Annotated in this window: 47 protein-coding genes and 7 tRNA genes (1 of these 54 cut by a window edge); 52 read left to right on the top strand and 2 right to left on the bottom strand. The window is 38.8% G+C overall.

The genetic code is table 11. The features are described from left to right. The first annotated feature begins 126 nt into the window (after positions 1-126). The 29 genes from C5L21_RS09020 (at position 127) to C5L21_RS08880 (ending at position 24,300) form a co-directional block, all read left to right on the top strand. Positions 127-215 (top strand) — tRNA-Ser (locus C5L21_RS09020). Positions 216-219: 4 nt separating this feature from the next. Next, a tRNA-Val gene (locus C5L21_RS09015) sits at positions 220-292 on the top strand. A 2-nt stretch (positions 293-294) separates the two neighbouring features. Next, positions 295-368: transfer RNA gene (locus C5L21_RS09010), tRNA-Asp, on the top strand. A 90-nt stretch (positions 369-458) separates the two neighbouring features. After that, positions 459-532 (top strand) — tRNA-Trp (locus C5L21_RS09005). A 2-nt stretch (positions 533-534) separates the two neighbouring features. Next, positions 535-607 (top strand) — tRNA-His (locus tag C5L21_RS09000). A 25-nt stretch (positions 608-632) separates the two neighbouring features. Continuing rightward, a tRNA-Leu gene (locus C5L21_RS08995) sits at positions 633-716 on the top strand. Positions 717-925: 209 nt separating this feature from the next. Beyond that, entirely contained in the window at positions 926-1,333 is a 408-nt protein-coding gene (gene acpS / locus C5L21_RS08990; RefSeq protein ID WP_004901356.1) for a holo-ACP synthase, read from the top strand. A 2-nt stretch (positions 1,334-1,335) separates the two neighbouring features. Further along, on the top strand, positions 1,336-2,466 hold the full coding sequence (gene alr, locus C5L21_RS08985) for an alanine racemase (RefSeq protein ID WP_040176552.1): 1,131 nt from the start codon (positions 1,336-1,338) through the stop codon (positions 2,464-2,466). Between the two features lie 41 nt (positions 2,467-2,507). Next, positions 2,508-2,873: a type II toxin-antitoxin system PemK/MazF family toxin gene (locus C5L21_RS08980; protein ID WP_004901352.1), complete on the top strand. Its 366-nt coding sequence runs from the start codon at positions 2,508-2,510 to the stop codon at positions 2,871-2,873. A 28-nt stretch (positions 2,874-2,901) separates the two neighbouring features. Continuing rightward, positions 2,902-3,912, top strand: a complete 1,011-nt coding sequence (locus C5L21_RS08975) for an acyltransferase family protein (RefSeq protein ID WP_085699770.1) — start codon at positions 2,902-2,904, stop codon at positions 3,910-3,912. A 299-nt stretch (positions 3,913-4,211) separates the two neighbouring features. Further along, positions 4,212-6,896 carry a valine--tRNA ligase gene (locus tag C5L21_RS08970; protein ID WP_133286270.1) on the top strand — a complete coding sequence of 895 codons (2,685 nt, stop codon included), beginning with the start codon at positions 4,212-4,214 and terminating at the stop codon, positions 6,894-6,896. 92 nt (positions 6,897-6,988) lie between these two features. Then, entirely contained in the window at positions 6,989-7,666 is a 678-nt protein-coding gene (locus C5L21_RS08965) for a hypothetical protein (RefSeq protein ID WP_085699774.1), read from the top strand. Between the two features lie 99 nt (positions 7,667-7,765). After that, a complete protein-coding gene (locus C5L21_RS08960; protein WP_085699776.1) occupies positions 7,766-8,740 on the top strand; it encodes a beta-ketoacyl-ACP synthase III in 975 nt (324 codons plus the stop codon). 306 nt (positions 8,741-9,046) lie between these two features. Then, positions 9,047-10,207 (top strand): LysM peptidoglycan-binding domain-containing protein, encoded by a 1,161-nt coding sequence (locus C5L21_RS08955; protein WP_004907537.1) that lies wholly within the window; start codon positions 9,047-9,049, stop codon positions 10,205-10,207. Between the two features lie 16 nt (positions 10,208-10,223). Beyond that, the gene (locus C5L21_RS08950; RefSeq protein ID WP_004901335.1) at positions 10,224-10,574 is read left to right on the top strand and encodes an NlpC/P60 family protein; all 351 of its coding nucleotides are present in this window, start codon (positions 10,224-10,226) and stop codon (positions 10,572-10,574) included. Positions 10,575-10,784: 210 nt separating this feature from the next. Continuing rightward, the gene (locus C5L21_RS08945; protein ID WP_085699778.1) at positions 10,785-11,828 is read left to right on the top strand and encodes a LysM peptidoglycan-binding domain-containing protein; all 1,044 of its coding nucleotides are present in this window, start codon (positions 10,785-10,787) and stop codon (positions 11,826-11,828) included. 73 nt (positions 11,829-11,901) lie between these two features. Beyond that, positions 11,902-13,155, top strand: a complete 1,254-nt coding sequence (locus tag C5L21_RS08940) for an aminoacyltransferase (RefSeq protein WP_040189820.1) — start codon at positions 11,902-11,904, stop codon at positions 13,153-13,155. An 85-nt stretch (positions 13,156-13,240) separates the two neighbouring features. Next, positions 13,241-14,422: an LCP family glycopolymer transferase gene (locus C5L21_RS08935; RefSeq protein ID WP_040189822.1), complete on the top strand. Its 1,182-nt coding sequence runs from the start codon at positions 13,241-13,243 to the stop codon at positions 14,420-14,422. 121 nt (positions 14,423-14,543) lie between these two features. Continuing rightward, complete coding sequence (locus tag C5L21_RS08930; protein ID WP_004901329.1) at positions 14,544-15,539, top strand: phosphatase PAP2 family protein; 996 nt, start codon at positions 14,544-14,546, stop codon at positions 15,537-15,539. A gap of 264 nt (positions 15,540-15,803) precedes the next feature. After that, positions 15,804-16,724, top strand: coding sequence for a Ppx/GppA phosphatase family protein (locus C5L21_RS08925; protein ID WP_004901326.1), 921 nt, complete (start codon positions 15,804-15,806; stop codon positions 16,722-16,724). Further along, positions 16,717-17,931 (top strand): hydroxymethylglutaryl-CoA reductase, degradative, encoded by a 1,215-nt coding sequence (locus tag C5L21_RS08920; RefSeq protein ID WP_133286269.1) that lies wholly within the window; start codon positions 16,717-16,719, stop codon positions 17,929-17,931. Before C5L21_RS08925 ends, C5L21_RS08920 begins: the two co-directional genes overlap by 8 nt. Then, entirely contained in the window at positions 17,928-18,872 is a 945-nt protein-coding gene (locus C5L21_RS08915) for a nitrate ABC transporter ATPase (protein WP_085699782.1), read from the top strand. Before C5L21_RS08920 ends, C5L21_RS08915 begins: the two co-directional genes overlap by 4 nt. Further along, positions 18,872-19,588 carry an NAD-dependent protein deacylase gene (locus C5L21_RS08910; RefSeq protein WP_004901318.1) on the top strand — a complete coding sequence of 239 codons (717 nt, stop codon included), beginning with the start codon at positions 18,872-18,874 and terminating at the stop codon, positions 19,586-19,588. The genes C5L21_RS08915 and C5L21_RS08910 overlap by 1 nt, the downstream gene beginning before the upstream one ends. Before the next feature lie 72 nt (positions 19,589-19,660). Beyond that, complete coding sequence (locus C5L21_RS08905; RefSeq protein WP_004904378.1) at positions 19,661-20,566, top strand: cation diffusion facilitator family transporter; 906 nt, start codon at positions 19,661-19,663, stop codon at positions 20,564-20,566. A gap of 365 nt (positions 20,567-20,931) precedes the next feature. After that, complete coding sequence (locus C5L21_RS08900; protein ID WP_085699784.1) at positions 20,932-22,329, top strand: Nramp family divalent metal transporter; 1,398 nt, start codon at positions 20,932-20,934, stop codon at positions 22,327-22,329. A gap of 28 nt (positions 22,330-22,357) precedes the next feature. Next, positions 22,358-22,819 carry a universal stress protein gene (locus C5L21_RS08895; RefSeq protein ID WP_085699786.1) on the top strand — a complete coding sequence of 154 codons (462 nt, stop codon included), beginning with the start codon at positions 22,358-22,360 and terminating at the stop codon, positions 22,817-22,819. Positions 22,820-23,209: 390 nt separating this feature from the next. Beyond that, positions 23,210-23,821 carry a cadmium resistance transporter gene (locus C5L21_RS08890; RefSeq protein WP_004901309.1) on the top strand — a complete coding sequence of 204 codons (612 nt, stop codon included), beginning with the start codon at positions 23,210-23,212 and terminating at the stop codon, positions 23,819-23,821. Positions 23,822-23,828: 7 nt separating this feature from the next. Next, positions 23,829-24,131, top strand: coding sequence for an ArsR/SmtB family transcription factor (locus C5L21_RS08885; RefSeq protein ID WP_004901305.1), 303 nt, complete (start codon positions 23,829-23,831; stop codon positions 24,129-24,131). An 85-nt stretch (positions 24,132-24,216) separates the two neighbouring features. Beyond that, a tRNA-Leu gene (locus C5L21_RS08880) sits at positions 24,217-24,300 on the top strand. Positions 24,301-24,395: 95 nt separating this feature from the next. Here the strand turns inward: C5L21_RS08880 and C5L21_RS08875 are convergent. Next, positions 24,396-25,556, bottom strand: coding sequence for a DUF2075 domain-containing protein (locus tag C5L21_RS08875; protein ID WP_085699787.1), 1,161 nt, complete (start codon positions 25,554-25,556; stop codon positions 24,396-24,398). A 101-nt stretch (positions 25,557-25,657) separates the two neighbouring features. On the opposite strand from C5L21_RS08875, the gene C5L21_RS08870 reads away from it, so the two are divergent. Next, complete coding sequence (locus tag C5L21_RS08870) at positions 25,658-26,509, top strand: glycosyltransferase family 8 protein (RefSeq protein WP_133286268.1); 852 nt, start codon at positions 25,658-25,660, stop codon at positions 26,507-26,509. A 48-nt stretch (positions 26,510-26,557) separates the two neighbouring features. Here the strand turns inward: C5L21_RS08870 and C5L21_RS08865 are convergent, their stop codons facing one another. Then, positions 26,558-26,767, bottom strand: a complete 210-nt coding sequence (locus C5L21_RS08865) for a hypothetical protein (RefSeq protein WP_004904375.1) — start codon at positions 26,765-26,767, stop codon at positions 26,558-26,560. 497 nt (positions 26,768-27,264) lie between these two features. Here C5L21_RS08865 and rihC point away from each other — a divergent pair, with 497 nt between their 5' ends. From rihC to C5L21_RS08755, 22 genes are all read left to right on the top strand, one after another. Further along, a complete protein-coding gene (rihC, locus tag C5L21_RS08860) occupies positions 27,265-28,218 on the top strand; it encodes a ribonucleoside hydrolase RihC (RefSeq protein WP_085699789.1) in 954 nt (317 codons plus the stop codon). A 75-nt stretch (positions 28,219-28,293) separates the two neighbouring features. Beyond that, complete coding sequence (gene rsmG, locus C5L21_RS08855; RefSeq protein WP_133286267.1) at positions 28,294-29,013, top strand: 16S rRNA (guanine(527)-N(7))-methyltransferase RsmG; 720 nt, start codon at positions 28,294-28,296, stop codon at positions 29,011-29,013. Between the two features lie 54 nt (positions 29,014-29,067). Then, positions 29,068-29,829, top strand: a complete 762-nt coding sequence (locus tag C5L21_RS08850) for a ParA family protein (protein WP_004901289.1) — start codon at positions 29,068-29,070, stop codon at positions 29,827-29,829. After that, positions 29,819-30,721, top strand: coding sequence for a ParB/RepB/Spo0J family partition protein (locus C5L21_RS08845; protein ID WP_133286266.1), 903 nt, complete (start codon positions 29,819-29,821; stop codon positions 30,719-30,721). The genes C5L21_RS08850 and C5L21_RS08845 overlap by 11 nt, the downstream gene beginning before the upstream one ends. Beyond that, a complete protein-coding gene (locus C5L21_RS08840; protein WP_004901284.1) occupies positions 30,722-30,925 on the top strand; it encodes a DUF951 domain-containing protein in 204 nt (67 codons plus the stop codon). A 75-nt stretch (positions 30,926-31,000) separates the two neighbouring features. After that, positions 31,001-32,101: a redox-regulated ATPase YchF gene (gene ychF / locus C5L21_RS08835; RefSeq protein WP_004901281.1), complete on the top strand. Its 1,101-nt coding sequence runs from the start codon at positions 31,001-31,003 to the stop codon at positions 32,099-32,101. 48 nt (positions 32,102-32,149) lie between these two features. Beyond that, positions 32,150-32,854 (top strand): DUF1129 domain-containing protein, encoded by a 705-nt coding sequence (locus C5L21_RS08830; RefSeq protein ID WP_004904370.1) that lies wholly within the window; start codon positions 32,150-32,152, stop codon positions 32,852-32,854. Between the two features lie 12 nt (positions 32,855-32,866). Then, complete coding sequence (locus tag C5L21_RS08825; RefSeq protein ID WP_004901276.1) at positions 32,867-33,556, top strand: response regulator transcription factor; 690 nt, start codon at positions 32,867-32,869, stop codon at positions 33,554-33,556. After that, positions 33,556-34,665 (top strand): sensor histidine kinase, encoded by a 1,110-nt coding sequence (locus C5L21_RS08820; RefSeq protein WP_004904369.1) that lies wholly within the window; start codon positions 33,556-33,558, stop codon positions 34,663-34,665. Before C5L21_RS08825 ends, C5L21_RS08820 begins: the two co-directional genes overlap by 1 nt. Continuing rightward, complete coding sequence (locus tag C5L21_RS08815) at positions 34,652-35,929, top strand: D-alanyl-D-alanine carboxypeptidase family protein (protein ID WP_012305042.1); 1,278 nt, start codon at positions 34,652-34,654, stop codon at positions 35,927-35,929. The genes C5L21_RS08820 and C5L21_RS08815 overlap by 14 nt, the downstream gene beginning before the upstream one ends. Positions 35,930-36,058: 129 nt before the next feature. After that, the gene (gene nagB / locus C5L21_RS08810; protein ID WP_085699791.1) at positions 36,059-36,760 is read left to right on the top strand and encodes a glucosamine-6-phosphate deaminase; all 702 of its coding nucleotides are present in this window, start codon (positions 36,059-36,061) and stop codon (positions 36,758-36,760) included. A gap of 85 nt (positions 36,761-36,845) precedes the next feature. Next, positions 36,846-38,198 carry a glucose-6-phosphate isomerase gene (locus C5L21_RS08805; protein WP_004901269.1) on the top strand — a complete coding sequence of 451 codons (1,353 nt, stop codon included), beginning with the start codon at positions 36,846-36,848 and terminating at the stop codon, positions 38,196-38,198. Between the two features lie 178 nt (positions 38,199-38,376). Beyond that, entirely contained in the window at positions 38,377-39,333 is a 957-nt protein-coding gene (gene comGA / locus C5L21_RS08800; protein WP_012305043.1) for a competence type IV pilus ATPase ComGA, read from the top strand. After that, positions 39,311-40,327, top strand: a complete 1,017-nt coding sequence (locus C5L21_RS08795; RefSeq protein ID WP_004907502.1) for a type II secretion system F family protein — start codon at positions 39,311-39,313, stop codon at positions 40,325-40,327. The genes comGA and C5L21_RS08795 overlap by 23 nt, the downstream gene beginning before the upstream one ends. Next, complete coding sequence (gene comGC, locus C5L21_RS08790; protein ID WP_004901262.1) at positions 40,324-40,647, top strand: competence type IV pilus major pilin ComGC; 324 nt, start codon at positions 40,324-40,326, stop codon at positions 40,645-40,647. Before C5L21_RS08795 ends, comGC begins: the two co-directional genes overlap by 4 nt. Beyond that, the gene (locus tag C5L21_RS08785) at positions 40,631-41,026 is read left to right on the top strand and encodes a type II secretion system protein (RefSeq protein ID WP_004901260.1); all 396 of its coding nucleotides are present in this window, start codon (positions 40,631-40,633) and stop codon (positions 41,024-41,026) included. The genes comGC and C5L21_RS08785 overlap by 17 nt, the downstream gene beginning before the upstream one ends. Then, positions 41,010-41,213, top strand: coding sequence for a hypothetical protein (locus C5L21_RS08780; RefSeq protein WP_133286265.1), 204 nt, complete (start codon positions 41,010-41,012; stop codon positions 41,211-41,213). Before C5L21_RS08785 ends, C5L21_RS08780 begins: the two co-directional genes overlap by 17 nt. Then, entirely contained in the window at positions 41,167-41,622 is a 456-nt protein-coding gene (locus C5L21_RS08775; protein WP_223246023.1) for a prepilin-type N-terminal cleavage/methylation domain-containing protein, read from the top strand. The genes C5L21_RS08780 and C5L21_RS08775 overlap by 47 nt, the downstream gene beginning before the upstream one ends. After that, positions 41,619-41,915, top strand: a complete 297-nt coding sequence (locus C5L21_RS08770) for a hypothetical protein (RefSeq protein ID WP_004901252.1) — start codon at positions 41,619-41,621, stop codon at positions 41,913-41,915. The genes C5L21_RS08775 and C5L21_RS08770 overlap by 4 nt, the downstream gene beginning before the upstream one ends. A 31-nt stretch (positions 41,916-41,946) precedes the next feature. Beyond that, the gene (locus C5L21_RS08765) at positions 41,947-42,957 is read left to right on the top strand and encodes a class I SAM-dependent methyltransferase (RefSeq protein WP_085699793.1); all 1,011 of its coding nucleotides are present in this window, start codon (positions 41,947-41,949) and stop codon (positions 42,955-42,957) included. A 113-nt stretch (positions 42,958-43,070) separates the two neighbouring features. Continuing rightward, positions 43,071-44,327, top strand: a complete 1,257-nt coding sequence (locus tag C5L21_RS08760) for an acetate/propionate family kinase (protein ID WP_048801814.1) — start codon at positions 43,071-43,073, stop codon at positions 44,325-44,327. A gap of 111 nt (positions 44,328-44,438) precedes the next feature. After that, positions 44,439-45,540, top strand: the 5' portion of a protein-coding gene (locus C5L21_RS08755) for a glycoside hydrolase family 73 protein (protein ID WP_085699795.1). The gene runs 221 nt beyond the window's last position; only the first 1,102 of its 1,323 coding nucleotides appear in the window; the start codon lies at positions 44,439-44,441; the stop codon falls past the right edge of the window.

Genomic DNA, 45,540 nt, shown 5'->3' with positions numbered 1-45,540 from the left:
GCTCTATCACGCCGAAAGTAGTTGCCGGATCGCTGGCTGCGAGGATAGGAAGATGCGGTGCCGTACATAGGGAGTGCTCTGAGAAGAGTGCTTTTGCTTTAATTAGAAGAGAGAACGGAAGATATCGGAGAGGTGTCCGAGTCTGGCCGAAGGAGCATGGTTGGAAACCATGTAAACAAGGAATTGTTTCGAGGGTTCGAATCCCTTCCTCTCCATTATGGACGCTTAGCTCAGCTGGGAGAGCACCTGCCTTACAAGCAGGGGGTCACAGGTTCGATCCCTGTAGCGTCCATTGGTCGCATGGTCTAGCTGGTTAGGACGCCTGCCTGTCACGCAGGAGATCGCGGGTTCGAGCCCCGCTGTGACCGCTAATTACTGACAAACATGAACAAGCCAGTGTTATGTGAGGCGCAATTCCTCACCATGTTATATCAGCTTATAGCTGAGTTTAAAAATGTAGGGATATAGTTAAACGGTAGAATAGCGGTCTCCAAAACCGTTGATGGGGGTTCGATTCCCTCTATCCCTGCCATGGCGGTAGTGGTGAAGTGGTTAACACACTGGTTTGTGGATCCAGCATGCGAGGGTTCGATCCCCTTCTACCGCCCTATAAGCCTTATGGCTTTATATTTGCCGTTGTGGCGGAATTGGCAGACGCGCTGGACTCAAAATCCAGTGGTGGCAACACCGTGTGGGTTCGACTCCCACCGACGGCATGACTAAAAGGGTAACATCAACTTGATGTTACCCTTTTACATTGACTGGAGATTTTTATCGCAAAGCATCTCTTCAGATTCAGTTATGAATTTGTAATATATTATCATGGATAAAGAGCGTATATTTATATTTGAAGCTGTTAGCCTAATCATGGGATGTCCGGACGATAGTAGTTGGTGAATTGGAGACGTTTTGATACAATAGAATCATGATAATCGGAATTGGAAATGATACAGAAGCCATTAGTCGTGTAGGACAAATTGTGGCACGTCAGACAAAATTTATGGACAGCATTTTAACGCCAGCAGAACGTGAGCAAGCATTAGAGCGCAAAGGAAAACATTTTCATGAATTTGTGGCGGGCCGTTTTTCTGCGAAAGAAGCTTTTTCAAAAGCGACTGGCTACGGCATTGGTGAAAAAGTCCATTGGCATGATATTGAAATTTTAAATGAACCTAATGGCCGACCGATTATGCAGGTCAAAAATTTTCGTTATAAAACATATGTTGCGATTACACATAGTGGTGATTTCGTGAATACTGTTGTTATTATTGAGCGATTAACAATTCTAGAACGTCTGAGTTTGAAGTTTTTTCCAAAACGTGGAGTTTTATAGTTATGACAGAACAAAAAGATACTTTATTGACACGGCCATCTTGGATAGAAATTGATTTAGGGGCCATTCAAGAAAACGCTCAGAGTATTATGGCACATGCTGGGGCGAAACGTTTAATTGCTGTGGTGAAAGCAGACGGTTATGGGCATGGGGCTACACCAGTGGCTAATGCTCTCTATGAGATAGGTGTGCGAGATTTTGCTGTTGCAACTATTGGTGAGGGGATTAAACTGCGCCAAGAATTAGCATATCAAAATTATCGTATTGTATTGTTAGGGGTTCAAGATATTGCCCATGTAGACGTTATGGTCAAATATCGGCTTTCCCCTGCAATTGAGTCAATTGATTGGTTGTCAGTCGCATTACAAGCAATACCAGAAGGTGCTACCTTAGATGTTGAATTGGCTGTTGATACAGGTATGGGGCGTATGGGTGCTCATTCCAAAGAGGCTGTTGATTCAGTATATCGTTATATCAAGAATAATGACAAACTAGAGCTTGGCGGTGTTTTTACACATTTTGCCACAGCGGATGATAGTAATATTGGTTACTATAAACAGCAAGCACAACGATTTAACGATTGGGTAACTGCTGCCGGTATTCCACGTCAATATTGGCATTTGGCGAATTCAGGTTCTGCGTTGTGGCATACCCAGGAAATTGATACACGTACTATCCGCGTTGGTTCGGTACTTTATGGTTACAATCCGGGCGCGCCATTGTTGACTTTGCCAATTCCGCTCAAACACGTTTTTGCTTTAAAATCACGTATTGGGGCAGTACATCAATTAATAACAGGTGAATCGGTTAGTTATGGGGCAACCTATACGGCACAAAAACCACAGTGGGTTGCAACTTTACCTATTGGCTATGCAGATGGTTACTTACGACGTATGGCTGGGATGCGCGTGTTAATTAATGGGAAAGTAACATATGTCATTGGCCGCATTACCATGGATCAAATTGTGATTGCCTTAGATCAAGCCTATCCTATTGGTACAGAGGTGACATTAATAGGTCGTGATGGCGATAATGAGATTACTGTTGAAGAATTTGCTGATTATGCAAATACGATTCCTCATGAAATTTTGACATCTTTTGGTCCGAGATTACCTAGAATATATAAAAAATAGTTTAAGCGCTGTGGCGCGTACATAATTAAGTGAGACATTTTATGAAAGAAGAATATCAAGTTGTGACACGTGGCGATGTTTTCTATGCCGATTTGAAACAAGGCATTGGTTCAGAACAATCAGGTGTAAGGCCAGTTCTGATTATTCAAAACGATGTTGGTAATGCAAACTCACCAACAACAATTGTTGCTGCTATTACCTCTCAAATTTCTAAACCAAAGCTACCAACGCATGTATTGTTGCCAGCTCATATGGGCGGCATTAAGCGCGATTCAGTGATTCTAACAGAGCAAGTTAGAACTATTGACAAGCGCCGGTTGCGTGACAAAATAGCGCATATTAGCGCTAATTCACAAGAGATGCAGCAGGTTGCTCAGGCACTTCGTATCAGTGTTGGTTTGAAATAATTCAAATGATTATCGTGGAGAATAAATTGTGAAACGCATTGCGTGGTTAGATTTAGCAAAAGGGATCACTATTTTTTTTGTCGTACTTGTTCATGTCCTTGAAGGCATCTATAAGACAGGACAGTATCGCCAGTTCAATTTTTTTGCAGAAGCAACAATGGGTATATTGTTTACATTTGTAATGCCAGTTTTCTTTGCATTATCAGGGTTTGTATACAAACCAGTGAGTGGGTGTAAAGAACTCTTAGCTGGTTTAAAGAAAAAAATAATAAGTTTAGGCGTACCCTATATCATTTTTTCAGTGATTTACGTCATGTTACAGCATCTGGGTACAGATGTACACCATCTCAATTCATGGCAAGATTTGGCCCACATTGGTGTTTTACCGATTGGTTATCTGTGGTATTTATATGTGCTTTTTTTTGTTTTTGTTTTGGTTGGTCTGTTGTCTATATTAAATATATCACCTATTTTACAATTAACCATTTATCTGTTATTACTTGTTCTAAGTCTCAGTCAAATCATTCATTTACCATATATACTACAAGGCGTATGTATGTGGACAAGTAGTTTTTACATTGGATATCTGTTAAAAAAGAAACCATTGATGTTACATGATCGATTGCTATTTATTATGAGCGTGGCTTTATTTGCTTTGGGCTGCATTGTTCAAGCAAATTTTGGTGGTTCAACTTGGTTTGTTACTGATATGATGACGCCAACTGACGTTTTGGCGAAGTTGAGTAGCATACCGTTATTTTTATATCTGTTTTCACATATTAAATTGGGTTCTGTTGGCAATCATTTCACCGATTGTGGCCGGTATTCTTTGATTATTTATTTAGTCCATGCGCCTGCTGCTTCTGTCATCAGGATAGCACTACAGAAGTTAGGTCTGGAATCTTATGTTTTATTGGTTTTTCTGACACTAATCAGTGCTTGGTGTATTAGTTTACTGGTGGTACGTCTAGTACAAAATATACCTTGGCTATCTTTGGTTTTTAATCCATATCAATACCCCCATAGGAAGCAAAAATAATGTATATTTCATGAGTTCACGCTATATGAACTCATGTTAACTTGACGGACACTAGAAATTCTAGTAAGATTAGGATTATCTTAGAGGATTAAGCAAATACATGTGTAGAGAGCTGATGGTGCTGTAAATCAGTCATGTTAATGCCCAAGGTTGCTAAGTGTTTAAAATTTGATAATTGTTAGAGTGGTTGGCGCTGTAAATAGCGACAGCAAATAAGGTGGTACCACGGTGAAAATCGTCCTAATTGTGTTTTAGGACGATTTTTTAATTGGTGCACTAAATGAGGAGAAATTAAGTTAATGCGTGATATTGATATGTCAACAAAATATGAACCAACGTCAGTTGAATCAGGGCGTTATGATACTTGGCAAGCAAAAAAATTATTTGCCCCTGAATCGAACCAGGCCATTCAAGGAAACGAGCCAGCTCCTTATGCCATTGTGATTCCACCACCAAACGTAACGGGAAAGCTACATCTGGGTCATGCTTGGGATACAACATTACAGGACATGATTATTCGACAGAAAAAAATGCAAGGAATGGATGTTTTGTGGTTACCAGGCATGGATCATGCAGGTATTGCAACACAGGCTAAAGTTGAACAACGTTTGCGTGCTGAAGGAGTATCACGCTACGATTTGGGCCGCGAAAAGTTTGTCGAACAAGTTTGGGATTGGAAAAATGAATATGCTGCAACGATTAAACAACAATGGGGTAAAATGGGTTTGTCGTTAGACTTTGACCGTGAGCGTTTTACGTTAGATGAGGGTCTGAATAAAGCAGTTAATAAGGTTTTTATTGATTTATACAACAAAGGCTTAATTTATCGTGGTGAATATATTATTAACTGGGATCCACAGGCACGAACAGCATTATCTGATATTGAGGTTATCTATCAAGATGATGAAGGCGCCTTCTATCACGTAAAGTATCCATTTACAGATGGGACAACGTTTGATGGGCAAGATTATATTGAAATTGCGACAACACGACCAGAAACGATGTTTGGTGACGTTGCTGTCGCGGTACATCCTAGTGATGAACGTTATAAAGATCTCATTGGTAAGACTGTGATGGTCCCATTGGTTGGACGTGAAATTCCTATTATCGCCGATGAATATGTTGAAAAAGATTTTGGTACTGGGATGGTCAAGATTACGCCAGCACACGATCCAAATGATTTCCAAGTAGGTAACCGTCATAACTTAGAACGTATTAACACCATGACGGACGATGGACATCTTAATGCCTTGGCTGGTAAGTATAATGGGATGGAACGCTTTGAAGCCCGTAAAGCTATTGTGGCTGATTTAGAAGCTGGCGATTATATGTTAAAAGTCGACCCAATTGTACATTCAGTTGGGCATTCTGAAAGAACTGGTGTTCCAGTAGAATCAAGACTATCAACGCAATGGTTTGTTAAAATGGCCCCACTGGCTGAACAAGCGTTAGCCATGCAACAAAAGCCAGATGAAAAAGTTGAATTTGTACCCGCACGATTTGAAGACACATTTACACGTTGGATGGAAAATATTCGCGACTGGGTAATTTCTCGTCAGTTATGGTGGGGTCATCAGATTCCAGCTTGGTATAAAAATAAAGGGACGGATCAAGAGGAAATCTTTGTGGGGACACAAGCCCCTGACGGTGATGGCTGGGAACGTGACCCTGATGTTTTAGATACGTGGTTTAGTTCAGCATTGTGGCCATTTTCAACCATGGGCTGGCCGGAAAACACAACCGGTGATTTCGCAAAATATTACCCAACTAACACATTAGTGACAGGGTATGATATTATTTTCTTCTGGGTTGCACGTATGATGTTTCAGGGGAAAGAATTTACGGGACAAAGACCATTTAAAAATGTGCTCATTCATGGTTTGATTCGTGATGGCGAGGGACGTAAAATGTCTAAATCATTGGGTAATGGCGTTGACCCAATGGATGTCATTGAAAAATATGGTGCCGATGCCTTGCGTTGGTTCTTAGCTACGGGATCGACACCTGGACAAGATGTCCGCTTTACTTATGACAAAATGGATGCAGCGTGGAATTTCATTAACAAAATTTGGAATGCGTCGCGGTATGTCATTATGAACCTAGATGATCATACACCTTCAACATTACCAGATTTAACGCAATTAACATTGGCTGATAAGTGGATTTTGTCGCGCTTAAATACAACAATCGACAATGTGACGCGAAACTTTGATAAATTTGAGTTTGGTGAAGCAGGTCGTGAATTATATAATTTCATTTGGTCAGAATTTGCTGATTGGTATATCGAAATGACCAAAGAAACGTTAAACGGTGATGGCGATAAAACGCCAGTGCAACAAACATTGGCCTATGTTTTGGATCAAACATTGCGTTTATTACAGCCTATTATGCCGTTTGTGACGGAAGCTATTTGGCAAGAGATGCCAGACCAAGCCGGTAAAGATGTTGACTTTTCAATTACACGTTATCCTGTCGTCAATGCAGCACTTCACGATGAACAAGCTGAATCATCGTTTAAATCACTGCAGGATTTGATTGTCGCGGTTCGCAATATTCGTTCAGAAGCGAATGCCCCAATGTCAACAGAAATTGATTTACTGATTAAAACGACAGATGATAATTTAATTCAAATATTTAATGAAAATACAGATTATATTAATCGTTTTGTCCATCCAAAGTCACTAAGTATTGCTGCCGACATTGAAGTACCAGATTTGGCTATGTCGCAGGTGATTACAGGAGCAGAAATTTATGTTCCTTTGGCAGAATTAATTGATATCACAGTTGAAATCGAGCGGTTATCAGGAGAAGTCAAAAAGTTTACTGGTGAAGTTAAGCGTGCATCAGGTAAGTTGAATAACGAAAAATTCGTCAATTCAGCACCCGAGGCGGTTGTAACTGCTGAAAAACAAAAGTTAGCAGATTGGCAAGAAAAGTTGCGGGCGACGCAAGAACGTTTAGCAGCACTTGAAGCAGTGCAATGAGGTATAAGGAATCAGTTCGAATCACGAGCTGATTCTTTTCCTGTTTATAGCTTTTTATCGAGACGAGCAATAAAACGATAGAGGGAAAAAACATGTCATCATTTTATAAATTAAACACAAATCACCCAAGTAATTATGTCTTATCAAATGTAGCAGATATGGCTGTTGAAACGGTATGGGGGATACAATCCGTTGCACATAAGCAACACAAAGGTTTAATAGCGCAAGTTTCTGATAATATTAGCAAAGGATTTTTAGAAGATAGAGGATTTGAGACACTATATCATACTTATTTCTCTAAATTAAATGTCCGTGATTACAAAGGAAATCCAGTTATTTCTATTTTAGACTTGGAAGGTGATTTAAAGCATGAAGTGCTATTATTATTGCGTGATCATTATGAACGTATCAATCGCGTTAATCCTGCCTCTGCTAATATTGATTATCGCCAGTTAACTTATAACCAAGCGTCTTTTGATTTTGAGCATAGTATTGTGAGGTTATCACGACAACATGTTGTTGCTGCAATTCTTATTTTTCAAGCACAAGAAGATTATCGTCTGGGATGGACTTTTGGTGATGATGTCCCAACTATAATCGATTTGTGGCATGACTTATTAGGTATTTTACCGGTAGGTAGTGTTTTATATGCTGATTTTAGAGATACTGATTATTTGGGCATGAGCGTTTATCATGCTTTCAATTGGCATCGATTCGATCAACCCCAAACAACTTTATTGTGGCGTGATAATGCGAACAACTTGCGTTAAGCATAAAATCAGATACAATAATATAAGTATAAATAATTTTAATCAGTGCACAAAATGAGCACCTATCGCAACACTGATAGACATTAAAGGGGAAAAAACATGCCCGGAAGTAAAATATTAGCCAGCGCTCATTATGTACCAAGTGATATTGTCACAAATGATGATTTAGCCAAAATAATGGATACCAGCGATGCGTGGATTCAATCTCATACCGGGATTAAAACGCGACACATGTCGTTGAAGGGGGAAAATACGAGTGACTTGGCAACTAAAGCAGCACAGCTAGCTTTGGACAAAGCCGATTTGGCCGCTGAAGATATTGATTTAATTATTGTGACAACATTTACGCCTGATGGCTTAGCACCATCAACTGCTGCATTGGTACAGCGTAATTTAAACGCCAATAAAGCATGGGCGTACGATATTATGACGGCTTGCTCAGGATTCATCTTTGGATTGAGTACGGCTGACAAATTTCTACGTTCTGGTGTTTACCAACATGCATTAGTCATTTCGGCTGAAGTGAATTCAAAAATGATGGATTTTACTGACCGGACGAGCACAGTTTTTTTTGGAGATGGTGCCGGTGCGGTTGTATTAACAGCTGATATGCAAGGGAATGGCTTCTTAGCTGGTGAAGATATGCATACAATTGGAAATGCTGATGTTGTGCACTCAGGCCGTATTCCACCGTTGCAGGAATTGTCAGCTGAAAATTACCCAAAGACTGATGCTTTCGTCCAGATGGGTCGAGATGTGTTTAATGAGGTGACAACTCTTATTCCACAACACATAAGGGATTTTCTGGCATCAAAATCTCTGAAGCCAAGTGATATCGACTATTTCATTCCACACCAAGCTAATCTGCGTTTAATTGAATACATTGCAAAAGACTTAGATGAACCGTTATCAAAATTTTCAACAAACATTATTAGAAAGGGCAATACATCATCAGCAGGCATTGCTATTGGTTTTGATGAATTGAATCAGTCAGTCAATTTAACTGGGAAACGTGTCTTATTGACTGGTTTTGGCGCTGGATTTACTTACGGTAGTATTTTGATGCAATTCTAAAGAAAGTGTTAAGAGCTTTAATAAATCAATAGTGTAAAAAAAGAAATGGCGAACGGGTCTGGTGAGACGGTTTGTCATTTTTTTTAACGCATTGAAAAGGGTCAAGGCAGTTTAAAACCCTTGATATAACAGCGTTTTTTGTCCATGTCACATATTTGTAATAATGTTATATAATTGATAAATTAGCAAAATGTTGACGTTATACAAGACAGCTATACTAGATAATGTTCTTAAGATTTATATAACAACTGAACAAAAAGTTAAACAATATTAAGAGAAACTAAACTATTCGGAGCCTATAACATAATGAGTAATAATATCAAGAAAACATTATTAGCAACTGCTGCTGGTGTTGCAGCATTTGTTGGCGGTCATGCCGCTGCGTCAGCTGATACAGTATCAGTTAAATCAGGCGATACATTAACAGGTATTGCTTCAGAAAACAATACGACTGTTGATGATTTGGCTAAGGCCAACAACATCAATGACAAGAATCTTATCATTGCTGGACAACAACTAACTGTGGCTGCACCAGCTGCCAAGTCTGTTTCAGCTGATGGGGCAACATACACGGTTCAAGCAGGGGATAGTTTATCAAAGATTGCTGAACAGACAGGTGTTAATATCGCAACTTTAGCATCATTAAATAATTTAGCAAGTAACAATGTGGTGGTTGTTGGTCAACAATTGTCATTAAAGGCTGCACCGGTGGCAACAGCACCTACTGTAACAGCTAGTGAACAAGCACAACAGGCAGCACCAGCAGCACCTAAGTTATCGTATATTGCGGCAGCTGATACTAACAAAGATGGCTTTATGTCATTAGAAGAATACAATACATATAAGGCGAATGGTGGCGACACTACTGTGACTGCGTCAACACCAGCAGCACAGCCCGCACAAGCTTCAGTACCTGAAAATGTGCAATATATTGCGGCAGCTGATACCAACAAAGATGGTTTCATGAGCGCAGCAGAATATGCAGCCTATGAAGCAAACGGTGGTTCAGCAGCACAACAACAAGCACCAGCAGCACCAAGCACGGCGACAGCTCAAGTGACCCAAGTCGCAACAACACAAACAGTTGCAACAACGCAGCAGGCAGCGCCAGCTGCATCATCTGATGTTGAAACATTAGTTAACGCAATGAATGCCCGACGTGCAGCATTAGGCTTAGCTCCTGTTCGTTTGGATGCTGGATTATCAGCGCGTGCCCAGGGTCGTGCCCAAGACGCGGCAGCCAATGGTGGTATTCCTACAAACCATTTCTCAACAAATGGTGAAGTGGTTGCTGATGGCTTCTCTACAGGATCTGTTATTGATGCTTGGTATAATGAAACAAATATGATGACGCCAAATGGCCAGCCAGGACATCGTATGTGGGTAGCTAACTCACGTGCTTCTGCTGTTGGTTTTGGTATTGTTGGCGGTGTGATTGTCGGCGAATCTGATGCCGGACAATTCTAATTATTGATAAAGATCTATGACAAGTAATTGGCTAGATGTTGCATTAACGCAGTTGGGGAAGACGTATCCTTCCTCAGGTGCGTTTGTTGCGTTTGTCATGAATGAGTCGAGTATTCGTGCTGATGGTCAGACTGGTGAATGGTCCACAGCATTACTTGATTTAGTTTATGATGTTTATGAATTAAATTCGGTTGAGAATACTCGGCCTGGTGATTTATTGTTTTGGGGTATTCCAGAGCAACCTTATAGTGTCGCGATTTATGTTGGCGGTGGTCATTTTGTGTCGGTAGATGAAAATAGTAAGCGAGTTAAAATGCAGACATTGAATCAAAATTGGTATCCGTCATTTACAGGAACAGTTCTTTAATGACATGAATTTGTTGGTGTTTTGACACTGTTTTGTCACAAAGATAACCAAAAAGACTTTTTAGTTACCTGATTGTGTTTTTGATAACGAAGTGCAAAAAATATAAAACATCCATGTTATGCTAGTTTGGTACACTTATAAATGTCGAGAAGACCTCAAACAACATTAAGCATTGCTTAACTGAATGAACTTTAAGGAGTTATCCCTGTTATGAAATCATCTACTATTATTAAATCTGCTGTCGCCGCCGGTGCGTTTGCCGCAGCTGGCGTTGCAACTGCATCTGCTAACTCAGTTACTGTTAAGTCTGGTGACACACTTAATCAAATTGCCCGTGCCAATGGCACAACAGTTGATGCTTTGGTTAAAGCCAACGGCATTAACAACCCCAATTTGATTTTTGTGGGTCAACAACTTCAAACAGAAGGTACAGCTTCTGCTGCGCAAGCTAAACCAGCGCAAGCACCTGCTACAACAACTAACGGTGCTTATACTGTTAAAGCTGGTGATACATTGTATCGTATCGCGGCTGCAAATGGTACTTCTGTGGCAACACTTGTAGCAGCTAACAATATTCAAAATCTTAACTTTATCAGTGTTGGTCAAGTGTTGAACTTGTCTGGTGATGCAGCACCAGTAGCAGCAGCACCTGCTGCTAAGCAAGTGGCTGCACAACCGGCCGTTACACCTGCACAACCCGCAACACCTGCTGCTAAGCAAGTGACACAACCTGAAGTAGCGCCAGCAACTGTTGCGCCAACTCAGACGGTAGCACCTGCACAACAAACAACTACTGTTACAACACAAGCAGCAGAAACAACTACGGCAACGACACAAGTAACACCCGTAGCTCAGACAACTACGCCTGCAGTGCAACCAGCACAAACTGCAACACCAGCAACACCAAATTCTGCTATCCAAACATTATTGAACACTTTGAATGCAAAGCGTTCAGCATTGGGATTGGGCCCAGTTAGCTTAGATGCTGGTTTGTCAGCTCGTGCAGCGGCTCGTGCAGCTAATGCAGTTGCAAATGGCGGTTTGCCAGTAAATCATTTCCGCACGAATGGTGAAGTAGTCGCTATTGGTTGGGGCTATGGAGATGTTGTTAATGCTTGGTACAATGAAACAAACATGGTAACAAATGGCACACCTGGTCACCGCATGTGGGTTGCCAATCCTAGAGCAACTTCAGTTGGTTTTGGTATTGTTGGTGATACAATTGTTGCTGAATCAGACGCCGGTCAATATTAATTATAAAATTTCATTAAAACGTCCGCAGGGCGTTTTTTTATTTTATATAATAGATGTTAGAGGATAATTTTTTATGCCGTATCGTTTTGTTGAATTACTACCAAAAGAATTTGAAAAATTTGAGCAACAGCATGCTTTGGGTACTTATACACAATCAATTGCACAGTATCATGTTTTATCGGCACGTGGGCGGCACCCTTATTTAATTGGTGTTAAACATGATGAGCGGGTGGTTGCTGCCGCACTCGTTTTAACCGAAACAACTCGCTTCGGTTCTGTTTTTTTATTTGATCGCGGGCCATTAATTGATTTTAATGATCGGGCACTTTGTCATTTCTTTGTGACTAAATCGCGACAATTTGCTAAGCAACGAGGCGCACTATACATAGAATGGACACCTAATGTCACTTATTTAGTCACAAACAACAAAGGCGATATGCAACAAAGTGTTAATGACTCATTCATGACAACTATGAGTGGTCTTGGTTTTCAGCATGAGCCCTTTACTTTTGGCATGTCAACGACTGGGTCACCAAGTTGGGAATATGTTAAAAATATAAGTGATTTATCCGATGAAAAGTCCATTTTGAAGTCCTATAGTAAAAATGTACAATATTATTTAAAAAAGAATAAACAATTTGGCATTCAATTACGTGAATTATCACGAACTGATTTGCCAAGTTTTAAAGCGTTGACTGCAAGTACAGCAGAGCGATTACACTATCATGATAAAGATTTAGCTTTTTATGAATCGATTTATGATATTTACGGTGATGATGCTATTTTTGTATTTGCTGAATTGAATTTTGAGACTTATATTGCTTCTGAGAGAGACAAAGTCTCTGCATTAGAACAGAAATTAGCTAAAATTAATGAAAAAATAAGCAAATATCCGAACCAAGACAAATTCAAACGACAGTATCATGAATTTGAAGATCAAAAACAGCACCACAGCCAACGCATACAAAAGGCAACGAAGCAATTCTCTGATGCTGGGCAAGCAACGGTTGTCGTTGCTGGTGCGCTGTTTATCAAACAGCCACAGGAGATGACATATTTGTATTCTGGTACATATGAGGCCTACAAAGATTATTATGGTCCTTATCAGATTCAAGATATGATGATTCGCCGCGCGGTTGCACTTGGTATTCCAAGGTATAACTTCTATGGTATTTCTGGCCGTTTTGATGGCTCAGATGGTGTGTTAGGCTTTAAAACAGCTTTTGAAGGCCATGCGAGACAGTTAGTCGGACGTTTTATTTTACCAGTTAGACCCTTGAAGTATAAAGCTTATCGTGCTTTAAAGAAGATAACGGGGCGTGCATAAGCACTAATTGCTTTTATCATTAGCACCCAGTGGCCGACAATATTTCGTTTAATGGTATAATAATTGTTATCGAGCGAGGATAACCATGGATAACCAAAATTTGAGTCGTACAGAACGACGTGAACAACAAGTAGAACAAAATCATCATGGTGGTGATGGCAGGCCACCTAAAAAGCCAAGGCGTCGTCGCAGAATTTGGCGCTGGCTGTTGGCGCTGGTTTTGTTGTTAGCTGTTATAGGCGGAGTAGTTTTTGCGACCGTTCTTAATAATGTGCATCAATCAATTAATAAAATGCAACGCAGTGCCGATATCACTAAAGCCAGGCAAGTGTCTCAAGTTATTAAAGATGGCAAGCCATTTTCTATGCTCGTTTTAGGAACGGATACTGGGGCCTTGAAACGTGATCGCACTGGTCTCACAGATTCAATGATGCTGATTACTGTCAACCCAAAAACAAAAACCACAACAATGATGTCCATTCCACGTGATATCATGATGTCGATTTCTGGTGCTGAAAATACATTCCCCCAGAAGTTGAATGCAGCTTTTCCCATTGCTGGCGTAGGAGCTTCAATGTTGACATTGCAAAACTATTTAAATGTGCCAATTGATTTTTATGTTTTGGTAAACATGGGTGGTTTGGAAAAACTAATTGATCAAGTTGGTGGTGTAAAAGTGGCCTCACCCTTGACGTTTACCTACACACCAGAAGCAGATACAACCCCGGCAACTTATAAGTTTTTTAAAGACCAAGAAAAGTTTGAATATGCTAAAGATGGCAAAAACTTCAAAACTTATACAACGATGAATGGTGACGCCGCTCTGTCATTTTCTCGTATGCGCTATGATGACCCACAAGGTGATTATGGTCGACAACTCAGACAGCGTTTAGTCTTAAAAGCGCTATTGAAAAAGTCAGCAAGTATATCGACATTAATGAATGCTAAATTTATGGCATCAATCTCAACGAATGTTGAAACAGATATGACCTATGCTGATATTATGAACCTCGCTAAAAAATATATGCCCGCAACTAAGAATCAAGTATCTGATCACATGCAAGGCGTTGGAGATATGTATGGCGGGGTGAGTTATCAAATGGTACCAGAATCAGAAAAGCAGCGCGTTACCAATAAGCTCAGGCAATCGTTAGATTTGTCAGCTAAAAAGACTGGTACGCAATTTGGCAGTAATGTACCACAAGCCTCGCTAGGAGTTGCTGAAAATAATTTAAGTGTGATTAATGAAATATTAGATCCACAATGAAAATAATGTAAAAAGTCGACTGAAAGCAGTCGACTTTTTACATTATCTAGATATAATCCTGACGTAATAGCTATACTTCCGGTTTAAAATGAAAGTATAGAAAAGGAAATGGAGTAAAAAGATGCAATTAGCAGGGGATAATAGCGTTCGACCATCATATTTAAACTCAGGTAATGGTTTAAATCACAGTAGTTTTCGAACCACAAGTGGGGAGAAAAAAGTTGTTTTAACTTTACTTGGACTAGGCATATTGTCATTATTGATAGCCACCTTTTTCGATAAGAATGTGACACAAGCAGTCATGAATCAAAATTCTATTTTTGGTAATATTTTTCAGAATTACGCCGACCAAGGTGCACAAGTTGTGACATTTGTCTGTGCTGAAGTGATTGCTTGGTACATTTGGCGTCGAGTTGCCGATGACGTGATTCGTTTTATTATGACAGGTGGGATGTTAATATTTGCTTTCAATCAGGCGCTGTCATTGCTACAAGATGCTTTAAGTTATACCTTTTCAATGCTGAATAATATCGCTAAAGGTGTGCCTATGGGGATTGCTAACAACACAGCGGCTGTTAAAAATTATCCTGAAGCTTTGCGTTGGTCGTTAGCGTTGGTTATCACGATTTTGCTCTCAGCGCTATTTGCTCGGTGGTTAAGTCAAAAAACGGATGAAGATATGGCGTACTTAATTGTTGTTGCAATTGTTGGTATTGCAACAGTATTTATTGCCCAGACAATGATTGGTGAAATGAAAACAATTTGGGGACGTTTTCGACCATATGAAATGACAACAGTTTCGGGACAAGCATTTAGTGAATTTACGCCTTGGTACCATATTAATGGTATTAATGGTCATAATTCATTTCCTTCAGGACACACCATGTCAGGCTGGTTATTCTTATACTTAGCATTGTTTGTACCACGTCAAAATGTTTCTCTTCAAAAAAAGATGACAATTTTTGGCCTCGCAATGGGTATCTTGACTGCCATGAGTCGTGTACGCATTGGTGCACATTGGTTGGGCGATGTAACGGTTTCGGCAATTTTGGTTGGATTATTAGTTTTTGCAGCTAGTCGATTAATCGGTGCACACTTTGTCGAATCTCAGTCCTAATAGCCGTGCATTAATGCTTTACTGAGAAAAAGCGATGCAGCAGGGAAATGAACCTTGGTATTAATAAATTAAAATAATAACATTTCGATGTTCTTGTGGTGCTGGGGTCAGATTGACGTTAGTATCTTGAGGCATTGAAAAAAACTGGCAGACATCTGACTGCCAGTTTTTTATATATTATTATTTATCCAGGAGTAAAACTCATACTGTTATAAGCACTTTTTTGTTATACTTAAAGATAATACTAGAATTTAGGATGTCTACATGAGCTACTTAGCAATTGTCGATCTTGGGAGTAACTCGGCGCGCATGGTCGTTGAGCGGCTAAACAATGATGGCACTTATACCGAAATAATCCGTGAAAAAGAAGATACCCGCATTGCTCAAAATATGGGCCCAGAGCGCGTGCTAAAAGAGGTGCCAATCGCACGCACCATTGCTGCACTGAAATACTTTCAAAGCCAGTACAGTGACTTTGAGCCAACTGTACGTGCGATTACCACAGCTGCAGTTCGTGTTGCCAGGAATCAGACACAATTTTTGACGCGTGTTAAAAATGAAACCGGTATCGATTTTGAAGTGTTAACAGGTGATGAAGAAGCGTATTATGATTATTTAGGTGTTATCACAACGTTAGCGATTGATAATGGTATTATTCTTGACACAGGAGGGGCATCGGTTGAGTTAATTGCCGTAATTGATGGTCAGAACCAATCAGCAATCAGCTTACCTTTTGGCGCCGTGACATTGTCCGAAACGTTCAATTTGGCAAACGAGGTCAGTCAACGTGATATTGCTGCTGCGTGCAAAGATATTTTGTCGCAATATGAAGTCTTGCCTTGGCTGAATGCACATCGGGGTCTGCCAGTCATACTATTGGGGGGTGCCAATCGTTCTCTGGCCCGTATGGGCCGAACAATCCTTGGGAAAGATATTATTAATCAAATTCACGGCTTCGAAATGTCTGTTGAAATGGTTGAACATATTTTTCAAAATCTGAGGTATATGTCAAGACAAGAACGTGAGCATATTGCAGGATTAGAAATATCACGTGCCGATATTATTATTAGCGGTTTGTTGCCTTTACTTAATCTTATGCAGTTGATAGATGCACCAAGAGTAATATTTTCAGAGAGCGGTGTACGTGAAGGGTTAATCGCGGAGATGATGAAAAATAATGACTAAAAAATATTATGAATTGACGCCAGATGAACGTTTGGCGTCTTTACATTTAGACCAAAGGGCAACTACATTGTGGCATGACAATCAAAGTGAGACTAATGCACAACTCATTGAAAATTATGTGAGTGATATGCGCATACCAATAGGAATATTGAAAGACATTGTCGTTGATGATAAACATTATGCAGTGCCTATGGCTACGGAAGAACCTAGTGTTATTGCCGCAGCAAATCATGGTGCTAAATTGCTGAATAATCTTGGTGGCTTACATGTAAAGTCTCCTCGGCAAACGGCAATGATTGGGCAACTATTGTTCTATCAGACTGCAGATGATGCTATAGCGCAGTTTGTGAGTGCCAATCAGCAGGCCTTTTTTGAATGTGCCAAGCATGCTAAGCCAAGTATTTATCGCAGAAACGGTGGGTTACTTTCTGTTAACGCTAGACGTGTATCGCCAACACAAGTTAGTGTCGACTTTTTAATTGATACAAAAGATGCAATGGGGGCTAATATTGTTAACACGATATTAGAGGCAGAACGTGCTGTATTTTCATCGTTTCAAGCCAACTTTTTGGGCGCTATTTTATCAAATTATGCAACTGAACAAGTTGTGACAGTCAGTGCTGAAGTTACCGTACAACAAATTGGTGGGCAGCATATCGCTGAAAAAATTGTTGCCTTAAATGATTTTGCAAAACATGATATTTATCGTGCGACAACTGAAAATAAAGGTATTTTTAATGGGATCAGCGCTGTCGCTTTAGCAACTGGTAATGACTGGCGAGCAGTTGAGGCTGCAGGACATGCCTATGCTAGCAGGACGGGGTGCTATCAAGCGTTAACAACATGGCATATTGTTGACAATTTATTACTCGGCGAAATATCCATGCCCATCACTGTTGGTACAGTTGGTGGAACGATTACGGCATTACCTCAAGCAAAACAAGCGTTAGAAGTGATGGCTATTCAAACGGCTAATCAATTGCGTGGCATTATGCTCGCTGTTGGCTTGGCGCAAAATCTAGCTGCTTTAAAAGCCATAGTAGACGGTGGTATTCAGCGCGGCCATATGCGCATGCAATACCGCGCTTTGGCGCTACAGGTCGGCGCAACTGTCGAAGAACTTCCTAATCTTGTATTCAAACTAAGCCAAGAACAGCAAGTTGATGCCAGAGTAGCACAAGAATTATTAACGGAGATGAGAAAATGAATCCACAAATAAAATCACTTTTAGAAGCGGTGAATAATATTTATCCGGGAACTGTACTAACACGTGTTGCTGGCAATCAGACAGGGGAGCTGCATATTGACCGCGTTTCACAAGAAGTATTCGAAGATCGACTACTAATTGAATTGGCCGAAGCAACCGAGTCTGATTTCTTGATAGGTAACGAATTACTCAAGATGTTATTAACTTTGAATGGTATTGTACCACAAATATTTTTTGGACTAACATTTAAAGATGATACGTTAGATGAACAAATGATTCAAATTGCCACGCGCATGCATCGTACTGTCATGCATGCAATAACATACCGTGAGTTAGAAGCAAAGGGTATTTTGACGCCGAAAACTGTTGATGCTTACTTGGCAGGTGTCAAAGCTGAACTAACACCAGAAAATGGTGAGGTGGATGATGAAAGCTTATGGCGTTTATTTACATTAGCAGATGCTTTAGTATTCGCAAGTGTCAGTGGAGCTGATTTTAAGAGCTTATCAGGCTTGTACCCATTGGCCTATACTGCGGCTGAAAAGCTAGTTACCCCAATTTTATCAGCGGATTTAAAACAGCCACGTCATGTGCGTCGACAGATGGTTGCTATGTTTGCTGGCGTTGATGATATTATGAGTCAATGGGGACGACCAACAATCAATGCAAAAGAGTATGTGACATTGACGAGTGTTTTGTCAGAGCGGCAGCTTAACTTGCCAGTTAGCCAAGTATTTACTATTTATCATTCTGAAATGATAGATTATCAAACGCACCAAACAGCTTATGTCGGACTTAGTAAAGTGGATAAGCAAAATAGTTTTGTTATTTCTAAGCCAGATAATCAAGAATCGTCTGAATTCTTTAAATCACTTTATCGTATGCGTGTCAGCGATTTATTTAAGAAATTAGCGTTACCTTATATTTTCAGGGGGGAATAATGCAAGAAGATAAGATGTTAACAGCAGATATCCAACAACAATTTGATCAAGCTAAACACATTCTTTTCATGACCGGTGCTGGTATTTCGACGGCATCAGGTATTCCGGATTATCGTTCAAAAAATGGTATTTATCAAGGGGTGAGATTGCGCCCAGAATATTTATTGTCAGCAACAGCTTTCCAAAATGAACCATTAAAGCAATATCAATTTATGATTGATAATATGTATTTTCCAGCGGCTGAGCCTAATGTGATTCATGAAAAAATGGCTGAATTAACGCGACAAAATCGTGCTAAAATTATTACTCAAAATGTCGATGATTTGCATGTTAAAGCCAAATCACAAGCAGCCAATTTGATTCGCTTTCATGGCTCACTATACGATATTTATGCACCAAAAGATGGTCAAAAAGCAAATTTGTCAGCGTATATGAAAAGTCCTAAGCGTGCAGATGGGGCAATGCTAAGACCTAGAATTACATTTTATGAAGAAATGCCTTTTGAAGTGGAAAAGTCTGCTGCGTGGGTCCAAGCAGCGGACTTGATTGTCATTGTTGGCACCAGTTTTCAAGTCTACCCATTTGCAGGGTTGCTTAATTATGCTAAGCCCGACGTACCAGTCATTGCAATCAATCTTGAACATATTCAGACAACATTCCCAGTGACGCAAATATTAGGGGATGCAACAACTTTTTTTGAAGCGCTTAAAGTATGAAGTTATGCTTTTTGTTATTTATTGTATGAATTTATTTTCATGTGTGCTATAGTGGTTCATGGAGGTATAGTGATGGAACAAGTGAAAATGAGACAAACGCCTTACGTGATTGGCATCACATTGAATTTAATTTTCGTGCTGACGGAGTTAGTGTTTGCTAAATTAGCCCATTCAACCGCACTGTTTGCTGATGCATTTCATAATTTAAGTGATGTCTTAGCTTTAGTCATTGCTTGGCTTGCAGTTGTTGCTTTTGGTTTAAAGGCTACGCGAAAACATACATATGGGTGGCATAATGTCTCGATTTTAGCCAGTGTATTTAATTCAATTTTATTGTTGTTTGCAGTTGTCACGATTTTTTATGAAGGTATTCGCGATTTAATTGTTGTGCCAACAATACATACCAACGGTATCATGATTACGATTGTTGCTGCTGTGGGTATTGGGATTAATTTTTTTACGGCAATGTTGTTTAGAGCCAGTGGCGCACCAGATGAACATGGACACCACCATGGCCAGGATTTGAATGCTAAGACTGCTTATATACATTTGTTATCTGATGCAGGCGTTTCAGTTGGTGTTATTCTGGCTGGTATTTTAATTCAGTTGACAGGCATTCATATGATTGATGCGATTGTATCGATGATTATAGGTGTAATTATATTAGTCACTTCGTGGCCTGTGATGACATCAACATTTACTATGGCTATTAATGGGGTACCAAAAACGATTAATGAAACAGCCATCTTAAGTTATCTTAAACAGTATCCTGGTGTTGAAAAGTTACACGACTTACATATTTGGCCATTGTCAACAACAGAGACGGCTTTAACCGTTCATCTTTCTGTTTCTCCAGATGTTGATACGCAGGTTTTGTTAGAAGATATGTCACAGACATTACGTCAAAAGTATGAAATTCACCATGTCACCATTCAAATAGAGCGTCACGCAATGAATCAGCCATGTAATTTGATTTAAAATGTTACGTAATTGTAACTTTCTCATGAAAAGGCTTACAAAGCTATATAATAATAAGGTGCTTTTATCATTATAGTCAGAAAATGTAATAAATAATGGCAAGAAAACATTATTTATGATTTTTTTAGTTGACGAATTTTTAAAAGCGTGTATCATTTATTATGTATTAGGGCATTAATAGCCGAGTTAGATACCTTTCATAAGCTTTCAACACTGTTGAATGAAATCCTTTATGAAAATTATTTAGCACTGTTAATACGTGTTTAGCTCACCGTTAAGTAGCTTAAAAAGTGAATACTAAATGCGTATTTTGGTCAAAATTCGTATATTTTTTGTCCTGAGGAGAAATCTTAAGGAGAGTTAGAATGCAAGATTCTAAAAGCGTTAAGCCAAAGCATCATTTTGTGGAGAAGGCAGATGATCAACTGAGCTTGAGTGACGTAAACGGCTCAATTGAAGCACCTAAAGATGGGTCTTTTTGGCGTAAATTATTAGCCTTTTCAGGACCAGGTGCCTTAGTTGCCGTTGGGTATATGGATCCAGGTAACTGGGTAACTTCAGTTGGTGGTGGTGCACAGTATCATTATGTTTTGTTGTCGATTGTTTTGATTTCGTCATTGATAGCAATGATGCTACAGTATATGGCTGGCAAGTTGGGTATTGTAAGGCAAGAAGATTTGGCGCAAGCAACGCGTGCACGTACTAGTAAGACTGGTGGCTTTACACTTTGGATTATTACTGAATTCGCCTTGATGGCAACTGATATCGCTGAGGTTGTTGGTGGAGCCATTGCCTTGCACTTATTGTTTGGCTGGTCAATGATTGCTTCAGTTTTGACAACTGCATTTGATGTTGTACTGTTGTTGTTATTGATGAAGTTTGGTTTTCGGAAGATTGAAGCAATTGTCATGACTTTAATTATCACAATTTTAGTAATATTTGCTTATTTAGTGGCATTGTCAAAGCCTGATATTGTTGCCTTGTTTGGTGGCTATTTGCCACAATTACAGGCTGTTTCAGGTCATGGTCCAAAGGGTGTTGATTCACCATTATTGATGTCACTAGGTATCATTGGGGCAACCGTTATGCCGCATAATCTTTATTTGCACTCATCAATCGCACAAACACGTAAGGTTGATCGTAAAAATCCAGAAGAATTGAAAGAAGCTGTTAAATTGATGACTTGGGATTCAAACATACAATTATCATTGGCATTTGTTATTAATTCTTTGCTATTAATTTTGGGAGCGGCATTATTTTTCGGTCATGGTGACCAGGTTGGCACATTTGGATCGATGTACAATGCTCTTGGTAATAAAGAGATTGCTGGTGCGGTCGCTTCGCCAGTGTTATCAACATTATTTGCCGTCGCCTTGCTTGCTTCAGGTCAAAATTCGACGATTACGGGTACCTTGACGGGTGAAATCATTATGGAAGGCTTCATTCACATGCGTATTCCAATGTGGTTGCGCCGTGTTATTACACGTGGATTGGCTTTGATACCAGTTATTGCTTTCACTTTAATTTACGGAGGTGCAGAAGGTAAATTAGATCAATTACTTGTTTATTCTCAAGTATTTTTGTCAATTGCTTTGCCATTCGCTATGGCACCGCTAATTTACTTTACATCATCTAAAAAAATTATGGGTGAGTATGTTAATCCACGTTGGATGACAATTCTTGGATGGATTACGTTTATTGTTTTAACGGGATTGAATATCCAAATTATTGTTAATTTGGCACAACAAATGATGGGTGCTTAAGAGTAACTAACGATTAAGGAGAGATAATATGAGTGAATTAAACTTGAACATCGAACCAATTCAATTTAAACGCGTGTTAGTTGGTGTTGATGAATCTGAGCAAGGTTATGTTGCTTTGGCTAACGCCATTCATCAAGCTAGTGAAGATGAAGCGCAACTAATCATTGCATCCGTTTTGGAGATGGGGGATTTGTCAACCATTGATGCCCTTCATCTGGATGTCATTAAAGAACGTCGCGCTCAAATCGAGGCGAACCTTGCACGTTATAAGGCCTATGCTGAATCACAAGGGGCTGAAAACGTTATAACGGTCTTTGCTGATGGTGCCAAGGCTGGAGAAGTTTTGTTGCAGGATGTTGCGCCAAAAGTACAAGCAGATTTAATTATTGTGGGGGCGCACTCACGTGAGGGCTTTTGGGAATCATTGGGTTCACAAGCCGCATACATTGCCCGTCATGCAAAAATTTCATCAATGGTTGCTCGTAAGTAATCAAAAAGACACTGCCATAATAGACAGTGTCTTTTTTGAAAATTAGCTTTTGTATAACACGAAACCCCGATAAGCTAACGCGCTTATCGGGGCTATTTTTTGGGAGAGATTTTAGAGAAGAGAATATTGGGAGATTATAGGAGAGAAAAGTTGCCCGTATGGGGTTTCGTGTGTTGATGCCGTGGAGAACATCAACGATAATCTAGCATATACAATTCCTACCTTTCTAAAACGCGTCGTTGTTTGAGATGACTTGTTTTGTTGTTGTATATAATATAACTTGACCAGATTAAATCAGTATAAAAATTTTAAAAAAACTGAAATAAATTTTTTGTGGTATAATATATGAAAAGTATTTCATGTAAAAATAGTTCATATAAAGAGGTCAACATGGTTCAAACACTTTTAACGGCACTTACATCTTATATTGGCACAACATCTGATTATTTTGTTGTTTTACTACTGGTCTTCGGACAATATCGGGGACCAAAGCAGACACGGTCAATTATCTTCGGTGCCTATTTAGGAAATGCACTCTTGGTTTTGATAGCGTTACTCGTTGCGGTATTGCTTAAAAACATTCCAGAATCTTGGCTGCTTGGTTTTCTGGGAATTGTGCCGATTGTAATTGGTATTCGCAAATATTTTTCAAATGACGATGAAACAGAAGAAGTTAAAGATAAGTTAGCGCAGGATAATAATAGAAACTTGATTAGTAACATGGTTATCATTACGATTGGTGCCTGTGGTGCTGATAATTTGGCCTTGTATATGCCTTATTTTGCTACTGCGAATCTTGTCTACTTACCCGCAATTTTACTGATTTTTATTGCGGTGCTAACAATTGTTATCTTTTTGGCTAAAAAGCTAACCGACTTTAAGCCAGTTCATACTTTCTTCGAACGTTTTGGTGACAAAATTCAAGTGATTATTTATATTGTTCTTGGCTTATACGTTATGTTTGATGCAGGAACGATTCAATATCTTATAAGCCTGTTATAATAAAAGTATGAAGACAAAAGCAATTAGTGAACTTGAAAAAATATTTAAAATATTAGGGAATAAACAACGATTAACGATTCTAGAGTTATTGCGATCACGCTCATATTCGGTCTCTGAAATTGTTGATATTTTGAATATGGAGCAATCGGCTGTTTCTCATCAACTACGCGTACTCCGCGAAGCGCAATTAGTTCAAGCAGAGAAGCGAGGACGTGAAGTATTGTATTATCTGAGTGACTCGCATATTCTAATTCTTTTAGACAATGCGTTAAAGCACGTTGATCATGTATTTAATTTAGGAGACGAATAATTATCATTTGAATTATAGGGTTGACGTGAATGTTAAAATTTGGTATTCTAATATAGTTGTTTAATACAAACGGTATTAGATATATGCCGTTGTGGCGGAATTGGCAGACGCGCTGGACTCAAAATCCAGTGGTGGCAACACCGTGTGGGTTCGACTCCCACCGACGGCATCATTGATTTAAAAAGACATTAAGTTAACTTAATGTCTTTTTTAGTGATTTATTTTTAGCAAGCATGATTGGCTTAGTACGTCTATGCTTAATAATTAGGACTGTAATGCCATGAGCCGCTGACGTAGTGCATCATCGTAAGCAGTCAGATACAGGCCGTATTTACCACGCTTAAGGAGAACGTTTAAAACATTGGCAATAAAATCTTGATATTGTGCTGGTGTAAATTGAATATCTTGCCTTTTTTTGAAAATTTCTTTATGAGAGTATTTTTCCGGAATAATAGTCATGCTATCGGTTTTAGGATTGTAACCGAAAGAAGGACCAATAATCATACCGACATAATTTAAATCGAAACCTTGTAATGTGTAAATTGTCCCGACTTGAGTAATAGATGATTCGCGTTTTGCCCAGTGGGTGCGTTGCGGATCCCATTCATCCCAAGGTAGGGAAAAGGTGTCCATCTCGACATTATGACGGCCATCGATGCGTGGGAATCCAGATGTTGCAACGACACGGCTTAAACCATACTCACTATTGCGCGCTTTGATTTTGTCATAAAGTGCACCAGCTGTAGGAAAAACTTCAAACTCAAATTGACTATCTTTTGGAAAAGGTGTGATTGGTTGCTGTGCGGTGAAACTATCTAGCCAAGCTACTTGTTTGTCACTTGTAACCATACGATACTGGAAATCCATATTGAATTCACGATATGGATGGTGACCGATTGTCTTAAATAATAGCTGCTTGGACCAATACATCTTTGATTGAAATACTTGTTTAAAATCATAAACAACTACGACAACTTTTGACAAAGCCATTAAATCAGTTAACTGATTTTTACCGCGATAATGGGCATACGGCTCTGATTTAGAATAGAGCAAGTGTGCTTCGTCAACGAAAATGACGTCATAGTGACGATGGTTTTTTTGTGCATCATTAATCAGAGCAGTTGGCCGTCTAATGTCGCGTGGATTGAGGCCGTCAAAACTTTTAGCCATATCTTGATAAGCCTTATAAAGTTCTGGGTGGTTAACGACAAGCGCACTTTTGTAGCGTCTGTCAGTCATATATTTTTTAACAAGTTGCATGAGTACGACCGATTTACCAGTACCTGCTGCGCCTTGAATGATGGCAACTGCATGTTCTTTTTTAGACATGTTGTGATTGATATAGCTATTGAGCTCTGTAATCTTTTTTGTTTGATCGTCAGAGAGCGTATCAATTAAAAACTGTTCTTTTAGAATCTTATTCATTAAAATTACCCCACTGTGATTTATTATACTATAACGTTTGACAATTACTCGCGTTAAACCTAATGACACACTAACAATATTCTCAGCGTATAATATAGTATATGGAAAAAACCAAAATAATAAATGATGATAGCGTGAACCTATTAATCACCATCGATGAAAATTATATTAAACCGTTACGTGTTTTACTTTATTCACTTAGGCAAACTAACCCAAGAGAAAATATGACAATTTGGTTGGCTCATGACCATATTGAGGCGGCGCAGTTAGAAAAATTACATCAATTTGTTGCGCAATTAGGTTTTGTTTTGCACACGATTAGAGTCGATACAAGTCTATGGGCAAGTGCGCCAACTTTCAAACAGTATCCGCCAGAAATGTACTTTCGACTATTATGCGGTGAATATCTGCCTAAAACACTACATCGTGTGATTTATCTTGATCCAGATATTTTAGTGATTAATCCAATTAGGCCATTAGCTAATATGCCATTAAAAGGCCAAATGCTGGCTGCTTCAAGTCATATGGGGCTAACAGGTATTAGCCAAACGATTAATCACTTACGACTTGGTACCCGTCAAGTATATTTCAACTCGGGCGTGATGTTAATGGATCTAGATATGATGCGACAACGAGTTAATATGAAAGCTATTTTGTCTGTTATTCAGCAATACGGCAAAGAGCTTATTTTACCGGATCAGGACATTTTAAATTATCTCTATGGTGATGAGATTTTAAGTTTACCCGAAGAAATTTGGAATTATGATACACGTGATAATATTATGCATTATGCCAAAAGCTTTGGATCAGTTGATATACGATGGGCTATGGAAAATACAGTGATATTACACTATTGCGGTCGGCCAAAACCTTGGGAAAAGAGTAACAGTATCAATCCATTTATCATGTTATATCAACATTATGAACAATTACTAGCTATTTCTGGTTTGTAAAACGGGCAGAGAAGGGAAATAAAAAAAGCTGCTGGATAGCAGCTTTTTTTATTTAGACCAGCCATGCGATTGAAAATCGGTCAAGATACGATCGAACGCCAATATTTGCGCATCAAGGGGGAGTTGATGCGCAATGTGAAAGTCTTCCCATAGATTTTGAACACGAACAGGGACATGTTCAAGTAATTTATCATCAGTTTCTTTACGGTAAGCCTTGCGACCCCATTCTTTGATGATGTTGTATTCCAGTCCAGTCATTATACTGTCTACCTTCATGCTAATATTTGTGTTAGATATATAATATAACATATATTCGGAAATGCGCCTATATATTTAATGAACAAAAGTAATAATAGGATGTTAATGTTTACATTTTGCAATATTTCTCTCATAATGATAAAGGTTTAAACTGGATTTATCCAATAATGAATAAGACTAGCATAATTATTTATTACAATGCGTTATTAAAAATAAGTTGTAATTGTATGAATATTAATGGAAATAAGTAAAGGGTTACATAAATATAAAATGGGGTATTTTTTATAATTGCTAGTGCAATCTGAATTAGAATCATTTTAATTCACCACATGTGGTAAAGCTAAATAAATAATGTATTGAGAGATAATCCAAATCAATCTCTGGAACTTGTGATGAATTTGTTATAATTAAAGTAAATTAATAATGGAGGAATACGTATGTTATTTGAAGCCCTGATTTCTTTGATCATTACTTTAAATAATTATCGTTCTTGACTGATGAAAAAGAAGATACCTATCATTTTTGATACAGATCCTGGCATTGATGACGCTGCTGCTCTGACTATTCTGCTGACCAACCCAGCCTTTGATGTGCGTTTAATTACTTCAGTTGCGGGCAATGTTTCAGTTGATAAAACAACATTGAATGTACTAAAGTTGACGCATTTTTTCAAAAGAGAAGATGTTGCGGTAGCGCGTGGTGCTGAAAAGCCATTGGTGCGGGAATATCACGATGCGGCCAATATTCATGGTGAAAGTGGTATGCCGGGTTACGTATTTCAAACACCAACGACTGAAGCCATGCCAATAGATGCTGTTGAAGCGATGTTCAATGCCTTAGTGACTAGTCCAGAAAAAGTGACACTTGTTGCAGTCGGCGCGTTTACTAATTTAGCTAAATTGCTGACAATTCACTCCGAAGCGATGACCAACATTGCGCGTGTTATTGTCATGGGTGGTAGTTTATCTGGTGGTAATATGACTTCGGCAGCTGAGTTTAATGTCTTCACTGATCCCGATGCGGCCAAAATTGTGTTTGAAAGCGGCTTAGATATCACTATGATTGGCTTGGATGTCACGCTAAAAGCACTATTAAAATCAGAAACAATGACAACATTATCCAATATGAATCACACAGGACAAATGTTGATGCAACTCTTTTCTTACTATGGCGATGGCTCCATGCAAGCAGGCAAGCCAATGCATGATGTTAATACTTTATTTTATTTGTTAGCACCGGAAAAGTTTACTTTACAGGATTATTGGGTTGACGTTGTCACAGACGGACCAGCTATTGGGACAACAGTAGCTGATATTCATGCGAGAACACATCAGACAACCAATATTCACGTCGCAATGGCAGTTGATGTGGCAGCTTTTAATGCCTGGTATTTATTGGAAATTAATAAAATAAACGACGGGATGGTTAATGCTGGAAAGCTTGAAAATTAAGGCTTTTTCAGGTATTCTAAAAGTAGTTGTAATTAGCGCTTTTTGTGCTGTACAAACTTGAAATGGAGCAAATAATTGACAGTCGAAGCGTTTATTTCAGCCTTAAATGATGCTGGTATTACATTAACAGAACAACAGATTGAACAATTTCAACGTTATTTTGAACTACTTGTTGAAGCTAACAAACAATTTAATTTGACAGCGATTACCGATGAGAAAGATGTTTACTTAAAACATTTTTATGATTCATTAACCGTTGCTATTTATGTGAAGGCGTTACAGCATCAATCAAGCACATTAATTGACGTTGGTACTGGTGCAGGTTTCCCATCTTTGCCTTTAAAAATTGCTTTTCCACAATTGAAAATCACCATGGTTGATGCTTTGCAAAAGCGTGTACGCTTTCTCCAAGATGTTGTGGATACGTTGGACTTAAAAAATGTATCAATTGTTCATGGCCGAGCAGAAGACATTGGTCAAAATGTTGCCTATCGCGAACAGTTTGATTTTGCAACGGCCAGAGCGCTCGCTCGAACTAGTGTTTTAGCTGAGTATACGTTGCCCTTTGTTAAAGTGGGCGGTGCGTTGTTAGTGATGAAAGGCGCTGCTGCAGAGCAAGAATTGGCTGACGGACAACAAGCTTTAGCAACGCTGGGGGGCACAGTATCAAGTGCCTTTGACTTTAAGCTGCCCAATGGCGACCAACGTGTCATTCAAGTAGTTGATAAGCACAAGAAAACCCCTAAAAAGTATCCGCGTCAAGCTGGGACACCCAATAAAAAGCCAATTACTTAATGAGGCACGACTGAGATACTATTTCCATATTCAAAGAAAGGATGCCAACAGCATATGGCACATATAATTGCATTAGCCAACCAAAAAGGTGGTGTTGGTAAGACAACGACAAGTATTAATTTAGGTGCGGCATTGGCACAGGATGGACAGCGCGTTCTCTTGGTTGATATTGATGCACAAGGTAATGCTACTAGTGGGTCGGGCATTGATAAATCTGAGTTAGCACTAGATAGTTATGACGTGATAGTTGATGGCGCTGCCCTTAGAGATGTAATTGTACCAACTGATAATTATGATTTATTACCAGCCACTATCCAATTGTCTGGTGCTGAAATTGAACTTGCTACGCAAAAACAAAGAGAATACCGACTCCAGAAGGCATTAATGACTGTCAGTGATGATTATGATTTTATATTAATTGACAATCCACCAGCCTTAGGACTATTAACAGTTAATGCTTTTACTGCAGCTGACGCTATTTTAATTCCTGTGCAGACAGAGTTTTATGCTTTAGAGGGTCTAGGGCAACTACTGAATACGATTGAATTAGTCCGTAAACAGTTTAATGAGTCACTGGATATTGCTGGCATACTATTGACAATGTATGATGGCAGAACTAATTTAGCTAAACAAGTTTCAGAAGAAGTTCGCCAATATTTTGGTGATAAAGTGTATCACACAGTTGTGCCTCGTTCAGTACGTTTAAGTGAGGCGCCTTCTTATGGTCAAGCCATTATTGATTTTGATCCAAAGTCTATTGGTGCTCAGGTGTATACAGAACTTGCACAGGAGGTTTTGAAACAATATGGCAACTAAAAAAGGTGGGTTAGGTAAAGGCCTAGGTGGTTTGTTTAATGCAAATAATGTTACTGAAGAAACTCTTGAGCATACTAAACAAGCAACCAAAAAAATAACAGAATTTGAACGTGTTGAACGATTGAATTTGAACCGTATCACTGCAAATCCTTTTCAACCAAGACACCGTTTTGATGAAGGTAAATTACAAGAACTTGCTGATTCTATTCGTGAAAATGGCGTATTGACACCCATTATTGTGAGACGGTTTGGTAATGATTTTCAAATTATTGCTGGTGAACGGCGCGTGCGTGCTTCGAAATTAGCTAAGCAGGCAACAATTAGTGCCATTGTGCGTGATGTTGATGATAATACAATGGCTGCCGTTGCATTAATTGAAAATTTGCAACGTGATAATTTGGATGCTATTGAAGAAGCACAAGCGTACAGTGGGTTGATGTCACAACTTAAGTTGACACAAGCACAAGTAGCTCACAAAGTAGGTAAGGAACGTACGACAGTAGCGAATGCGGTCCGTTTGTTGAAATTGCCTGAAGCTGTGCAAGACATGGTACAGTCTGGTTTGTTATCAATGGGTCAAGCGCGTGCGCTACTAGGCTTAAAAGTAAAAGCTAATATTGAAGAGTTAGCGCAGACTGTGGTCAGTCGTCAACTGACAGTCCGTCAAGTCGAAGTATTAGTAAAACAGATAAATGAGGGGCCTGTCGAAAAGCAACCAGCAACACCAACGTCACCATATATTCGCGCATTAGCCACACAACTTGAAGAGAAATTTGGTACGAAAGTTAAAGTCAATGCTACGGAAAAAGGTAGCGGAAAAATTGAAATTAATTATCTTTCCAATGATGATTTGAGTCGTATTTTAGCGCTGTTAAATGTTGAGGTAGACTAAATGGCTGAACCAATAACTTATGAATTACAAGATGTCGTGGAAATGAAAAAACCACACGCTTGTGGGACCAATTCGTGGCGAATCACAAGAATTGGTGCAGATATTAAATTAACTTGCACGAATTGTGGTCGCGGAATTATGATGCCACGATTTGACTTTAATAAACGTTTAAAAAAAGTTTTATCATCTCAAAAAGATAACTAATACGAAGTATTTTAAGAAAGGAGGATATATTTTGCTAAGAATAGCTAGATACTTAGCAAAATATATACCTAAACTATGGCACTTACTGCTGGAATCGTCGGTCTTCCTAACGTCGGCAAATCAACGCTCTTTAATGCAATCACTAAAGCTGGAGCTGAAATGGCAAACTATCCGTTTGCAACAATTGAACCAAATGTAGGTATGGTTGAAGTGCCTGATGATCGTCTGGCACGTATTCAAGAATTAGTGCCGGCAGACAAAATTATTCCGACAACCTTTGAATTTACTGATATTGCAGGTATCGTTAAAGGTGCTTCGCAAGGTGAGGGTCTCGGCAATAAGTTTTTAGAAAATATTCGTCAAGTTAATGCCATTATTCACGTGGTTCGTGCCTTTGACGGTGATGACATTATTCACGTCAATGGGGTAGTTAATCCATTAGATGATATTGATACAATCAATACTGAATTGATTTTAGCTGATTTAGAGACTGTTGATAAGCGCTATAGCAAGGTAGCACGCGCAGCCAAAGGTGCAGATAAAGCAGCAAAAGCCGAGTTTTCGGTTTTAGAAAAAATCAAGCCAGTGCTTGAAGCTGGTAAATCTGTACGAACAATAACATTTACAGATGATGAGCAAAAAATTGTAAAGGGACTATTTTTACTGACGACTAAGCCTGTATTATATGTTGCTAATTTGGCTGAAGATGACATGGCAGATCCTGAATCATCTAAGTATTTTAAAGCTATTCAAGATTTTGCTGCCACAGAAGGGGCAGATGTTATTGGGCTGTCGGCTAGTGCTGAAGAAGAAATTGCTCAGTTAGCTGACGAAGATAAGGCTGAATTTCTTGAAATGGCTGGTGTGACAGAGCCTGGCCTAAACAAATTAATTCGCGCAGCATACCACCTGCTTGATTTACGTACATTCTTTACCGCTGGTGGTAAAGAAACGCGTGCGTGGACATTTAAAGCAGGTATGAAAGCACCACAAACTGCTGGCGTTATTCATTCCGATTTTGAGCGTGGCTTTATTCGTGCTGAAACAATTGCTTTTGCAGATCTTGATAAACTTGGTTCGGTTAAAGCTGTTAAAGAGGCTGGTAAATTACGATCAGAAGGTAAAGAATACATCGTTAATGACGGTGATATTATTGAATTTAGATTTAACGTCTAAAATAAGACAACCTGCGGGTTGCGTACATAGTCTCGGAGGACGACCAACATGGTAGAAGAAAAGCATCAATTAACTAAGAAAAACGAAGATTTTATTTTTCGTTTCAAAAAAATTGTGGCGCAAAACAGTCATTTATCAGCAGAAAAGATAGAAGAGATTACTGATGAAGTTACCGCAGAATTGCTTGCAGCACAAGGAACAGGAACCACAGCTGTTCAACTATTTGGAACGCCTACACAGGCGGCGCAAAAATATTTAGATCCGACAGTAACTGCCAAAAAATTGCATGATTATAAATTTGCCCCCTTAGCATTAGATACGTCACTTGTTATTTTTATGCTGTTTAGTGGTGTATTTGGCTTATCACTGTTTTTCGCTAAACAGCAAGCAAATCAAGGTGCTGGCATTATTTCCCTATTGCTTATTGCTGCTTTAGGTGGGTCAATCTACACGGGAATTATTCTCAAGCTTACACCTAATCCAAAAGCACCCGAGAATGCACCATCTAATTCACGAAGATGGTTATACCTCATTGCAGCAGTTGTGGCATGGTTAATTGGCTTTTTGATACTTGGTCTATTACCACCAGTTATTAATCCAACTTTGCCGCCAGTTGCTTATATTATTTTAGCTGCGGCTGCATATGGCCTATTCCGTTGGAATCGCCAAAAAGCTGGTTTGAAGGGCGGTTTCTTTGCTATTAGCCAGTTATCACAACAAGCACGTTTGGATTCAGCCAAGACTAAAAAATAGGAGACGCTACTGATGAAGATTTTAGTTGTTGACGACGATATTGAAATAGCTGAATTGCTCGAAATTTATCTTAAAAATGAAGGCTATGAGCCAGTCATGGCTGCAGATGGTAAAGAAGCCATTTCAAAACTGAATACCAATCCAGATATTGGACTGATGATTTTAGATGTTATGATGCCCAATATGAATGGGCTAGAAGTGGTTAAGATTGTCCGCAAAGACAGTCGTGTGCCAATTTTGATGTTGTCAGCTAAGTCGGGCGATATGGACAAAATTCAGGGACTGATTACAGGTGCGGATGATTATGTGACAAAACCTTTTAATCCATTAGAAGTCATGGCCCGTGTTCGGTCGTTATTACGACGGGCAGACAATGCCGTACAAGATAAAACGCCTGATGTTTTAGATATTGGTTCGTTAGTGATTAACAAAGACAGTCATGAAGTGAAAACGGCCAATGGCGACATTGTCAATTTGACGGCCTTAGAATTCGGTATTCTTTACTTATTAGCCTCTCATCCAAATCGTGTGTTTTCAGCCGATGATATTTTTGAACGTGTTTGGCAACAAGAATCGGTTGTCTCAGCTAAAACAGTTATGGTACATGTATCACATCTACGTGATAAGATTGAAGAAGCCACGAATGGTGACCAAGTCATTCAAACCGTTTGGGGTGTCGGCTATAAGATTGAAGTAAATTAATGAACAAACTATCGTTATTTTTTAAGCACAATCGCACCAAAATATATTATGCGGTAGGAACAGTATTGTTACTACTGCTTTTTAGTTGGTTCGTATTGTCTGCCACAGTATTACTAGGGCAAGCGGCTCACATAGCTTTACGATGGCGTTTCTGGTTAAGTATGTTAATTTTGATACTAGGTGACTTAGTGATTGTGTTTTGGCAATACGTTCGTTGGCGCCAAGCAGAAAGTTTAATTCACTTAATCCGTGATTTACACCAAATTGCCAAAGAAAATTCAGATATGACAATTGATTGGCATGCACACTACGCCCCGCGAACACAAGCCCTTATTGACGTCTCTAACAAGATAGCCAAAAATACGCGAAAAATCCGGGAAGAAGAACGTGCAAGTGAACGCTCCAAGGATGAAATGATTACTAATATTTCACATGACTTACGTACACCGCTTACTGCTATTATTGGTTATCTTGGGTTAGTGGAAATGAACGCAACGACTTTGAGTCCTGAAGATCGTGCTAAATATATTCATACTGCTTATGATAAATCGAATCAAATGAAAATATTAGTCGAGGATTTATTTGAATTCTCAAAAACACAGGCTCGAGATGCAGTCTTGAATTTAACAACTATTAGTTTAGGCGATTTGTTTGCACAACTTCTCGCCAGTTATGAAATCGAAGCACACGAACATCAAATTGAAATGATGCAAATCACCAACCCAGAACTCATTATTTTGGAAGCAGATTCTGATAAATTAGCGCGCGTATTAATTAATCTCATTACGAACGCTTTTAAATATGGCGAAGGGGCAACATATATTAAGCTAACCGCGCAGGTAAAGGCACAAGAAGTAGAAATTCGTGTGATTAACAATGGTGTTCAGATTCCTCAGGAAGCCCTATTGGAAATTTTTGATCGTTTTTATCGTGTCGAAAGTTCTCGTAATAGTAAGACGGGTGGGACAGGTTTAGGTTTAGCCATTGTTAAAGGCATTATTTTGCAACATGGGGGCACTGTTCGTGCAACATCAGATGCTGAGTTAACAACATTTATTATGACGTTGCCACTCAAGCAAAGTAGGGGAAATAGAGATGAAGTGGATTAAATTTGTCGTATTTTTTAGTGTAGGATTAATAAGTTTCGTGCGTATTGTGTCAGCAGCACCATCGGCTAAGCCAATAGATTTAAAAGAGTCATTGACCTCAGCAGTTGTTGTTGATGCAAGAACAGGACAGGTATTAGCGACTAGAAATGCGACAAAACTTGGTATGATTGCGTCACAATCAAAAATGTTAACAGCATATGCTGCACTTCGTGCGATTCATGACGGCAAACTAACCTGGGATACACCGATTCCAATTACGAGTAAAGCAGATTTATCTCATCAACCTAAGTATGTTTATTCTCATCTTGATATTAAAGCAGGTGACCATTTAACCGTTCGAGAACTGTACAATGCTATGCTCACGATTTCCGCAAATGATGCATCATTTGCACTGAGCGAATATTTAACACCTAAAGGTATGACGACTCAAGCAGCATTACAATCATGGGCTAATGAATTGAAATTAGATCACTCCAAATGGTACAATGCCGCTGGTCAAGTGAATGGTAATGCTTTTGAAAATAAAATAGCTCATGAGCCTGGTGAGGCCGCTAATTTAGCCAGTGCCGAGCACTTGGCCATGCTAGCACGTGAAATTATTAAATTAGATCCTAATATTCGTACTTTGGGTGAGAGCGATTTTATTTCTTATAAATCGGCATCAGCTAATCGTACTGTGAAATTAACCACTGACCAGTTTTTATTTCGTCACCAACACTCAAAGAAAGTATCGAATCCAAATCATTTAATCATTGAGGGCTTAAAGACAGGGTCAACCCCAGAATCAGGGGCTGCTTTTACAGGAATTGTCAAAGATCAAGCAGGCCATGAATTTATTACTGTAGTGAATGGTGCTGGCTATTATACTGATACAGTAACGAGATATCAAGAGACAATTAACATTGTGAATGATGTACTCAAATCACAGGTACCAGAGACTTTTGAGGCCGGCAGCGTACTTTCTGATTGCAAAAAAGTAAAAATGTTAGATATGAAACGAAAAGAAGTACCGGTTGTTGTTGGCCAAACTAAAACTTTTTGGCATCAAAAACAGGCACCAATCAAGGTGAACCACACAACATTAAGCCGACATCCTAAAAAAGTAGCTCGGGGTCAATCCGTTGCACTAGCCCAACTGGCACTACCTGACGTCGTATTTTTACCGAACACGTCTGTTAATAGCCGTAATTTATTATTAAAATCAACGATAGACACAACACAAGCACCGTGGTGGACACGTGTCTGGCGTGACATTTTTGGGTAATTATAAGCAGGACAAGTTGTTATTTAAAATAATAATTTGTCCTTTTTTATTGTACCTTTTCAAAGCCGTAATAATGTGGTATTATATTGGTATAGACCGAAGTGGTATAGACCAATAGGAGGAGTAACGATGAACATTATAAAAGTTAACAACGCAAGCCAAGGTGCTGCACGTGCCTATGACATCTTTGCAGAGACCTTAACCAAAGGGGCAAGGGTTTTTGGCTTAGCAACGGGTTCTACACCGGTACCTTTATACCAACGCCTTGTTGAAAGTCCACTAGATTTTTCTCAGGCTACTGCTATTAATTTAGACGAATATCTAGGTCTTTCTGGTAATGATCCACAAAGTTATCATTTTTTTATGGCGCAACATTTATTTAATCATAAAGCGTTCAAGCAAACATTTATCCCTGATGGCAAAAATCCTGACCGCCAAGCGGCCACGTCACAGTATGACAGAATTATTGCAGAGAATCCTATTGATTTACAGTTGCTCGGTCTTGGTCGTAATGGACACATTGGTTTTAACGAACCCGGCACAGCTTTTGATAGCAAAACGCATATCGTTGATTTGACGCAGTCTACAATTGATGCAAATGCGCGCTTTTTTGATCATGAAGTAGATGTACCGACACAAGCAATTTCCATGGGCATTGGTTCAGTAATGAGCGCCAAGCATATATTGTTAATGGCATTTGGTGCTGAAAAAGCAGATGCAGTGGCACAAATGATATCTGGACCTATCACTGAAAAGCTCCCAGCTTCTGTGCTTCAACAACATCCCAATGTTACAGTCATTATTGATGACGCAGCGGCAGCGAAATTGTGATAAAATAAATTTGTAAGCGCTTAACATATTTTAAGGAGGAAACGCGTCACTAGCTGATAATAGCAAATGACGTTTGGCTAACACTATGGCACACATCACATTTGACACAAAGAACATTGAAAATTTCGTGGCAGCACATGAATTTTCAGAAATGCAACCATTAATCACAATGGCTGATGAACAATTACGCCATCGTACAGGCGCAGGGGCAGAGTATTCCGACTGGATTACTTTACCAACTGATTACGACAAGGCAGAATTTTCACGTATTCAAGCAGCAGCTAAGCAAATTCAGTCAGATTCAAAAATTTTGGTTGTGATTGGTATTGGTGGTTCTTACTTAGGCGCAAAGATGGCTGTGGATTTCTTGAATCCAATGTTTAATAATGAACTAGCAGATGACCAGCGCCAAGGTGTCAAAATTTATTTTGCTGGTAACTCAACATCGGCATCATACTTAAATGATTTGGTGCGTGTCATCGGTGACCAAGATTTCTCAGTGAATGTTATTTCTAAATCTGGCACAACCACAGAACCATCAATTGCTTTCCGTGTATTCAAGCAATTACTAGAAAAGAAATACGGTGCTCAAGCGGCTAAAAAGCGTATTTATGCTACTACTGATGCTAAGCATGGGGCATTGCATGACGAAGCTATCAGTGAAGGTTATGAGACATTTACTATTCCTGATGGTGTTGGTGGTCGTTTCTCAGTCTTAACGCCTGTTGGATTATTGCCAATTGCGGCTAGTGGTGCAAATATTCAAGACTTGATGAACGGTGCAAAAGATGCCCAAGAAGAGTATTCGGAATCAGATTTAACTAAGAATGAAGCCTATAAGTATGCTGCTGCACGTCGTATTTTGTACGATAAGGGATACACAACAGAGCTGTTAATTAATTGGGAACCCACAATGCAATACTTGTCTGAATGGTGGAAACAATTAATGGGTGAATCAGAAGGTAAAAATCAAAAGGGTATTTACCCATCTTCTGCGAACTTCTCAACTGATTTACACTCACTAGGTCAATATATTCAGGAAGGCCGTCGTGACTTATTTGAAACAGTTGTCAAGTTAGATAATCCGGTATCAAATTTGGATTTGCCACATGAAGCGGGTAATAATGATGGTCTACAGTACCTTGAGGGTATTACCATTGATGAGGTAAATACTAAAGCGTCACAAGGTGTTACGCTAGCACATGTTGATGGTGGTGTACCTAATTTGGCGGTTCATTTGCCAGCGCAAGATGCCTACACATTAGGTTACATGATTTACTTCTTTGAAATGGCTGTGGGTGCCTCTGGGTACACATTTGGTATTAATCCGTTCAACCAACCAGGTGTTGAAGCTTACAAAACAGCCATGTTTGCGCTTTTAGGTAAGCCTGGCTATGAAGAAGCGACAAAAGACTTCCGTGCTCGTTTAGGTGAATAAAATTATTAATATTTAGAATCAACATAAAAGTTGGTCAGCGTAACATTTTTGTTACGCTGGCCAACTTTTTTAGTACCTTAAATAATTCAGATGCTTTCTTTTAGGGGATAATAATAAGATAAATTTGTTGTTGTCACGTATTATGCCATATGAAAGTTAGAAAGGTCGTAATATATGAATGGAAAAAATACTGAACGAAGCGATGTTAAAAGGTGTGAATGATATTTATATCTCGCCAACTAAGGAAGAAAAATATGTTATCAAGTTTCATGTTAATGGGAAACTGAAGATATCTAAGTATGTAGAGAATACTAACGTACAGCGGTTGATTGCATCAATTAAATATCGTGCTCACATGGATATTGCTGAGAAGCGAAGGCCGCAAATAGGGCGATTTATTTTTGGTAAGATTTGGATCCGCGTATCTACCGTAGGTGATTTTTTGAACCGTGAAACCGTTGTTTTACGATTTATTTATACCAATCAACAGCAGCAAAATTGGGTAGATGATGGTCAATTTAAGCAACTCAGAGCTGCCATACCAAATAGTGGATTGTTTGTTATTGCTGGACCCACGGGATCGGGGAAAACATCAACACTGTATCGCCTATTAAACAACATAGCAGCTGAGAAGTTAGTCTTGACGATTGAGGACCCAGTTGAAATTCAACAGCATCAATTTATACAATTGCAGGTCAATACGTCAGCACAAATGGATTACGATGCACTAATCAAAGTAGCGTTACGTCACCGTCCTGAAGTGTTATTAGTAGGCGAAATACGAGACACTGCTACTGCAAAAGCTACGATACGTGCAGCGCTTAGTGGTCATCTAGTGTTCAGTACGGTTCATGCTATGTCAGCACGTGATGTTGTTTTACGTCTATTAGATCTTGGTATCAAATCGGAGCAATTGAAACTAGCGCTTGGTGGTGTTGTCTATCAACGCCTAATTACAACTATATCTGGAACTCAAGCAGCGCTTATTGATTATCTGTCAGAAGGGTTAATTAAGCGTATTATAGCGGGAGAATCGGTTGAAAAATTTTCTAATATGTGGCGAGAGACACTCCAATACGCGCTTAAACACAATATTATATCCAAGGCGGTCTATGAAACATACAAAGCGATTTAAACAACAGCAGCAAATAGTATTTTTTCAATCACTCGGCGCTTTATTACAATCTGGGTATGATATGGCACAAAGTTTAGACACACTATTTTTAGCACACCATTCATGGCGTTCTTGGTTATCTGATATCCAGAAAGATTTAGCAGCAGGTCAGTCATTTTCGGATAGTCTTAGACCATATGTTAGCCTAGATATTTTGTTACAGCTCCGATTAGCAGATCAGCATGGCAATTTATCTGAATCCCTAATACTAATTGGAAAAAATTTAAGGCAAATACAACGACAAAAGAATAAAATCAAACAAGTTATGCGTTATCCTATGATACTACTTATTATTTTAGGCGCACTGTTAGTAGGCATTAAATATTTTATTTCACCAATATTGAATCAGTGGCAAAATGTCGATATGTCAGAAAATAAGTCACTTTTTGTCTCAATGCCGTTTGTTGTAACAACAATACTTTTAATTGTTAGTGTTATGGTAATGATATGTTGGTTTAAAATTAGTTCTCGAAAAAAATTGCTTATTTTGGTTAAACTACCAATTATTGGTGCAATTATAAGAACAATTGTAACGTATCAAGTTTCACAACAGTTGACGGTATTGCTGGCTAATGGTTTAACATTACCACAAGTATTAGAATCATTATCTGATGTTCCTCAGCGCAAAGTATTGTCAAAAACAGCATCAGTCATAATTGCTCATGCGAAACAATATTTGGCAGATGGCGAGTCTGTTGAAAACTATATTTTAAGACAAACTTATTTTAATGAGTCACTGGCAGGTTACTTTGCTCGTGGACAAGCACCTAAAATTATTGCAAAGCATCTATCATATTATGCTAAAACTCAATTTGAAATGGCTATGAGACAAATTGATCGACTCATTAACACGATACAACCGATTTGTTTTGGTGTAATTGGGCTGTCAATCATCGGTGTCTATATGTCTATGTTGTTACCCATGTACCAATCTATAGGAAGGTTGTATCAATGAATTTTAAAAGATTACAATGCAAGCATTTATCATCTGGATTCACACTAATTGAATCAGCTATTGTACTGTTTATCATCAGTCTCTTAATGTTGTTAATTTTACCCAATCTAAACACACAACGCCAAAAGGCTGTCGAAACACATCAGGTAGCAATGGTATCGACTATTCAGACACAAATTGATTTATATATTAATGACCATCCAGACAAGAAAAATGTCACAATCGAGGAATTGAAATCAGCCGGTTACTTGACGTCAAAACAGGCACAAAAGGCTAAAGAGTTAAAGATAGTAATTGCTAATAATGAAGCACATAGATAAAGGATATACGTTAATTGAATCGCTGATTGTATTAGGTATTATTGCGGGGGTGATTACTTTTGGCGTACAGAATTCGCTACCACAAACATCAAATATTAACCATTGGGAAACGGCTTTTCACTCGAATTGGCAACATGTTCGTCTTACTGCGCAACAAAAGCAGCAAAAATGCTATGTTTGTTTTAAAGAAAAATCTGTTGCAATGGCTCATGCTAATTTGATTTATCCTAAGGGGTATCGCCACAAAGGACAGCAACAATTAGATATTTTACCCACAGGCTATGTCGCACCGACTACTGTAACATTAACTAATGGGTCAGCATACATAAAAATTATTTTTAGTTTTGGTGGAGGAGAATATCGTGTGGAAAAATCGTAGATCTGCCTTTATCTTGACGGAGGCATTATTATCATTATTCTTGGTGACGGGATTGCGCATATTTGAATATCAGCAAATTGCTAACTTTAAACAGCAAGAAACGAAATTAAAAGCGCAATATGAGGATGCTACTAAATTTCGTGTTATTTCAGCAAAAAAATGGCGAGATTATATTAGTGGGCGATAGAAAAGGTTTCACTTTAATTGAATCCCTATTATCGTTTGGTATTATAGCATTGCTCTTACTCACAATGCAGTTGGTGTTGCCAATGTTTAAGTATAGAAGTGAGTTGTCTTCAGATATGACATTAAACATAATTGTGCATCAACTAGCAGCGCAAAAATACTTGCTTGCTGATAGATTCCCAGACCAGATAATATTAGAAAATAGTGAAGGTAAAAAAATGATATTAAAAGTAGACAATCAAAAACTTAAGTTACTAGGCGAGGGTGCTGGTCAAATTATTTTGATGAATAATATCAATAAAATGAAGATAGTTCGTCATCAAGGATACACAGACATAACTGTGGTAAACAACAAGGGACAGGTAGCAACAGATATACTCTTTTTAAAAGAAAGTAAAGCGGCCAAATGATACGTGTAGAAGCAACAATTACTGTCACAACGGTCATAATGTTAGCAATGTTGAGCTTTGGTTTACTATTACAAAACAATGCGTTTAATGCGCAACTATCTAATCGCCGACAAATGATTTTGGCAGTCGAATTAGATCGGCTTCAATTAGAAGCAAGTCTTGAGTTTGCAAAGTCTGGGCACCGTCACCAAAAAATTGATCAGCATGACATTATGATAGATGGGCAAAAGATAACTATCAAAATAGGGTCACGCTATCACAATAGAGATTTATTGGCAGTGACATCTTCTTGAAAACACAGGTGAAAGACGCTAAAATTAAGCTATGACACAAGAAAAAATAGCACAATACTTTGATAATTTAACGGCAATAACGACTGATTTTTCTAAAGATGTTGACATGAATTTTACAGATGCACTTGTTGAAATACTTGAAGACATCAATGATGGATCTGTTCATGTCGATGCTAATAAACCTAATTCAGTTATAGTTGAGCAAATACAAACGTTAACACAATCGCTCAGGCAAGATAAACTGTCAGCTGATGATTTGCGTAAACTATTACAACTTGTTACGCTCAAAGTTCATCGTGAAGATAAAGTACCCGCCAATTCTCAAATTACACCCGATGGTATTGGTTATTTGTTATCGGATTTTCTATTACAAACTGCGGCACTCAAAACGGGTGATACCCTAATAGACTTTAATGTTGGTACAGGAAACTTACTCAACACAGTTAACAATTTGTTAGTAGATAACGGCATTACAGTTGCTCGAATAGGGATTGATAATGATAGTAGGCAGTTAGCGTTAGCTTCAGCGGTTGATGGCTTGATTAACGATAGAACAACTAGTTTTTATGAGGCAGATGTCGTTCAATTAGAAGACACACCAAAGGCTAAGGTTGTTATAGCTGATTTACCAGTAGGCTATTATCCAATGGCAGCACCGAGTTATTATGCCACACAGCTAGCCAATGGACAGTCAATGGTACATCAACTATTAATAGAAAAGAGTCTAGACTTTTTAACGCCTGATGGTTGGGCATATTTGCTTGTTCCAGCGGATGTACTATCGGGAACTGATTCAAAAAAATTGTTAGGCATGCTTACAGCAAAGGCACAAATTAAAGCATTTTTACAATTACCGAACAATTTTTTTCAAAACCAGAGTGCTGCGAAAGCTATTTTAGTGATTAGAAAAAAGCAGGCAGAGAATACTGGTGACATTTTAATGGGACAATATCCACCACTGAAAGATGTGGATAATTTAAAAAAATTTTTGCAAGATATCAAGGCTTGGGTTAAACTGGATAGAGAAAAGAATGAAGCGTGAGATTGTAAACATCGCCTAAATGTATGGCAAAGTCTACTGAATTATTTTTGTCTTATATTTTCAACATGCGTCCAGTCAAGAAACGTTTAAGAAAGACAGGTAAAAATCATATTATGGCTAAAACAATGGCTGTTAACGCCGGCAGTTCTTCGCTAAAGTTTCAATTATTAGAGATGCCAGCAGAACAAGTAATTGCACAAGGTGTTATCGAGCGAATTGGGATGGATGACGCTATTGTGACAATTAAGTACGGTTCAGAAGTGCAGGGTGAACGTTTAATTGGTAACTCTGAAGATGATGACCATATTGTTATTTTAAAAGACGGTAAGGGGCACAAGTATGAAAATGTGCTGGCGATTAAAGATCATCAGCAGGCCATTAATTTCATGCTTCAAAAGTTAACAGATTTAGGCATTATTGAAGATTTTAATGAAATTACAGGTGTTGGACACCGTGTCGTAGCTGGTGGTGAATGGTTTAATCATTCTGTTGTTGTGACCGATGCCGTTTTAGAAAAAATTGATCGTCTTGCCGATTATGCACCCTTGCACAATCCAGCTAATGCCATGGGAATTCGTGCCTTTCAGAAGCTTTTACCCAATGCGCTATCTGTTGCCGTATTCGATACATCATTTCATCAGACGATGCCCGAAGAAAACTATCTCTATCCGTTGCCTTATGAATACTATACGCGCTATGGGGCACGTAAGTATGGTGCTCATGGTACCTCGCATCGCTATGTGGCCTCTCGTGCGGCAACTATGCTTAAGCAGCCGTTAGAATCACTTAAACTCATCACATTACATTTAGGTGCCGGTGTATCTATTACTGCTATTAAGGATGGTAAGTCATTAGATACATCTATGGGCTTTTCACCGCTAGCTGGCGTAGCAATGGCTACGCGATCTGGAGATGTTGATACATCACTAGTTTATTATATTCAAGAACGAGAGGGCTTATCAAATGACGAGATGCTGACTATTTTGAATAAAAAATCAGGTTTATTAGGTTTATCAACAATCTCATCTGATATGCGTGATTTATTAGACGTTCAGGACACGAATGATCATGCGCGGTTGGCTGTCGATATTTTTGTCAATCGTATTGTTAAGTATGTGGGGCAATATATTGCCGAAATGGGTGGCGTAGATGCGTTGGTATTCACAGCTGGTATTGGTGAAAATTCATCTCCAATTAGAAAAAGAATTATCGATCGTTTAGCTTATTTTGGTATACAATTAGATTCAGTAGCTAATGAGAAGCGTGGTGAAGAAATTGAAATCTCAACAAAGGACTCACAGGTCAAGGCGCTATTAATACCAACTAATGAAGAACTAATGATTGCACGCGATGTAGAAGCGTTAAAGTAATCTTCTCTTAATCTATCCCATAAAAAAATATGCTAAAATATAACAAGTCGACTAGTATTAATGATACTGGTCGCTTTCATTATTATGATAATTTATTTTAGAGGATAAACTATGGAATCTCGAAAACAACGGCATCAACATGAAATAAAAGCAGCAGAAGCTTTAGATGCCACACAAAATAGTACATCAAATAATCCATTTGCTGGACCAATAGGCGGTGGCCGTGGGCCACACAAAAAGCGATCTAAAAAGTCTAAATGGCTAACGGCATTTTTGGCCGTTATTGTTGTTGTGGGCTTTGTACTAGTTATTAAGGCACTTTTTACGGATAACAATGCTGCTTTAAACCCACAGGATACCACTTTTAAAACTGTCAAAATTAATGATGGTTCCACGGCCATGCAAATGGGTCAAACACTAGAAAATAAAAAAATTATTAAGAGCGCCAAAGCGTTTTACAAGTATGCTATGTCTCAAGGAGCAGAAAAGTTACAAGCCGGAACGTATCATCTATCACCTTCACAAACGATACAGTTAATTTATCAACAGATGGTGAGTGGTCCGACAGCTGAACCGAGTCTACCAAAGGGGTATGTCATGGTCAGCGTTGGACAATCTGCTAGTCAAGTTGCTAAAAATGTTTCTGATAAGGTCAAGAATGTCTCAGAACAGTCTGTCTTAACAGCACTTAATGATAAAAAATTAATCGCTAAGATGTATCAGAAGTATCCAGATTTGTTGCGAGGTGTTAATCAATCAGATACGCAGGATGCCAAATTATTAGACTATATTTATCCACAAGCCTTTAATTTAACAAATGCTAAAAATGCTAGTGATGTTGTTGAAACAATGTTAAAAACTTCTGATACAACAATGCAACCATATTATAAAACGTTAAAAAGCAATGGTTTGGCAACGCCAAATGTTATGGCATTGATTGCTACTTCTGGTAAATCGGAATTTGAACGACGCTTAGCTTTTGTTAAAAAAATTGCTCCTTATGCACAAGAGTTGTCCAAAAAGTATGGGATCTTAGCTTCAGTTTCTATTGCACAAGCAGCCCATGAATCGAATTGGGATAACTCTAAGTTGTCATCAAAGTATAATAACTTTTATGGTGTTAAAACACAAGATACCACACCAGGTAAGTCAGTTGTTCTAGACACTACAGAATATGTGGACGGCAAACCTGAAACACAACAGGCACGTTTTG

This window comes from Leuconostoc citreum, assembly GCF_004354555.1.
GTDB lineage: Bacteria > Bacillota > Bacilli > Lactobacillales > Lactobacillaceae > Leuconostoc > Leuconostoc citreum.
The sequence above is the reverse complement of the archived record's forward strand: the minus strand, read 5'-3'. Positions and strand labels throughout refer to the sequence as shown.

What these genes read in the sequence shown, in the direction of transcription:
- C5L21_RS08905 (WP_004904378.1), top strand. Translation starts at nt 19,661, where the DNA reads ATGGAACAAGTGAAAATGAGACAAACGCCTTACGTGATTGGCATCACA.
- C5L21_RS08955 (WP_004907537.1), top strand. Translation starts at nt 9,047, where the DNA reads ATGAGTAATAATATCAAGAAAACATTATTAGCAACTGCTGCTGGTGTT.
- C5L21_RS08940 (WP_040189820.1), top strand. Translation starts at nt 11,902, where the DNA reads ATGCCGTATCGTTTTGTTGAATTACTACCAAAAGAATTTGAAAAATTT.
- C5L21_RS08820 (WP_004904369.1), top strand. Translation starts at nt 33,556, where the DNA reads ATGAACAAACTATCGTTATTTTTTAAGCACAATCGCACCAAAATATAT.
- C5L21_RS08970 (WP_133286270.1), top strand. Translation starts at nt 4,212, where the DNA reads ATGCGTGATATTGATATGTCAACAAAATATGAACCAACGTCAGTTGAA.
- C5L21_RS08785 (WP_004901260.1), top strand. Translation starts at nt 40,631, where the DNA reads ATGAAGCACATAGATAAAGGATATACGTTAATTGAATCGCTGATTGTA.
- C5L21_RS08770 (WP_004901252.1), top strand. Translation starts at nt 41,619, where the DNA reads ATGATACGTGTAGAAGCAACAATTACTGTCACAACGGTCATAATGTTA.
- C5L21_RS08945 (WP_085699778.1), top strand. Translation starts at nt 10,785, where the DNA reads ATGAAATCATCTACTATTATTAAATCTGCTGTCGCCGCCGGTGCGTTT.
- C5L21_RS08980 (WP_004901352.1), top strand. Translation starts at nt 2,508, where the DNA reads ATGAAAGAAGAATATCAAGTTGTGACACGTGGCGATGTTTTCTATGCC.
- C5L21_RS08825 (WP_004901276.1), top strand. Translation starts at nt 32,867, where the DNA reads ATGAAGATTTTAGTTGTTGACGACGATATTGAAATAGCTGAATTGCTC.
- C5L21_RS08930 (WP_004901329.1), top strand. Translation starts at nt 14,544, where the DNA reads ATGCAATTAGCAGGGGATAATAGCGTTCGACCATCATATTTAAACTCA.
- C5L21_RS08875 (WP_085699787.1), bottom strand. Translation starts at nt 25,556, where the DNA reads ATGAATAAGATTCTAAAAGAACAGTTTTTAATTGATACGCTCTCTGAC.
- C5L21_RS08890 (WP_004901309.1), top strand. Translation starts at nt 23,210, where the DNA reads ATGGTTCAAACACTTTTAACGGCACTTACATCTTATATTGGCACAACA.
- C5L21_RS08805 (WP_004901269.1), top strand. Translation starts at nt 36,846, where the DNA reads ATGGCACACATCACATTTGACACAAAGAACATTGAAAATTTCGTGGCA.
- rihC (WP_085699789.1), top strand. Translation starts at nt 27,265, where the DNA reads ATGAAAAAGAAGATACCTATCATTTTTGATACAGATCCTGGCATTGAT.
- C5L21_RS08900 (WP_085699784.1), top strand. Translation starts at nt 20,932, where the DNA reads ATGCAAGATTCTAAAAGCGTTAAGCCAAAGCATCATTTTGTGGAGAAG.
- C5L21_RS08950 (WP_004901335.1), top strand. Translation starts at nt 10,224, where the DNA reads ATGACAAGTAATTGGCTAGATGTTGCATTAACGCAGTTGGGGAAGACG.
- C5L21_RS08920 (WP_133286269.1), top strand. Translation starts at nt 16,717, where the DNA reads ATGACTAAAAAATATTATGAATTGACGCCAGATGAACGTTTGGCGTCT.
- C5L21_RS08910 (WP_004901318.1), top strand. Translation starts at nt 18,872, where the DNA reads ATGCAAGAAGATAAGATGTTAACAGCAGATATCCAACAACAATTTGAT.
- C5L21_RS08760 (WP_048801814.1), top strand. Translation starts at nt 43,071, where the DNA reads ATGGCTAAAACAATGGCTGTTAACGCCGGCAGTTCTTCGCTAAAGTTT.
- C5L21_RS08795 (WP_004907502.1), top strand. Translation starts at nt 39,311, where the DNA reads ATGAAACATACAAAGCGATTTAAACAACAGCAGCAAATAGTATTTTTT.
- C5L21_RS08830 (WP_004904370.1), top strand. Translation starts at nt 32,150, where the DNA reads ATGGTAGAAGAAAAGCATCAATTAACTAAGAAAAACGAAGATTTTATT.
- C5L21_RS08925 (WP_004901326.1), top strand. Translation starts at nt 15,804, where the DNA reads ATGAGCTACTTAGCAATTGTCGATCTTGGGAGTAACTCGGCGCGCATG.
- C5L21_RS08915 (WP_085699782.1), top strand. Translation starts at nt 17,928, where the DNA reads ATGAATCCACAAATAAAATCACTTTTAGAAGCGGTGAATAATATTTAT.
- alr (WP_040176552.1), top strand. Translation starts at nt 1,336, where the DNA reads ATGACAGAACAAAAAGATACTTTATTGACACGGCCATCTTGGATAGAA.
- nagB (WP_085699791.1), top strand. Translation starts at nt 36,059, where the DNA reads ATGAACATTATAAAAGTTAACAACGCAAGCCAAGGTGCTGCACGTGCC.
- C5L21_RS08845 (WP_133286266.1), top strand. Translation starts at nt 29,819, where the DNA reads ATGGCAACTAAAAAAGGTGGGTTAGGTAAAGGCCTAGGTGGTTTGTTT.
- C5L21_RS08815 (WP_012305042.1), top strand. Translation starts at nt 34,652, where the DNA reads ATGAAGTGGATTAAATTTGTCGTATTTTTTAGTGTAGGATTAATAAGT.
- acpS (WP_004901356.1), top strand. Translation starts at nt 926, where the DNA reads ATGATAATCGGAATTGGAAATGATACAGAAGCCATTAGTCGTGTAGGA.
- comGC (WP_004901262.1), top strand. Translation starts at nt 40,324, where the DNA reads ATGAATTTTAAAAGATTACAATGCAAGCATTTATCATCTGGATTCACA.
- ychF (WP_004901281.1), top strand. Translation starts at nt 31,001, where the DNA reads ATGGCACTTACTGCTGGAATCGTCGGTCTTCCTAACGTCGGCAAATCA.
- C5L21_RS08840 (WP_004901284.1), top strand. Translation starts at nt 30,722, where the DNA reads ATGGCTGAACCAATAACTTATGAATTACAAGATGTCGTGGAAATGAAA.
- C5L21_RS08965 (WP_085699774.1), top strand. Translation starts at nt 6,989, where the DNA reads ATGTCATCATTTTATAAATTAAACACAAATCACCCAAGTAATTATGTC.
- C5L21_RS08870 (WP_133286268.1), top strand. Translation starts at nt 25,658, where the DNA reads ATGGAAAAAACCAAAATAATAAATGATGATAGCGTGAACCTATTAATC.
- comGA (WP_012305043.1), top strand. Translation starts at nt 38,377, where the DNA reads ATGGAAAAAATACTGAACGAAGCGATGTTAAAAGGTGTGAATGATATT.
- C5L21_RS08895 (WP_085699786.1), top strand. Translation starts at nt 22,358, where the DNA reads ATGAGTGAATTAAACTTGAACATCGAACCAATTCAATTTAAACGCGTG.
- C5L21_RS08885 (WP_004901305.1), top strand. Translation starts at nt 23,829, where the DNA reads ATGAAGACAAAAGCAATTAGTGAACTTGAAAAAATATTTAAAATATTA.
- C5L21_RS08765 (WP_085699793.1), top strand. Translation starts at nt 41,947, where the DNA reads ATGACACAAGAAAAAATAGCACAATACTTTGATAATTTAACGGCAATA.
- C5L21_RS08935 (WP_040189822.1), top strand. Translation starts at nt 13,241, where the DNA reads ATGGATAACCAAAATTTGAGTCGTACAGAACGACGTGAACAACAAGTA.
- C5L21_RS08850 (WP_004901289.1), top strand. Translation starts at nt 29,068, where the DNA reads ATGGCACATATAATTGCATTAGCCAACCAAAAAGGTGGTGTTGGTAAG.
- C5L21_RS08865 (WP_004904375.1), bottom strand. Translation starts at nt 26,767, where the DNA reads ATGACTGGACTGGAATACAACATCATCAAAGAATGGGGTCGCAAGGCT.
- C5L21_RS08960 (WP_085699776.1), top strand. Translation starts at nt 7,766, where the DNA reads ATGCCCGGAAGTAAAATATTAGCCAGCGCTCATTATGTACCAAGTGAT.